The sequence below is a fragment of the Bradyrhizobium oligotrophicum genome (assembly GCF_051168495.1).
GTDB lineage: Bacteria > Pseudomonadota > Alphaproteobacteria > Rhizobiales > Xanthobacteraceae > Bradyrhizobium > Bradyrhizobium oligotrophicum_A.
Genome location: NZ_JBNPVB010000013.1, coordinates 57,672 through 115,342 on the forward strand (window position 1 = coordinate 57,672; position 57,671 = coordinate 115,342).

At 65.0% G+C, this 57,671-nt stretch carries 46 protein-coding genes (2 of these 46 cut by a window edge); 29 read left to right on the forward strand and 17 right to left on the reverse strand.

The annotated features are described in order from the left end of the window. From ACQR1B_RS23230 to ACQR1B_RS23245, 4 genes are all read left to right on the forward strand, one after another. Positions 1–1,361, forward strand: partial view of a penicillin-binding protein 1A gene (locus tag ACQR1B_RS23230; RefSeq protein ID WP_434833890.1) — the 3' portion only. It extends 1,147 nt beyond the left edge of the window; the window shows 1,361 of its 2,508 coding nt (coding positions 1,148–2,508); its start codon lies off the left edge, out of view; it ends in the stop codon at positions 1,359–1,361. A gap of 124 nt (positions 1,362–1,485) precedes the next feature. Continuing rightward, a protein-coding gene (gene prfB, locus ACQR1B_RS23235; protein WP_434833891.1) for a peptide chain release factor 2 occupies positions 1,486–2,620 on the forward strand; the annotation gives its coding sequence in 2 pieces (ribosomal slippage) (positions 1,486–1,554 and positions 1,556–2,620; 1,134 coding nt in all). Between the two features lie 2 nt (positions 2,621–2,622). Then, positions 2,623–3,504, forward strand: coding sequence for an NAD(P)-dependent oxidoreductase (locus ACQR1B_RS23240; protein WP_434833892.1), 882 nt, complete (start codon positions 2,623–2,625; stop codon positions 3,502–3,504). Between the two features lie 86 nt (positions 3,505–3,590). Continuing rightward, positions 3,591–4,511, forward strand: coding sequence for a DMT family transporter (locus tag ACQR1B_RS23245; protein WP_434833893.1), 921 nt, complete (start codon positions 3,591–3,593; stop codon positions 4,509–4,511). A gap of 9 nt (positions 4,512–4,520) precedes the next feature. Here the strand turns inward: ACQR1B_RS23245 and upp are convergent, their stop codons facing one another. Beyond that, on the reverse strand, positions 4,521–5,156 hold the full coding sequence (upp, locus tag ACQR1B_RS23250; RefSeq protein WP_434833894.1) for a uracil phosphoribosyltransferase: 636 nt from the start codon (positions 5,154–5,156) through the stop codon (positions 4,521–4,523). Positions 5,157–5,214: 58 nt separating this feature from the next. Further along, positions 5,215–6,942, reverse strand: coding sequence for a cation:proton antiporter (locus ACQR1B_RS23255; RefSeq protein WP_434834054.1), 1,728 nt, complete (start codon positions 6,940–6,942; stop codon positions 5,215–5,217). 76 nt (positions 6,943–7,018) lie between these two features. Between ACQR1B_RS23255 and ACQR1B_RS23260 the strand changes: the two genes are divergently transcribed. Further along, positions 7,019–7,522, forward strand: coding sequence for a DUF3124 domain-containing protein (locus tag ACQR1B_RS23260; RefSeq protein WP_434833895.1), 504 nt, complete (start codon positions 7,019–7,021; stop codon positions 7,520–7,522). Positions 7,523–7,533: 11 nt separating this feature from the next. Here ACQR1B_RS23260 and ACQR1B_RS23265 read toward each other — a convergent pair whose 3' ends face one another. Beyond that, positions 7,534–9,684, reverse strand: a complete 2,151-nt coding sequence (locus ACQR1B_RS23265; RefSeq protein WP_434833896.1) for a methyl-accepting chemotaxis protein — start codon at positions 9,682–9,684, stop codon at positions 7,534–7,536. Between the two features lie 1,190 nt (positions 9,685–10,874). Between ACQR1B_RS23265 and ACQR1B_RS23270 the strand changes: the two genes are divergently transcribed. Continuing rightward, on the forward strand, positions 10,875–12,113 hold the full coding sequence (locus ACQR1B_RS23270; protein WP_434833897.1) for a LysM peptidoglycan-binding domain-containing protein: 1,239 nt from the start codon (positions 10,875–10,877) through the stop codon (positions 12,111–12,113). Between the two features lie 881 nt (positions 12,114–12,994). Further along, on the forward strand, positions 12,995–13,318 hold the full coding sequence (locus tag ACQR1B_RS23275; RefSeq protein ID WP_434833898.1) for a hypothetical protein: 324 nt from the start codon (positions 12,995–12,997) through the stop codon (positions 13,316–13,318). Positions 13,319–13,327: 9 nt separating this feature from the next. Here ACQR1B_RS23275 and ACQR1B_RS23280 read toward each other — a convergent pair whose 3' ends face one another. Further along, positions 13,328–14,392 carry an IS630 family transposase gene (locus ACQR1B_RS23280; protein WP_434833899.1) on the reverse strand — a complete coding sequence of 355 codons (1,065 nt, stop codon included), beginning with the start codon at positions 14,390–14,392 and terminating at the stop codon, positions 13,328–13,330. A gap of 93 nt (positions 14,393–14,485) precedes the next feature. Between ACQR1B_RS23280 and ACQR1B_RS23285 the strand changes: the two genes are divergently transcribed. Both ACQR1B_RS23285 and ACQR1B_RS23290 read left to right on the forward strand, forming a co-directional pair. Then, positions 14,486–14,971 carry a hypothetical protein gene (locus ACQR1B_RS23285; RefSeq protein WP_434833900.1) on the forward strand — a complete coding sequence of 162 codons (486 nt, stop codon included), beginning with the start codon at positions 14,486–14,488 and terminating at the stop codon, positions 14,969–14,971. A 60-nt stretch (positions 14,972–15,031) separates the two neighbouring features. Further along, positions 15,032–16,090, forward strand: coding sequence for a hypothetical protein (locus tag ACQR1B_RS23290; RefSeq protein ID WP_434833901.1), 1,059 nt, complete (start codon positions 15,032–15,034; stop codon positions 16,088–16,090). A 124-nt stretch (positions 16,091–16,214) separates the two neighbouring features. On the opposite strand, the gene ACQR1B_RS23295 is transcribed toward ACQR1B_RS23290, so the two are convergent. Then, positions 16,215–17,651, reverse strand: coding sequence for a PLP-dependent aminotransferase family protein (locus tag ACQR1B_RS23295; RefSeq protein WP_434833902.1), 1,437 nt, complete (start codon positions 17,649–17,651; stop codon positions 16,215–16,217). Positions 17,652–17,761: 110 nt separating this feature from the next. Here ACQR1B_RS23295 and ACQR1B_RS23300 point away from each other — a divergent pair, with 110 nt between their 5' ends. Then, complete coding sequence (locus ACQR1B_RS23300; RefSeq protein ID WP_434833903.1) at positions 17,762–18,910, forward strand: pyridoxal phosphate-dependent aminotransferase; 1,149 nt, start codon at positions 17,762–17,764, stop codon at positions 18,908–18,910. 113 nt (positions 18,911–19,023) lie between these two features. After that, positions 19,024–20,190, forward strand: a complete 1,167-nt coding sequence (metC, locus tag ACQR1B_RS23305; protein WP_434833904.1) for a cystathionine beta-lyase — start codon at positions 19,024–19,026, stop codon at positions 20,188–20,190. 57 nt (positions 20,191–20,247) lie between these two features. On the opposite strand, the gene ACQR1B_RS23310 is transcribed toward metC, so the two are convergent. The 4 genes from ACQR1B_RS23310 to ACQR1B_RS23325 all read right to left on the reverse strand — a co-directional run bounded on the left by ACQR1B_RS23310 (position 20,248) and on the right by ACQR1B_RS23325 (position 25,416). Next, the gene (locus ACQR1B_RS23310; protein ID WP_434833905.1) at positions 20,248–22,542 is read right to left on the reverse strand and encodes a TonB-dependent receptor; all 2,295 of its coding nucleotides are present in this window, start codon (positions 22,540–22,542) and stop codon (positions 20,248–20,250) included. A 176-nt stretch (positions 22,543–22,718) separates the two neighbouring features. Beyond that, positions 22,719–23,081 carry a DUF2946 family protein gene (locus ACQR1B_RS23315; RefSeq protein WP_434833906.1) on the reverse strand — a complete coding sequence of 121 codons (363 nt, stop codon included), beginning with the start codon at positions 23,079–23,081 and terminating at the stop codon, positions 22,719–22,721. Positions 23,082–23,221: 140 nt separating this feature from the next. Continuing rightward, positions 23,222–24,595 (reverse strand): peptidoglycan DD-metalloendopeptidase family protein, encoded by a 1,374-nt coding sequence (locus tag ACQR1B_RS23320; protein WP_434833907.1) that lies wholly within the window; start codon positions 24,593–24,595, stop codon positions 23,222–23,224. A 107-nt stretch (positions 24,596–24,702) separates the two neighbouring features. Then, a complete protein-coding gene (locus tag ACQR1B_RS23325; protein WP_434833908.1) occupies positions 24,703–25,416 on the reverse strand; it encodes a peroxiredoxin in 714 nt (237 codons plus the stop codon). Between the two features lie 509 nt (positions 25,417–25,925). Here ACQR1B_RS23325 and ACQR1B_RS23330 point away from each other — a divergent pair. The 3 genes from ACQR1B_RS23330 to ACQR1B_RS23340 all read left to right on the forward strand — a co-directional run bounded on the left by ACQR1B_RS23330 (position 25,926) and on the right by ACQR1B_RS23340 (position 31,496). Next, a complete protein-coding gene (locus tag ACQR1B_RS23330) occupies positions 25,926–29,627 on the forward strand; it encodes a YhdP family protein (RefSeq protein WP_434833909.1) in 3,702 nt (1,233 codons plus the stop codon). 469 nt (positions 29,628–30,096) lie between these two features. Further along, positions 30,097–30,579 carry an SH3 domain-containing protein gene (locus ACQR1B_RS23335; RefSeq protein ID WP_434833910.1) on the forward strand — a complete coding sequence of 161 codons (483 nt, stop codon included), beginning with the start codon at positions 30,097–30,099 and terminating at the stop codon, positions 30,577–30,579. A gap of 374 nt (positions 30,580–30,953) precedes the next feature. After that, positions 30,954–31,496 (forward strand): hypothetical protein, encoded by a 543-nt coding sequence (locus ACQR1B_RS23340; protein ID WP_434833911.1) that lies wholly within the window; start codon positions 30,954–30,956, stop codon positions 31,494–31,496. A gap of 575 nt (positions 31,497–32,071) precedes the next feature. On the opposite strand, the gene tyrS is transcribed toward ACQR1B_RS23340, so the two are convergent. Continuing rightward, positions 32,072–33,337, reverse strand: coding sequence for a tyrosine--tRNA ligase (gene tyrS, locus ACQR1B_RS23345; RefSeq protein WP_434833912.1), 1,266 nt, complete (start codon positions 33,335–33,337; stop codon positions 32,072–32,074). A gap of 197 nt (positions 33,338–33,534) precedes the next feature. On the opposite strand from tyrS, the gene ACQR1B_RS23350 reads away from it, so the two are divergent. Together ACQR1B_RS23350 and ACQR1B_RS23355 are read left to right on the forward strand one after the other, a co-directional pair. Further along, positions 33,535–34,638 (forward strand): anhydro-N-acetylmuramic acid kinase, encoded by a 1,104-nt coding sequence (locus ACQR1B_RS23350; protein ID WP_434833913.1) that lies wholly within the window; start codon positions 33,535–33,537, stop codon positions 34,636–34,638. An 81-nt stretch (positions 34,639–34,719) separates the two neighbouring features. Then, positions 34,720–35,397: a glutathione S-transferase family protein gene (locus ACQR1B_RS23355; protein ID WP_434833914.1), complete on the forward strand. Its 678-nt coding sequence runs from the start codon at positions 34,720–34,722 to the stop codon at positions 35,395–35,397. 197 nt (positions 35,398–35,594) lie between these two features. On the opposite strand, the gene ACQR1B_RS23360 is transcribed toward ACQR1B_RS23355, so the two are convergent. Then, the gene (locus tag ACQR1B_RS23360; RefSeq protein ID WP_231323698.1) at positions 35,595–36,242 is read right to left on the reverse strand and encodes an alpha/beta hydrolase; all 648 of its coding nucleotides are present in this window, start codon (positions 36,240–36,242) and stop codon (positions 35,595–35,597) included. A gap of 277 nt (positions 36,243–36,519) precedes the next feature. Beyond that, on the reverse strand, positions 36,520–37,398 hold the full coding sequence (locus ACQR1B_RS23365) for a LytTR family DNA-binding domain-containing protein (RefSeq protein ID WP_434833915.1): 879 nt from the start codon (positions 37,396–37,398) through the stop codon (positions 36,520–36,522). A gap of 172 nt (positions 37,399–37,570) precedes the next feature. On the opposite strand from ACQR1B_RS23365, the gene ACQR1B_RS23370 reads away from it, so the two are divergent. The 8 genes from ACQR1B_RS23370 (at position 37,571) to ACQR1B_RS23405 (ending at position 45,293) form a co-directional block, all read left to right on the forward strand. Next, positions 37,571–38,734 (forward strand): cysteine desulfurase family protein, encoded by a 1,164-nt coding sequence (locus ACQR1B_RS23370; protein WP_434833916.1) that lies wholly within the window; start codon positions 37,571–37,573, stop codon positions 38,732–38,734. Positions 38,735–38,818: 84 nt separating this feature from the next. Next, complete coding sequence (sufB, locus tag ACQR1B_RS23375; RefSeq protein ID WP_434833917.1) at positions 38,819–40,315, forward strand: Fe-S cluster assembly protein SufB; 1,497 nt, start codon at positions 38,819–38,821, stop codon at positions 40,313–40,315. Positions 40,316–40,434: 119 nt separating this feature from the next. Then, positions 40,435–41,187 carry a Fe-S cluster assembly ATPase SufC gene (gene sufC / locus ACQR1B_RS23380; protein WP_434833918.1) on the forward strand — a complete coding sequence of 251 codons (753 nt, stop codon included), beginning with the start codon at positions 40,435–40,437 and terminating at the stop codon, positions 41,185–41,187. A 25-nt stretch (positions 41,188–41,212) separates the two neighbouring features. Further along, the gene (gene sufD, locus ACQR1B_RS23385) at positions 41,213–42,532 is read left to right on the forward strand and encodes a Fe-S cluster assembly protein SufD (protein ID WP_434833919.1); all 1,320 of its coding nucleotides are present in this window, start codon (positions 41,213–41,215) and stop codon (positions 42,530–42,532) included. Further along, positions 42,529–43,776 (forward strand): cysteine desulfurase, encoded by a 1,248-nt coding sequence (locus ACQR1B_RS23390; protein WP_434833920.1) that lies wholly within the window; start codon positions 42,529–42,531, stop codon positions 43,774–43,776. Before sufD ends, ACQR1B_RS23390 begins: the two co-directional genes overlap by 4 nt. Next, positions 43,773–44,144 carry an SUF system Fe-S cluster assembly protein gene (locus tag ACQR1B_RS23395; RefSeq protein WP_434833921.1) on the forward strand — a complete coding sequence of 124 codons (372 nt, stop codon included), beginning with the start codon at positions 43,773–43,775 and terminating at the stop codon, positions 44,142–44,144. The genes ACQR1B_RS23390 and ACQR1B_RS23395 overlap by 4 nt, the downstream gene beginning before the upstream one ends. A gap of 61 nt (positions 44,145–44,205) precedes the next feature. After that, positions 44,206–44,607: a HesB/IscA family protein gene (locus tag ACQR1B_RS23400; RefSeq protein ID WP_434833922.1), complete on the forward strand. Its 402-nt coding sequence runs from the start codon at positions 44,206–44,208 to the stop codon at positions 44,605–44,607. 119 nt (positions 44,608–44,726) lie between these two features. Beyond that, a complete protein-coding gene (locus ACQR1B_RS23405; RefSeq protein WP_434833923.1) occupies positions 44,727–45,293 on the forward strand; it encodes a TfoX/Sxy family protein in 567 nt (188 codons plus the stop codon). A gap of 28 nt (positions 45,294–45,321) precedes the next feature. Here the strand turns inward: ACQR1B_RS23405 and ACQR1B_RS23410 are convergent, their stop codons facing one another. Both ACQR1B_RS23410 and ACQR1B_RS23415 read right to left on the reverse strand, forming a co-directional pair. Beyond that, positions 45,322–46,389 (reverse strand): diguanylate cyclase, encoded by a 1,068-nt coding sequence (locus tag ACQR1B_RS23410; protein WP_434833924.1) that lies wholly within the window; start codon positions 46,387–46,389, stop codon positions 45,322–45,324. Positions 46,390–46,755: 366 nt separating this feature from the next. After that, on the reverse strand, positions 46,756–48,240 hold the full coding sequence (locus ACQR1B_RS23415; protein ID WP_434833925.1) for a DEAD/DEAH box helicase: 1,485 nt from the start codon (positions 48,238–48,240) through the stop codon (positions 46,756–46,758). A 470-nt stretch (positions 48,241–48,710) separates the two neighbouring features. Here ACQR1B_RS23415 and ACQR1B_RS23420 point away from each other — a divergent pair, with 470 nt between their 5' ends. Further along, positions 48,711–50,207 carry a caspase family protein gene (locus ACQR1B_RS23420; RefSeq protein ID WP_434834055.1) on the forward strand — a complete coding sequence of 499 codons (1,497 nt, stop codon included), beginning with the start codon at positions 48,711–48,713 and terminating at the stop codon, positions 50,205–50,207. A gap of 45 nt (positions 50,208–50,252) precedes the next feature. On the opposite strand, the gene ACQR1B_RS23425 is transcribed toward ACQR1B_RS23420, so the two are convergent. The 3 genes from ACQR1B_RS23425 to parE all read right to left on the reverse strand — a co-directional run bounded on the left by ACQR1B_RS23425 (position 50,253) and on the right by parE (position 53,706). Further along, entirely contained in the window at positions 50,253–50,438 is a 186-nt protein-coding gene (locus ACQR1B_RS23425) for a hypothetical protein (protein ID WP_434833926.1), read from the reverse strand. Positions 50,439–50,628: 190 nt separating this feature from the next. After that, positions 50,629–51,405 carry an outer membrane protein gene (locus ACQR1B_RS23430; RefSeq protein WP_434834056.1) on the reverse strand — a complete coding sequence of 259 codons (777 nt, stop codon included), beginning with the start codon at positions 51,403–51,405 and terminating at the stop codon, positions 50,629–50,631. Between the two features lie 237 nt (positions 51,406–51,642). Beyond that, positions 51,643–53,706 carry a DNA topoisomerase IV subunit B gene (gene parE / locus ACQR1B_RS23435; RefSeq protein ID WP_434833927.1) on the reverse strand — a complete coding sequence of 688 codons (2,064 nt, stop codon included), beginning with the start codon at positions 53,704–53,706 and terminating at the stop codon, positions 51,643–51,645. Between the two features lie 260 nt (positions 53,707–53,966). Here parE and ACQR1B_RS23440 point away from each other — a divergent pair, with 260 nt between their 5' ends. The 4 genes from ACQR1B_RS23440 to ACQR1B_RS23455 all read left to right on the forward strand — a co-directional run. Next, positions 53,967–54,497, forward strand: coding sequence for a DedA family protein (locus ACQR1B_RS23440; protein ID WP_434833928.1), 531 nt, complete (start codon positions 53,967–53,969; stop codon positions 54,495–54,497). 244 nt (positions 54,498–54,741) lie between these two features. Continuing rightward, positions 54,742–55,407, forward strand: coding sequence for an FMN-binding negative transcriptional regulator (locus tag ACQR1B_RS23445; protein WP_434833929.1), 666 nt, complete (start codon positions 54,742–54,744; stop codon positions 55,405–55,407). Then, positions 55,404–56,390, forward strand: a complete 987-nt coding sequence (gene argC, locus ACQR1B_RS23450; protein ID WP_434833930.1) for an N-acetyl-gamma-glutamyl-phosphate reductase — start codon at positions 55,404–55,406, stop codon at positions 56,388–56,390. Before ACQR1B_RS23445 ends, argC begins: the two co-directional genes overlap by 4 nt. A 123-nt stretch (positions 56,391–56,513) precedes the next feature. Beyond that, positions 56,514–57,671, forward strand: partial view of a threonine ammonia-lyase gene (locus tag ACQR1B_RS23455; RefSeq protein WP_434833931.1) — the 5' portion only. 69 nt of this gene lie beyond the right edge of the window; 1,158 of the gene's 1,227 nt are visible here — the first part of the coding sequence; it begins with the start codon at positions 56,514–56,516; its stop codon lies beyond the right edge, outside the window.

Below are 57,671 nucleotides of genomic sequence, written 5' to 3' on the forward strand. Positions count from 1 at the left end.
AGGAACGCCAGACAGGTCTGATCACGCTCGACGGCGTCAGATGGGCGCGGGCCGCGACCGGCAATGGCCGCGGCAAGGTGCCGACGTCGGTCGCCCAGGTTCTGCAGCCGGGCGATGTGATCTATGCCGATCCGCTGTTCAAGGAAGGCAATCCGGTCGAAGGCCAGTATCGCCTCGAGCAGCTGCCTGAAGTGTCGGGGGCCATGGTCGCCATGGACCCGAACACCGGGCGCGTGCTCGCCATGGTGGGCGGCTTCTCGTTCGATCAGAGCCAGTTCAACCGGGCCACGCAGGCCTACCGGCAGCCGGGATCGTCATTCAAGCCGATCGTCTATTCGTCGGCGCTCGACAACGGCTACACGCCGTCGACCCAGGTCGTCGATGCCCCGATCGAGATCGACCAGGGGCAGGGCGGTCAGGTCTGGCGCCCAGACAATTTCTCCAACGGCAAATATCTCGGGCCCACGACCTTGCGCAACGCGCTTCGGCTGTCGCTGAACACCGTGACCGTGCGGCTGGCGCAGGACGTCGGCATGCCCTTGATCTCGGAATACGCCAAGCGGTTCGGCGTCTATGACGAGCTGCCGAATTATCTCTCCTACGCGCTCGGCGCGGGCGAAACGACGGCCATGCGCATGGTCACGGCCTATTCGATGATGGCCAATGGCGGCCGCCGGGTGAAGCCGACGCTGATCGACCGGATCCAGGATCGCTACGGCCATACGATCTTCAAGCATGATGCCCGCGAATGCCGCGGCTGCGACGCGCCGGACGGCTGGAAGAACCAGAATGAACCGCAACTGGTCGACCGCCGGGAGCAGGTGCTGGATTCGATGACGGCTTACCAGATCACCTCGATGCTCGAGGGCGTGGTGCAGGCCGGCACGGCGACCGTCCTCAAGGAGGTGGGCAAGCCGATCGCAGGCAAGACCGGCACCACCAACGAGGCCAAGGACGCCTGGTTCGTCGGCTTCTCGCCGGACCTCGCGGTGGCGATCTACATGGGCTACGACAAGCCGCGTCCGCTCGGCAAGGGCAATGCCGCGACGGGCGGTCATCTGGCTGCGCCGATTGCCAAGGACTTCATGAAGCTCGCACTGGCCGACAAGCCGGCGACGCCGTTCAAGATCCCGGCCGGCATCAAGCTGGTCCGCGTCGACGCCAAGACCGGCATGCGCGCGAGCCCCGGCGACGGCGGCCGTACGATCATGGAAGCCTTCAAGCCAGGCACGGCGCCGCCGGACAACTATTCGGTCATCGGCGTCGCCGACGCCGATGGACGTATGATGCCGTCGCAGAGCGGCGGCCAGCCTGATGCCGGCAGTTTCATCATTCGTCCGGGCACGGGCAGCCTCTATTAGGCGGGATTGACCGGCGAAACTCGCGCCGGCGCGGGGCAGGGCGATTGCGCTTTGCACCGCGCGCCGTTACATCCCTGCCAGACCTGATGCTGCGGCAGTTCGGCCGCAGCCCGAAGAGAGCGACATGCGCGCCGAAATCGAAAAAATCGTAGAAGAGATCAAGCAGTCTGTCGGGCTGCTGAGGAGGCATCTTTGACGTCGATGCATCGACGGCAAGGCTGGCGGAGCTGAACAAGCTCGCCGAAGATCCCAACCTCTGGAACGATCCCCAGAAAGCCCAGCGGCTGATGCAGGAGCGGACCTCGCTGGAGGATTCGCTGACCGGCATCGGCAAGGTCGAGCGCGAGCTCAACGACAACATCGAAATGATCGAACTCGGCGAGGCCGAGAATGATGCCGGTGTCGTGACCGAGGCCGAGAACGCCCTCAAGGCCCTGAAGAAGGACGTCGCGCGCCGCGAACTCGAAGCGCTGCTGTCGGGCGAGGCCGACAAGTTCGACACCTATCTCGAGGTTCATGCTGGCGCCGGCGGCACCGAGAGCCAGGACTGGGCGCAGATGCTGCTGCGCATGTACACGCGCTGGGCGGAGAACCACGGCTTCAAGATCGAATATCTCGAAGAGACCCAGGGCGAAGAAGCGGGCATCAAGTCGGCGACCATCCAGATCTCCGGCCACAACGCCTATGGCTGGCTGAAGACGGAAGCCGGCGTTCATCGCCTGGTACGCATTTCGCCATTCGATTCGAACGCGCGGCGGCACACCTCGTTCTCGTCGGTGCAGATCTTCCCGGTCGTCGACGACAGCATCAAGATCGATATCAAGGAATCCGACGTCCGCACCGACACGATGCGGTCCGGCGGCGCCGGCGGCCAGCACGTCAACAAGACCGAATCCGCGGTGCGGCTGACGCATATCCCGACCGGCGTCGCGGTGGTCTGCCAGGCCGGCCGGTCGCAGCATAAGAACCGCGCCCAGGCGTGGGACATGCTGCGCGCGCGCCTCTACGAGATCGAACTGAAGAAGCGCGAGGAGAAGGCGGCGGCTGACCAGGCGGCCAAGACCGAGATCGGCTGGGGTCACCAGATCCGCTCTTATGTGCTGCAGCCCTATCAGATGGTGAAGGACCTGCGCACGGGCGTGCAGACCTCCGACACGTCCGGCGTGCTCGACGGCGACCTCGACGAGTTCATGGCCGCCACCCTGGCGCAGCGCGCGTTCGGGACGACGCCGGGTGCCGCAATCGATGACGTGGATTGAGCGTGGCCCGCGTTGCCTTCATCGGGCTCGGGCGCATGGGCCATGGCATGGCCGGCCGCTATCTCGACGCCAGTCATTCCGTCGCCGTCTGGAATCGCAGCCGCAGCAAGGCTGAGGACCTGATCGCGCGTGGTGCGCGCTGGTCGACCTCGCCGGCCGACGCCGCCATCGATGCCGATGCGGTCGTCACCATGGTTGCCGATGACGACGCCTCGCGCGCGGTGTGGCTCGGCCCGGATGGGGCTGCCGCGACAATGCGTGTCGGCACGATCGCGATCGAGTGCTCGACCGTCTCGCACGATCATGCGTTGCGGCTGTCGCGCGAACTGAATGCGCGCGGCGTCACCTATCTCGATTGCCCTGTGACCGGGCTGCCGGACGCTGCCAGCAGCGGCAAGCTGACCTTGCTGGTCGGCGCCGACGCCGCCGATCTCGACCGCGCGCGGCCCTATCTGACCCCGATCGGCTCCACCATCCGTCATTTCGGTCCGGTCGGTACCGGCACCGTCTACAAGCTGATCAACAACCTGCTCGGCGCGATGCAGATCGCGGGTCTCGCCGAGGGATTGGCGATCGCAGAGCAGGCCGGGCTCGACATGAACCTCGTGCTGGAGGCGATCCAGAGCGGCGTCGCGGCGAGCCCGCAGGTGCTGAGGCACGCGCCGCGCATGATCGCGCGCGACTTTGCCGATGCAAGCTTCACCGCAGCGCTCCGCCACAAGGATGCGGCCTACGCCTTGCGCCTCGCCGAAGAGTTGCTCGGCGAGCGTCCCGTGATGGCCCAGGCCGCCGTCGATGCCTATGCCCGCGCCAAGGCGGCGCTGCCGGACGAGGACGAAGGCCGCATGATCGAGCTGGTCTCACGGCCGAAAGTCGCGCCCTGACGCTCGCGCCCGGGCCAACGGAAAGCGGGTGGATGGCGCGTCGCTCCGTGGTCATGGTGCCCGCGATCTAAGGGCAATTTGCAGTGATGACGTCCCCGAAGGACCAGCTGGATGCACAGGATTGGTGGCTGCTCGGCCTGCTGTCGCTGTTGTGGAGCGGGTCGTTCATTTTCAACGGCCTGGCTCTGAAGGACCTGCCGCCGCTGACGCTCGTGCTGCTGCGCATCGTGTTGGCTGCCGCGATTCTGCTGCCCATCCTGCGCCTGCGCGGGCTCGGCTTTCCCAAGGGAATGGCCGGTTGGGCTCCGTTCTTTGCTGTCGCGCTGTTCAACAATGTCGTGCCGTTCTGTCTGATCGTGATCGGTCAGACCTTCATCACCTCCGGTCTCGCCGCCGTCCTCAATGCCACCACACCGTTGTTCACGATCGTGGTGATGGCTGCGGCGGGAGAGGAGAGGCTGTCCGCACGGCGGGTCGCCGGTCTGATCGTCGGCCTGATCGGGGTCGTGATGCTGCGGGGCGGGCCGGGGCTCGACGGCTTCGGAGGCGGCACCGGCCTCCTGTTCGGCCTCGGTGCGTCGCTGAGCTATGGCATTGCGGCGCTGCTGGTGCGCCGTCATCTCGCCCATTCGCCACCACTGGCGACCGCCACGTTCCAACTGTCGGCGTCGAGCGTGATGATGCTCGTCATCGCCTGCGCCATCGAGCAGCCCTGGCGTCTGCCGGTCCCCGGATTGCAGACGTGGCTTGCTGTCATCGGTCTTGCGGCGCTCTCGACGGCCTTCGCCTACATCGTCTTCTTTCAGGTGTTGCGCCGATCCGGCGCGACCAACGTGACGCTGGTGACGTTGCTGATCCCGTTGACGACGATCGTGCTCGGCTCGCTCGTGCTCGGCGAAAGCGTCTCGTTGCGGGAGATCGGCGGCGCGCTCGTGATCGGGAGTGCGCTGCTGGTGATCGATGGGCGCGTCTTCAATCTGCTGCGTCTGTCTCCGCGAACCTCCTGACCATCGCGATCACTTCGTGCCGAACATCCGGTCGCCGGCGTCGCCGAGGCCGGGCACGATGTAGGCGTGGTCGTTGAGCCTCTCGTCGATCGCCGCGGTCCAGATCGGAATGTCCGGATGCTCCTTCTCGAACTGCGCGATGCCTTCCGGCGCCGCCAGCAGGCAGACGAAGCGGATGTCGCGGGCGCCGCGCGCCTTCAGCAGCTCGGCCGCGGCGCAGGCCGAATTGCCGGTTGCCAGCATCGGATCCATCAGGATCACGGTGCGGTCGGTCAGGTCCTGCGGCGCCTTGAAGTAGTACTCGACGGCCTGGAGCGTGGTGGGATCGCGGTACAGGCCGATATGGGCGATGCGGGCCGACGGCATCAAGGCCAGCATGCCGTCGAGAAAGCCGACCCCGGCGCGCAGGATCGGCGCCAAGGTCAGCTTCTTGCCAGCGATCTTCGGTGCCTTCATCGGCGCGATCGGGGTTTCGATGTCGACCAATTCGATCGGCAGGTCGCGCGTGACCTCGTAGGCCAGCAGCATGCCGATCTCGTTTAACAGCTCGCGAAACCCCTTGGTCGAGCGGTCGCGCTCGCGCATCAGGGTGAGCTTGTGCTGGACCAGCGGATGATCGACGACGTGAACGCGGCTGCTTGTCATGGCCCTGGTCTAGCCGACTTGGAGGTTTCGTTCCAGATGGGTCGCGGAAGCGCGTGCGTCACGGTAGCACCTCGCGGCGGTCGGCGAGCATGGCCTCGGCCTGGTTCCGGCGCTCTGACAGCAGCCCGGCGCTGGCGTCCTGGATCAGGTTCAGCAGCACCTGCGCATCGCTGAGCCGTGGCACCGTCACATAGTCCGCGCCGGCGTCGTAGAGGTCGTTGACGTCGGCGAGCAGGTCGGCGGTGGCTACGATCTTGGCCGTGGCGTTGATGCTGCGGACGTGCCGCACCAGCTTCTCGTTGTTGGCGCCCTTGAGCAGTGAATCCGGGATGCTCAGGATGATCAGCTCGGCCTGGCCGACCCCGGCATGGACCAGCGTGTCGACGTTGCTGATGTCGCCATAGGTCACCTGGATGCCGCGATCGGACAAGGTGCGAAACACGACGGGGTTGAAATCGACCACGCCGATCTGCTCCAGCAGCGCCGGCTGGTTGCGCTCGATCTCGCTGAGCAGGGCGCTTGCCGTGCGGAAGAATCCGAGCAGCACGATCGGCCGTGCGGCGCCGTGGCCGCCTTCGTGGCCCGCCTCGCCGTCCTTGGCGTCATCGAGGTCACGCAAGCCCACGCGCTTGAGCAGCGGGATGGCCCGGCGCGCGATCGGATCGGAGCGCACGATGACGAAGGTCGAGAGCACCGCGAGCAGCACGAAGGCGAACGAGGCCGCGCTCGACGTGCCCGCCTTGAGATGACCGGCGGCGGCGCCGGTCTGGATCACCACCAGTGAGAACTCGCTGATCTGGGCGAGATTGAGCGCGGGCAGGAGGCTCGCGCGCAGGCCCTGCCGCATCATGTAGAGCGGGGTGAAGGTGGTGACGAGGCGACTCGCCACCGTGAACAGCGCGATCACCAGCGCCAGCCCGACCACCGACGTCGTCGGAATCGGGATGGTCATGCCGAGCGCGACGAAGAACAGGGTGATGAAGAAATCGCGCAAGGTCGTGACCTTGGCGGTGACGTCGAGCGCGTAGGGGAAGGTCGACAGCGAGACGCCGGCGACCAGCGAGCCCATCTCGCGCGACAGATGCAGCCTTTCTGCGATCTCGCCGATCAGGAAACACCAGGCCAGCGCGCCCAGCAGAATCAGCTCCGGCGTGCGCGCGATGCGGTGGAAGACCGGCGGCAGCACGTAGCGGCTGAGGAGGAGGGCGATCGCCACCAGCGCGCCGGCACGGGCGAACGACAGCACGATCACGCTGACATGGAGGTCGTCGAGGCTCGGCTGCACCGCCAGGAACAGGATCGCGAACACGTCCTGCAGCACGAGAACGCCGAGGGTGATCCGGCCGGGCAGGGTGTCGAGCTCGCGCTTTTCGTACAGCACCTTGACGATGATGACGGTCGATGACAGCGCGCAGGCGACGCAGAGATAGAGCGCGTCGTAGCTCTCGGCGCCCATCCGCATGCCGATCGCGACGAAAAACAGGATGCCGAGCGCAGCACCCCCGAGCAGCTGGACGCCGCCGGCGATGAGGATCACCGGGCCGGCGCGGATGATCTTCTTCAGGTCGATCTCGAGCCCGATCATGAACAGCATGAAGATCAGGCCGAGTTCCGAAATCACCGAGATCGATTCCTGGGACTTGACCCAGCCGGTGCCGAACGGGCCAATGGCGAAGCCCGCGACCAGATATGCGAGAATCGAGGGCTGGCGCCATCTGTGCGCCGCAAGTCCAAGCACCCACGCAAACAGGATGCAGAGCGTGATATCGCCGATCAGTTCATGCATGAAGCAACCCCCGGGGCGGCAACTTATGTCGCGCCGCCGCGCAAGGAAACCCGGAATCTGTCGCATCTGGGCCGCGATGCTCGCGCTGCTGCTCGCGGGCGGTGGTGCCGCGGACGGAGCGCTCGCCGCCGACGGCCTCACCACGACCTTCGCGGCGTCGCTGATGCCGGTTCCGGCTGATGCCGCCACGGTCTCGGGCGCGGTCTATGTCCCGGTCTATTCCAGCGTCGCGATGACGCCCGGCAGGATCCAGGCCGATTTCTCGGTGACGCTCAGCATTCACAACGCCTCCGAGCAGCGGCCGCTGATCATCCGGCGGATCAACTACTACGACACGGCCGGCGCGCTGGTGGAGGCCCATCTGCGCGAGCCGGTGGCGCTGAAGCCGTTCGCCACGATCGAGATCTTCGTGCCCACCAAGGACGTTCGCGGCGGCACCGGCGCCAATTTCGTCATCGACTGGGCGGCGACCGGCGAGATCGCCGAGCCCGTGGTCGAGGCGCTGATGGTCGGCGGCATCGGCGCCGGCCATTACGCCTTCATCAGCCAGGGCCGCCCGATCAGGCCGGGCGGCCGGTAGGCGGCCTCGGTTCAGGCCACCCGCACGTTGCTCAGGAACCGGTTGACCTCCTGCCGCAGCCGGTCGCTCTCGTGCGACAGCGACTGCGCCGCCGACAGCACGCCGCCGGACGCCGATCCGGTCTGCGTGGCGCCGCGCTGGACGTCGACGATGGTGCTGTTGACTTCGGACGTGCCGCGCGAGGCCTCCTGGATGTTGCGCGAGATCTCCTGCGTCGCCGCGCCCTGCTGCTCGACGGCGGCCGCAATGGTCGAGGAGATCTCCGACAGGCGTTCGATCGTCGTGCTGATGTCCTTGATCGCCGTCACCGATTCCTGGGTGGCCGCCTGGATGCCCGAGATCTGCTGGGCGATCTCGCCGGTCGCCTTCGATGTCTGCTCGGCCAGCGCCTTGACCTCGGAGGCCACCACCGCAAAGCCGCGGCCGGCGTCGCCGGCGCGCGCCGCCTCGATGGTGGCGTTGAGCGCGAGCAGATTGGTCTGGCCGGCGATGGTGTTGATCAGCTCGACCACGTCGCCGATCCGCGCCGCCGCCTTCGACAGCTCGTTGACGCGGTCATTGGTGATGCGGGCCTGATCGACGGCGCCGGTGGCGATCCGCGCCGATTCCTGCACCTGCCGGCTGATCTCGGTCACCGACGAGGTCAGCTCCTCGGTGGCCGAGGCGACCGATTGCACGTTCGTCGAGGCCTGCTCGGACGCCGCGGCGACGGTCGTGGCCAGTTCCTGGGAACGGGTCGCGGTCGACGACAGCGTGCCGGCGGACGTCTCGAGCTGCGACGAGGCCGTCGAGACCGTCTGCACGATGCCGCCGATGGCGCCTTCGAACTCGTTGGCGAGCTTGTCCATCTCGGCTTTGCGCTTGGCCTCGGCGGAGCGCTGCACCGCCTTGACCTCCTCGCTGTTGAAGCGGACGATGGACTGCACGGTCTGCAGGTTGCGCAGCGCCTCGCCGATCTCGTCGTCGCTCTCGACCGGGATGCGGTTGTCGAGCTTGTTCTGGACGATGTTGCTCATCGCCTCGTTGAGGATCTTCATCGGCCGCAGCACCGCGCGGATGCTCTGCACGCTCAACAGGGCGCCGATTCCGAGACCGGCCAGCATCAGCGCCGAGACGAGTGCGAGCATGACGTGGTACCGGCTGTCGGCTTCCTCATAGAGCGCCTTGGCTTCCTTGACCTGGATGGCGACGAGCTTGTCGAGTTCGTGCTTCGCGGCCTCGAACAGATCGTGCCCCTTGTTGGCGATATGCTGGCTGGCCTCGTCATATTTGTGCTGCTGAAGCAGGGCCAGCGCCGGCTTGATGCCCTCCTCGAGATAGGTCTTGCGCTTGATCGCGTAGGCATCGGCGACGCTCCGCTCCGCCGGGGTCAGCTCGCCCGCCATGTAGTCGGCCCAGAGCTTCGTGATCCTGGCACTGTTCTCGTCGATCAGGGGGCCGATGCCGTCGATCGATTTTCCGGCCCTGCCGTTTGCGGCCGCGGACTGTTGCGACGACATGTTCTGCAGGTTGCGGTCGTTGATCTCGAACAGTTGGGAGAGAGGAATCGTGCGTTCCTCGTACATCGACCTCATGCCGATGTTGCTGGTGCGGGTCGATAGCAGGCCCGCCGCGCCGATGATCAGGATGAACAGGCTCAGCGCCGCGGCCAGCGTGGTCAGGCGCGCCTTCACGGTGCCGTTGAAGAACGACAGCCTGTCGAACGCCGAGCGGCGGCGGATGACGCCGGCGCTGATCGCATAGCCCTGTGCCTTGCCCTGGTTGAGCAGGTCATAAACCTTCTCGGCCTCGGCGCGCTGGTCGGCCGGAAGCTTGGTGCGGATCGACGTGTAGCCGGTGATCTGGCCGTTCTCGACGATCGCGGATGCGGTTGCGAGAACCCAGTAGAAGTCGCCGTTCTTGCGGCGGTTCTTGACCGCGCCCGCCCACGGCTTGCCCTCCTTCAAAGTATCCCAGAGGTTGGCGAAGGCCGCCGGCGGCATGTCGGGATGGCGGATGATGTTGTGCGGCTGGCCCATGAGTTCGTCGGGCGTGAAGCCTGCGGCGTCGACGAACTGCTGATTGAAATAGGTCAGCTTGCCCTTGAGGTCGGTGCGGGAGACGATCAGCGTCTCGTCGGTGATCGGGTATTCGTTGTTCGTAACGGGCAGGTTCTTGCGCACGAGCGATCTCCAATTCTCTCAGGCTGCATGCGGGCGTTGAATGCGGAGCCGCGAGCCTGCGCCTAGAGGGCCGGGACTAGCTAAATGTTGCGTAAAAACTGCGCACCGTAGGACTACGTGTTGTGCATCGCGGGATCGCGAGAGATCGTCGCCGAAGGGGCATCTAAGCTTTTGGGCCGACATGCAGAAACACGTCCCGCGGTGCGCCTTCGCACCCGGGCTTTTTCGGCAGCGCACCCTCGCAGCGAGGGCGCAGGGAATGCCGGGTGAAGGCCTCACCCATGGCCCGCCTGCAACAAGAAAAGCAGGCGGCAGTCACCACAGGTTCAGCCGATCGACCCGGCATTCCCCGCGCGATGGGTTACGTCTTATACGCGATCTCCCCGGGGACCGGGCTGTCTTGCCCCCGTCATTCGTGCGACGTCATCGACACGAACTTGGCGCCAGCGTCGGGGCGCCAGGACCACGCGACTTCGACGTCCGCGTCGACGCCGGTCGTCCACCTGCGCCTCCACGTCCACCGCATCCCACCCCGACGTCCGTGACGACGCGTACGCCCCTCTGGCGAGGCAGGACGACGCGGATCATACACGAATTCCGAAAAAGCGAAAGAGAAAAGTTTGGCGGCGCGGTCTGCGATTGGCGGGCGCTCGATCACCGGAGCGTCACCACCGCCTTGGAGGCAGCAGGAGATTGACCATGCGACACATCGCGCTCGCGATCATCCCTTGTGTCGTGGGGGACGTCGGAAACGACAGCAAGGTGTTCCGCGTGAGCTATCATGCCAATCACTCTCGCGCGCTCCGACAACGGCACATCTTCGGGCGGAGCGTGGCCGATGACCCGCAGCCAAGTCTGTCACACCTTACACCACCCCTGCATGGGCCAAGAAATCCCACAAGCCGTTGCGCTGAGTTCTGGTCGGATTGCGTCGTGCCGCAGCGCCGCGAGGAGTCGAGGTGCAGACATGGGCCGAGGACGCGAGAGAGCCGCTCACGACAGCGGAATGCAGGTTCGACAGCCGTGGCGAGCGGCTGCACGGCACGTCGCGAAAACGCTTTGCGTAACCGCGGGCGGGCGGCTGCCCCGCGTGATGGCGTTTCCTCGGGCAGGGTGATATCACCAAGGCCTGCGATCGTACTGACGGAGCCGTCGCCTCCGGGCCCGCGACGACCAAGGACAGACTGCGCATGACCACCGTGAGCGGCAAGCGACTGTTTTGGGCGGGTGGTGCGTCGGCGGGGCTGGCGCTTGTCGGTCTGTCGATCGTCCTTTTCGCCGGCATCGATCTCGATGCGGTGATTTTCAAGCGCGGACAGCCGATGGCCGGCACGAGTGGCGCTGGCGGACCGGGCGCAACGCTTGGCGGTAGTCAGGCAGGGGCCGCGCCGGCGCAGGCGACGTCCGACACGGGCAATTCGAATCAGGCCGCGGGCGCGCTCGCGAGCGCGCAGCAGCAGGCCAGCAGTCTGGCTGCGCTGCTGGCGCCGGTCACGCCGCCGGCTCCGGACAGCGACGGGCCGTCGTTCGACGTCGTCAACGTCGATCCCTCGGGCGAGACCGTCGTTGCGGGCCGGGCGGCGCCGGGCGCCACGGTCGAATTGCTGCGCAATGGCGAGCCGCATGACCGTGTCGTGGCCGATGCATCGGGACAGTTCGCCATGGTCCCGCGCAAGCTGCCGGCCGGCGCCTCCGACTTGACCCTGCGGGCGCGGCAGCCGGATGGCCGCGAGGCGACCTCGAAGCAGAGCGTGGCCGTCGTGGTCGAGGCCGGCAAGCGGCCGCCGACCGTCGCCTTGCTGGCGCCGGACCAGCCGACACGCGTGCTGTCGAAGCCCGGTGCGTCGTCGCCGCAGGCCGTCGCCATTGACGCGGTCGACATCGAGCCAAACCGGACGCTGCGGATCAGCGGCCGTGCGCGGCCCGGCGCGGCGGTGCGGATCTATCTCAACGACCGCCTCGTCGGCTCGGCCATGGCCGCCGCCGATGGCCGTCTCACTGCGACGCTCAAGGATATCGCCTGGTCTGCCAAGGACCGGCTGCGGCTCGATGAGGTCGATGCGGCCGGCGCCGTTCTGGCCCGCGCCGAGGTGCCGTTGAATGGTCCCGACGATGCGGCGACGGCGTCGATTGCGACAGGCGCGGCAACGGCCGGGCAGGGGACAGGCCAAGGGACCGGTGCTGCCGCCCCGCGCACGCAGATCGCGTCGGCGTCGGGCGCCGACCTGAAGGAGATGGGCACGCCGCCGGTCCGCGCCGGCGCCAAGACCATCACCGTCTCGCGCGGCGACAGCCTGTGGCACATCAGCCGCCGCCTGCTCGGCGGCGGCACGCGCTATGCCGTGATCTACAAGGCCAACAGGGAGCAGATCCGCAGCCCGGATCTGATCTATCCGGGGCAGGTGTTCGTGCTGCCGGCGAAGAGATAGGTCGTAGCTTCGGCGGGTTGATGGAAGACGTTCGGGAGACTGTCCGGGCTTCGACGAGATGCACTTCGGACGAGGGCCGGTGTTTGTCGTGTCGGCCGTGATTTTGTACGGCTCTCGATGTCGGCACCTCAGAGCAATCGAGATCTGTATCGCCGCAAAATTTCGCGACGGGCCAACAATGCGCCGCTCGTCTGAGTCCGCGAATGTCGCCTAAGGGCGAATTGCGGACATGACCGGGCGGTCAGATTGCGTCGTGAAGGGTAGATCGGCTGTGCCATCAGTTTGCTGGCCAGCGCTGCCCCTGACCCTTGACTGACCTGGGCTTACCGGCCCGACGCCCAGAAATCCCATGACTTGGTGCGCCCCCACTCAAGCCCAAACGTTACGCAAATGTCGGCCATCGACACCTAACCCTTTGGTTGATATAGATAAGATGCGAGCATTCGCCGAAGAGTGTTCTGCGGTGCATCCAAGGGCTGTCGAAAGTCCATGACGGGCGTAAGTGGGTGCTCATGACTGAGCGGGTGTCTGGGTATTTTCGACGCATCCGAGTTGTGCGATAGTCAAGCACGAACACGGAGACTCAAATGCTTACCATCGAAGATATCCGTGCTAAGCGGCTAGCTGAATTGCGCGACCTTGAGGAAAAGTACGCGAACGCTCTGCACATACGTTCTACGGGCACGATGTATTGGCGTGGAAACGGTGTTAGTGGCCCGCCAATGGACGGCAAGCGGTCGCTCTTGGCGCACTATGAGCGGTTGATCAGAGAACAACGCGTCATACTGCAACACCTGGACCAGATGCACTAAGGCGGCCTATTGGTCGGGCTTTGGGTGCACGTTGGAGCAGCCTTGATAAAAGGAGCAATGCGCCATCTCATGACGACCGCGCTGTTGATCGGCACGTCAAACACGGCGCTCGCTGCGCAGACTGCGAACGACAAAGCCGTGACCGAATGCGCCGCTAAGGCCAAGCAAGAGTCCAACCAAGCCAATTTAGAGCGCTACAAACAGCAAGGTCTAGACCTGTCGATCGCTGGCGTTTTAGCCACACGGCGTGCGACGGAGGGCTATTGCGCGCGTTTCGTCATAGAATGCCTCAAGCTGCCCGAGATTGCACAGGGCGGGGCATTCCAAAATTGTTTAGACGACGAAGATGAAGACAGGCTCAACGATGCTAAGAGCCTTCGCCGTAAACTCTAGTACCCGGAATCATAGGGAAGTGATACGGCGCCCCTTGAAGGGGCGCTGACGTACCTTTTTCTTCGTCCATACGAAGGGTTCGGCGCTGTCGTTGTAGGCTTTGATATAGGCATCGATGTGCTGTTCAAGTTGCTTGAGACTTGTGAATGAGGCGCCGCTTAACGATTGTCCTTGCAGGATCGAGAACCAGACCTCGACCTGATTAAGCCAGGACGCGCTAGTGGGCGTGAAATGGAATTTCACGTTGGGATGCGCCTTGAGCCATTCGTCGTTGTTCGTATGGGTGCTGAGGTTGTCGAGGACGACGTGAAGCTGGCGGTTCGGGAACGATTTGGTCACGCGATCCATGAACTCGAGAAACTCAACCCGGCGACGTCGTTTCGAATGCGTCGCGAGGACCTTCCCGGTAGCGACTTCCAGCGCTGCGAACAGCGTGGTCGTGCCGTGGCGCTTGTAGTCGTGGCTTTGCCCGGTCAGGGATCTGCCGTTGGGAAGTTTCAGGTAGCCTTGCGCTCGTTCCAAGGCCTGGATCGACGGTTTTTCGTCCACGCAGAGAACGATCGCCTTTTTTGGCGGAGCCACGTAGAGGCCGACCACATCGGCGGCTTTGGCCGCAAACCGGGGATCGTCACTCTCGCACCAGGACTTGCGAGCAGCGAGATCAATCTTGCTGCTGCGCAAGAACCGCCAGACATATTGTACATCGACATCGCCAAGTTCCCGCGCCAGCAGGGGACCAGTCCAGCGCGCGTACCCGGCGGGCGGCGACTTATCGAGCAACTTCAAAATCCCCTTGTCGGTGTCCGTCGTGTAGGTCGGCTGCTTGCCCGGCAGCGGCTTGCTTTGCAGACCGGCAAGGCCATGATCCGCATAGCGATGCCGCCAAAGGCTGACGATCCGCGGCTGGACCCCAACCTCCTTGGCGATCGATCGGGTGCTGCACCCGGCCGCTGCCAGGAGAACGATCTTTGCCCGCCTCAAACCGCGCTGCAGCGTCACCGGCGAGCGGCAACGTTCCTCGAGTGCCAGGCGATCTTTCCGCGACAGGCGGACTTCTCTTGCTTCGGGTATCATCCCGATGTTGAATCATGACTCACTTCTCAAGGAAAGTGGGTACTAGGTGCGCTCATTACTGACAGCAAGCTCTAAAAGAGAGAGGTTGCGCGCATGAACAAGAACAAGATCGATAGTTTTCTAAAAGAAGTAGCAGAAGAAAACGCCATGAAGCGGTTTTCGGCCATTGGCGCCATGTTTGCGCGCCCCGGTCATAAGGCAGCTGCTTTCCTACTCTCGAATTTTGTGCGGCTTGAGACTGCAACAGATCAAATCCTCGTTTCGGCCGGCCGTGACCTTGCTCTCTCTATCATTTCGGAAGTTTTCAATAGTGAGAACAAAAATGCGCTCACTAAGGAGAGCTATACACTCAAAGACCCAGCGGTTTTTGATATTCCGACTGCCACATTCGCTGTTCTCGTGGTCCATTCCGCTCTGGGGTATGCGGGAGGATCATACTTGGTCTTCGTTACGCTTAAGGCAGTGTCAGAGACCTCTACGCACGTTCTTCTTGAAGGCTATGCTAGAGGTTTGGGAAACAAGTTGGCAGCTTACGTCGTAAAGCGCACTCGCGAACAAATTAGCGCGTGCTTTCATTGATGCAGCTGCGGCGAGTCGCTGCCGCGTTCTGCACCACCAGCCGACCGAGCACAGCCGCCCTTGACCGAAAGCCCGCGTCCGCAATGGGCTGATCGTGCCGTCGCGACCGTATGGCAGCGGGCGAGAATAGAGGTGAAGACCATGGGATACCAATATTCGATCGCGCAGTGCAATGTGCCACCAGAACGGCGGCCCAAGCTGGAAGCATTTCGAGCAAAGCGGGCCTCATGGATCGAATGGATCGATGACGACGAGCATCATGCAATTTGGACAACCATATCGGCGATGGTTTGGACGGATGTTTCATTCCGCACGATGGCTAAGCTTGCGACCGACAATGGAAACAGCTGTCTGAGTAACTCACTGATCGCAGAAGCCCTTATCAACGGACACGTCGCGACACAGGTTCTCGGCATTCGTCGGCTGATGGATAACAGTGGTTCTGGCGTCATGTCTTTGCGCCGCTTGGTAAAGGACGTTCGCAGCAATTTCGACCTATTCACCCGCGAAAACTATGTTTGCCATGACGGGCTGCCATTCGATTACGAAGCCGCGCAAACGAAGGCAATGATGGCGCAGGCGGGGCCCGGTCCTATGTGGTTGCCGACGACCGGCCCCGAAGCGTACGGCACCTCCCAGATGATGCACGAGCAATTTGACCGACTGTCAGGGACCGATCCCACCGTGCGAAGCCGCGAGGATCGTCTTCCAATAGCGCTCATCAAAACCGTAGAATGCTGGCTGGATCAAAGCGGTGCTGACGATCTCGCAAAGTGGAGCCATGCCTATCTCGCCCACGCAGGCACGCCGCAACGCCGGGAAGGCATAGCAGGCCTCATGGTTACCACGAACAAAATTACAGACGCGATCCGTGAACTGGCGCGCGCGACCGAGGCGGTATCAGCTGAAATCCTGCTTGCGAGTGGCAGGCTCAACAGCCTCATGCCAACAGCCCAGTTCGATCAGTTCGAGAATCTGGACAAACCCGCCATGTCCGCTAGCGGCTTGGGTGAGGCTCACCGGTTGTGGACATCATTGAGCCATGAACGCGATGGCTATCTTGAAGGCATCAGGGAAGACCTGCTGCGTGCGGCCAAGCCAGGGAAGGCTCCGCTATGAAATATCCCGTCAGGTGGTTCAGCAACTGACCAACGTCCGTAATGGGCTGAATGCCGACGTTGGTAGCTCGGTCGTAAGAAGCCGACGATGGAATCGATGGACCCGCGGGCGCCCTCCAGGAGGACTACCCGAGCATCTCCTCCGCCATCTCCCCCAGCCGCTCCACGCTCCGCTCGATCCGGGCGCTCCATTCGGTGCTGCAGCTCAGGCGCAGGCAGTTGCGATAGCCGCCACTGGCGGTGAACAGGCTGCCGGGGACGAAGCAGATGCGTTCGCGGATGGCTCTGACGTAGAGCGCATCGGCGTCGAAGCCGCGCGGCAGTTCGAGCCACAGCGCGAAGCCGCCCTTCGGGTCGGTCATCCGTGTCGCCTTGGGAAAACTGCGGTCGACGGTGCGGCGCATGCGGTCGACATTGTCGGCGAACGCTTGTCGGATGCGCCGCAGGTGGGCGTCGTAGCCGCCGGATGTCAGGAAATCGGCCATCGCCTTCTGCGGCAGCGCCGCGCCGCTCAGCGACAGCGCGAATTTTGCGGCGAGGATCTGATCGTGACGGCGGTTGGCGGCGAGCCAGCCGATGCGGTAGCCGGGCGCGATGGTCTTCGAGAACGAACTGCACAGGATGATGTCGGCCTTGGGACTGATCGCGGCGAATGGGCGCGGCCGGTCCGCGCCAAAACTGATGTCGCCGTAGATGTCGTCCTCGATCAGCGGCACGCCGTGGCGCGTCAGCACCCTTGTGATCTCGGCCTTGCGCGCATCGCTGGTGCGCGTGCCCAGCGGATTGTTGAAGCTCGACGCGAGCAGGCAGGCGGCCACGCGGCGGGCGCCGAGCGCCTTGTCGAGCGCCGTGACGTCGACGCCGCTGGCCGGGTCGGTCGGCAGTTCGAGTGCGCGCAGGCCGCGGGCTTCCAGCACCTGCAGCAGGCCGAAATAGGTCGGGGATTCGATCGCGACCGTGTCGCCGGGCCTTGTGGTGACGCTGAGCGCGATGTTCAGCGCCTCGGTGCAGCCATTGGTGATCAGGATGCCGTCGGGCGGCACCGCATGGCCGAGCCGCAACGCGCGCGCGGAGATCTGGCCGCGCAGCTCGGCATCGCCATGCGGATCGGCGTAGATGTTGTAGTTGCGGCCATGGACGCGGGCGCAGCGGGCGAGATGACGGTCGAGGCGTTCGGCTGCCAGCAGGCTTGTACTCGGGATCGTGCAGCCCAGCGGCGCGTAGGACGGGTCGCTGGCATAGGCGAGCACGCTGAACACCGGATTGGAAATCGAGACCTGCGTCGCGCGCTGTGGCGGCTGCGAGGGCGCCGGCAAGGCGCGGTCCTGGTGCGTCCGGGGCGTGACGTAGAAGCCGGATTTCGGCCGGGCTTCGAGCGCGCCGCGATCCTCCAGCAGCCGATAGGCCTGCAGCGCCGTCGTCAGGCTGCCCCCATGCTGGGCGGCGAAGGCGCGCACCGACGGCGCGCGCATGCCGACGCGGAGAACGCCGCTCTCGATGAGAGTCTCGATCTGCGCCGCCAGGGTTTCGTAGAGCGGCGGGTCTGGCGTGCGCTGGTCCATACAGCCCATCCAACAGCAAATCTGTTCTGGTGACAATTGAGTTCGTCTGTATCTGTCATTCGCGCCGCTGGCGGCGTTAGCGTGTGGGCGAGCTCAGTCGAGGAGTTGCCATGCCCCACGTCCCCAGCCGTTTCCCGCACAACGACATCATGAGCTTGACGTCGCAGCACGTGCGTTACGACCTTGCCGAGAGTGTCGGTCCCGATCTCAGGCTGGGCACGCTGTTCGCGGACGGCCTCGGCAACGCGCTGGACGAACTCGCGCTGGCCTACGGTCCGACCGTGGGCCATGTCGCGTTGCGCGAGCTGATCGCCGCGCGTCATGGTGTCGACGCTGACGACGTGATCACGACCGCCGGCAGCATGCAGGCGCTGTTTCTGTTGGCCTTCATCCTGAGCGAGCCGGGCGCCGAGGCGGTGATCGGACGTCCGTGCTTTCCGAATGCGCGCAACGTGCTCGACGCGGTGCGCATGAGCCTCGTCGAACTGCCGATGCGGTTCGAGGACGGCTATCGTCTCGATGTCGACCGGCTCGGCTCATTGCTGAGCCCGCGCACCCGGCTGGTCAGCCTCGCGTCTCCGCAGAACCCGTCCGGCGTCGCGCTGTCCGACAGCGAGGTGCGTGACGTGCTCGCGACGATGGATCGGATCTGTCCCGACGCGGTCCTGCTCGTCGACGAGACCTACCGCGAGGCCGTGTATGGCGACGCGCAGGTGCGTGCCAGCCTGGTCGGGCGCGATCGCCGCGTCGTCAGTTGTGCGTCGTTCTCCAAATGCCATGGCGCGCCGGGAATCCGCACCGGCTGGGTGATCACACAGGACAGTGCGCTGCGCGCGCAGCTCGAACTGGCCAAGTTCAACACGACGATCTCGAATTCGGTCGTCGACGAGGCCATTGCGCTGCGCATCCTGCGCGATCTCGATCGCATCATGGGCGAACGCCGCCGCCATCTCGCGGCGGGGCTTGAGCGCGTCGCGGCCTTCGTCGAGGCGCATGCCGGCATGATCGACTGGATCAGGCCGGATGCCGGCGCGCTGTGCTGCGTCAGGCTCCGGCGCGAGGTGTTCGACGACGCCGGGGTGGCGCGCTTCCATCATGAGCTCGCGCTGCGCGAGACCCGCCTCGGTCCGGGCCCCTGGTTCGGCGACGAGGCGCGCGTGTGCCGTCTCGGCTTCGGCGTGCTCGCGCTGCCGGACCTCGACGAGGCGCTGCAGCGGGTATCGGAGACGCTGAAGGCGATCGCGGGGGCAGGGCAGTGATCCGTCCCGGCTGAACCGCTGCTGTCGGCGCTCTGGAGGTCTTCTGTGCGTGCGGCCTTTCGCGGTCGACGGATTGCGCTACGATGAGCGTCGCGTCCCTTCACGAGGTTCCCATGCACGATCTCACCCGCTGCGTTCAGCATCCCGCAGTGTCCCATGACGGCTTCAAGTCGCTCGCTGTTCCGACCCATCGCGCCTCGACCATCGTCTACGACGATCCGCAAGATTTCGCACGCCGTGCCGCGCGCGGCCTCGACGGCTATACCTACGGCCTGCACGGCACGCCGACGACGCGCACCTTGGAGGCGCAGCTGACGGCGCTGCATGGCGGCGAGCGCACGGTGCTGGTGCCGTCCGGGCAGGCCGCGGTGGCGATCACGATGCTCGCTGTGCTCAAGCCCGGGAACAAGGTGCTGATCCCGGATCATGTCTATCCGCCGGTGCGCAGCCTGTGCACGGGCTATCTCGCCTCGCGGGGCATCGCGTTTCAGGTCTATGATCCCCTGATCGGCGCCGGCATCGCCGATCTCATCGATGCCAGCACGAAGCTGATCTGGATGGAGTCGCCGGGCTCGGGCACGATGGAGGTGCAGGACGTGCCGGCGATCGCGCGTGCTGCGCGGGCACGGGGCGTGCTGACCGGTTGCGACAACACCTGGGCCAGCCCGCTGCTGTTCAAGCCGCTGGCGCATGGCGTCGACTTCGCGGTGGAGGCGCTGACCAAATATGTCGGCGGCCATTCCGACCTGCTGCTCGGCTCGATCACGGTCAAGGATCTGGCCTTGCGCAAGGCGCTCAAGGAGGTGCTGGGCGTGCTCGGCATCGGCGTCTCGCCGGACGAGGCGGCACTGGCGCTGCGCGGCCTCGAGACCATGGGCGTGCGCATGGCGCATTCCGGCCGCGTCGCATTGGAGTTCGCGGAGCGGCTGCAGACCGCGCCGGCGGTCGCGCGCGTGCTGCATCCGGCGCTGCCGTCCTGTCCGGGCCATGAGCTGTTCGTGCGCGACTTCAAGGGCGCGAGCACCGTGTTCAGCCTCGTCATCAGGCCGGAGTTCACGGCGCGGATCACTCCGGCGCTCGGGCAGCTCAGGCTGTTCGCGATCGGCGCCTCCTGGGGCGGCACCCACAGCCTGATCGCGCCAATGGACGTCATGGCGGACCGCACGATCCGGCCGTGGAATGCGGCGGAGGGATTGGTGCGGCTCAGCATTGGCCTGGAAGAGCCCGGCGAACTCTGGGAGGATCTGTCGCGCTTTCTCGATGCGCTGGTCGCTGCGTAAGCATCGACCGAACGTGACGAGCCCGCAGCTTTGCACCGCGGGCTCGTCGATGTCGCGTCAGAAGCTGACGCTCAGCCGCGCGTTCAGCGAGCGCCCCGGGCCCTTGACGGAATAGCCGTAGGCGGCCGACGAGCCCATCATCGACACCACCTGGTAGTCGACCAGATCGGCGCCGCCGAGCGGCAGGTCGTAGGTCTGGTTGAACAGGTTGTCGACGCCGAGATCGAGCCGCACGTGCTGCCATTCATAGCCGGTGCGCAGGTTGACCAGCGCGTAGGACGCCGTGGTCAGCTCGTTGCGGACCTGGCTCACGACAGTCTTCGATCCGACGAGCTGCAGCTCGACCGAATTGGTCCAGCCGCCGAGATGATGGTCGAGCGCGAGCTTCGCGTTGATCGGCATCATGTGATAGAGGTCGACGCCGTCGGTGCGGCGGCCCCTGACATAGCCGATCAGGCCGCGGATCTGGCCGTGGCCGTAGGTCAGATCGTCCCACACCGTCAGCCGGCCCTCGACGTTGATGCCATACAGCGTCGCGTCATGGTTGGCGAACTGCAGATAGACGAAGCCGGTGTTCGCGGTCAGGTTGGCGGGATTGCTGGCGAGGCAGCTCGCCGTGCCGCAGCGGTCGACGTCGATGTAGTCCTTCACGTAGCTCGCATAGGGCGTCACCTTGACGTCCCAGAGTTTTTGCGCGGCGTCGTGCCAGCCGGCCGTGAAGCTCACCGTATGCGCCTTCTCCGGCTTGAGGTCGAGATTGCCGACATAGCCGTTGCCGTCGCCGAACCAGCCGATCATCTGCATCGCCATCGCGTTGGTAGACCAGGCGTAGCGCTCATAGAGGTTGGGCGAGCGGGTCTTGCGGGCAAAGCCGAGCTCGTACTGGCTGATCGCGTCGGGCTCGTAGCGGACCAGCGCTGAGCCGTCGAAATGTGCGTCGGTGCGCGCGCGGTCGGCGGCATTGAACGCGGCGGCGTCGGCGCCGTACATCATCGCATTGTAGCCCGCGACGTTGCCGGTGTTCATCCACACCATGTCGTTGCGCAGGCCGAGGATCGACGTCCACTGCCGGTCCCAGCGCCGCTCCCATTCGACGAAACTGCCGAGGCGGTCGCGCCGGCCGCCATTGATGTTGATGAAGGTGTTCGGGCTCATCATCATCGTTCCGGCAACGGGATTCCACCAATCGTCGAGCCGGTTCATCGCGAGCTCGTTGCCGACACGCAGCAGATCCTGGCCGGACACCGGAAGCGTCGCCTTGACCGCGTAGCCGCCGTCGAGCCCCTTGGTGTCCATCGGCATGGACGCGACCTTGTCGGGGGCGATGAAGCCCATCGTGTGCCGGATCTGATGCACGAAGGCGGAGGCTTCGAGCATGCCCCAGTCGAACGTGCCTTCGTAGCGGCCGTTGGCGTACAGGCCGCGGTTGTAGACCATGTCCATGTACTGGTTGACATAGCCCTGATAGGGGATGAACTGGCCGCCGACCTGGAACGTGAACAGGTTGCCGAAGCTGCGCTTGGAGATGCTGATGGCGTGGTTCTGCGTCTCGTACAGCGTCGATTTCACGGTCGAGCCGTCGCCGGCCTTGATGTTGCCGGAACGGACCCAGCCGCCGGTATAGGTCACGCTGGTGTCGCGGTTGGCGGCGGTGGCGGTGGCATCGACGCCATAGGCGTTGCCGTTGCTGCGGAAGAAGCTGGAGAGCCGTGTGCTGGCGATCCAGCCGTCCGTGGCTGCGAACACCGGCGGGGCCGTGGTGACGTCGATGCGGCTGCCGATGTAGTCGCCACCCACCGACACCGGACCGATGCCGAGATAGGCGCGCATCCTGGCGACCATGGCCGGATTGACGAAGGACAGCGGCGGATTCATCTCGTTCGGGCAGGCCGGCGAGATCAGCATCGAATTGATCGCGACCTGCAGGCGGTCGGCGCCCATGCCGTTGATCGCGGGCAGGCTAGAGACGCCGCCGGCGCCCCACGCCGCGCCGCCCGGCAGATCGGTGACGAGGCTCGCCGAATCGCTCGACGACAGCGCGCGGTCGAAGCCGGCCTGCGCCGGCAGCGTGCGCACCGCGGCGTTCGGGGCGGCGTCTTTTTGCTCGGCGGCGGTTTCAGGCGCGCGTTGCGCCGGCGCGCGGGTCTCCTGCGGTCCGGCAGGCTGAGGCCGCGGCTTGGCCGCGCGCGAACGCGGTGGAACGACGGTCACCGTCGGCAGCAGCGGATTTGATTGCGCGATGGCCTGGTCCGTGACGGGACCAAGCAGGGCCGCCGCGAGCAAAGCGGGCGGCGCGAGCCCGGAGATGACGGGCGAGATGCGCCGTCTTTGGCGTGGTGTGCGGTTCGACATGAATGAACTCTGCAAAGGATGCTTGCGCAGCATGTGCGCATGAGACGGGAGCAGGGCGCGCGCGTACGGCGCCCGGCAGTGATGCGAGGGACGGTGTGCGTGCCGGACGGATCACGGCGCGATCAGGCGCGGATCGTCAGGCAGCGAATCCGATGTGTCGGAGGGAGCAGTGCCGCTCAGGCGCGCGCGGGCGGCCCGCGGGCGCGGTGCGCGGAATGGATGTCGGCGACATCGATGCGCGGCGCGGCAATCGGTTCGAACCTGATCCCGAGCACGCGCCGGAGCGTGACCACCGGCGCATCCGGCGGCGCGAGCAGCGCGAAGCCCGGCGTCACGCATAGCGGACAATGTGCGGCAGAGGCCGCTTCCGGGGCGCCCGGCGCAGCGTCCTGGCGATCGGCGGAGCCCGCTCCCGCCTCCGCGTGGCAGATCTCGCCGAAGCCGAACGCGAGCCCGGGCGGCAACAGCGCATTCAGGCTGACGGCCAGCGTGAGCTGCAGCGCGAGGACATAGGCCATCGCACAGGCGATCGTGCCCATGACATGCTTGCGATGTAAGCGATTGCGACGCACGACCCGTGAACCCCCGCCGGCATGATTAACATGCCTTCGGGCGGCGGCAAGTTGCGATCGCTCAAGCCAGGGTGTCGTTGCCAGCAGAGCGCGATCGTATGTCGCAGCTATCCGGCGCTCAGCCGGACGCCGGCGCGCAAGAATTTCTGCGGGTCGACGGCTTCGCCGTCGATGCGCGTCTCGTAATGCAGATGCGGGCCGGTTGAGCGGCCGGTGGAGCCGACTTCGCCGATGACCTCGCCGATCTTCACCTGCTGGCCGATCTTGACGTTGATCTCGGAGAGATGGCCGTAGCGGGTGGAGAGGCCGTTGCCGTGGTCGACCTCGACCATGCGGCCATAGCCGCCGGCCCAGCCGGCGTTCACGACCTTACCATTGGCGGTGACGCGGACGGGATCGCCGGTGGCGGCGCGGAAGTCGAGTCCGGTGTGCATCGCCGGGCGGCCGAGGAACGGATCGGAGCGCACGCCGAAGCCCGAGGTGAACTCGACCTCGCCGATCACAGGCTTGCGGTAGGGCACCAGCGACAGCGTCCGGTTCATCTTGTCGACCTGGGCGCGGGTGATGCTGATGCGGTAGAGCTGGCGCTCGAACGGACCGGACTCGGCACCGAGCTTGACCGGCACGAACGGGCCGCCCATGCCGCCCTTTGGCGCGGCCGCTTCGAGTTGGCCCATGTCGAGGCCGAGATCGGTGATCACGCCGCGCATCCGGCGCAGCTTCGATTCCAGCGTCTCCTCGGCCGAGGACAGCATCGCGATCTGCCGCGCCTCGACCTGGTCAAGCGAGCGCGTCAGCCGCGTCAGCACATTGTCGACGCCGGCGAGCTTCATGGATTGATTCGGCTGCGCATTGGCCATCACCGGGCTGCGCGATTCGAGCCGCGCCTCGCGATCGGGCGGCGCGGTGAAGATCACGGTATCGCTGATCGGCGACGGCTTGGGCGTGGCCGGCGCCGATGGCGGTTCGATCGCGGCCGGTCCGCGCGCCGGCTGACGGATCGAGCCGGTCACGTCGGGCATGCTGCCGAGCGCGGTGGCGCGGCCTTCGAGCGCGGTCTGGCGTTTGAGGATCTGGTCGAGCTTCTGATCGAACTGCTCCTGGTCGAGCAGCTGCCGGCTGGTGGCGCGGTCGACCTTGGCGCGCAGCTCGGCGATGCGGTCCTCATAGGCGTATTGCATCTCGGCCTGGCGCGCGATCAGGCGCGTCAGCACGTCGTCGCGGAAGGCGAAATAGGTGGCGGTCGCCGCCGACCAGATGCCGAGCAGGCTGACGGTGCCGATCACGATCCAGAACACGACCGGGCCGATGCGCACCTGCTTGCCGGCATGGACCAGCGTGTAGTCGCTCTCCGACGCCGCAGCGGCGGCGGCCGGGGCAGGCGCCGGATGGTTCGCAGGCGCACGCCGATGATGGGCGTGCCCACGGTCGTGAGAATGGTGCTGGGGATATTCGGCGTGATGGCCGGAACGATACGACATCGGCACTCCCGCGCCGGCCGGAGCTCATCATTTCCCAGCGGCGTCATTTACGGGAGGGATTTGACCCCTGCATGGTTAATTTTCCCCCAACGTCATGCCTCGCAATCCTACAGGGCCTTCGCCGCCGCCAGCACCGCGTCGGCATGGCCGTCGACCTTGACGTTGCGCCAGATCCTGGCGACGCGGCCGTCGGCGCCGATCAGCACCGTGCTTCGGATGATGCCGAGAAACTTGCGGCCATAGAGCGACTTCTCGCCCCAGGCGCCATAGGCCTCGAGCATTCCATGCGTCTCGTCGGAGACGAGAGGCACGGCGAGATCGTGCTTGTCGCGGAAACTGTCCTGCGCCTTGACCGAATCGGCCGATACGCCGAGCACCGTGGTGCCGGCGGCGGCGAATTCCTTGGACAGCCGGGTGAAGTCGATCGCCTCCTTGGTGCAGCCGGGTGTGTTGGCCTTGGGATAGAAGAACAGCACGAGCTTCTGTCCCGCGTGATCCGCCAGGGAAACGGTTCCGCCGCCGTCGCGGGGGAGCTTGAAGGCGGGCGCCTTTGCCCCCTCGGCGAGTCCGGTTCCGCCGGCAACCGGGGCGGCCGGCTTGGTCGCCTTGGCCCTGGCAGGCACCGCCTTGGCGGCCGCGGTCTGCGTGCTGGCGCTGGTGGTCGCCTTCGCGGCTTTGGCGGCGATTTTTTTCACGGGCTTCTTCGTGGCCGGCTTGGCGGTCTTTTGGGCGACCTTCTTGGCCGCGGTGGCCAAGCGATTCCCGGGCGCCGCCCCGTACGACGCCGGGTTAGAGGATTTCTTCCGTGATTCCTTTGACATGCGCCTTCCTTTCGTCGCTTTCCGCGGCTCAAAAATGAAAGTATCCCGGTTCTTGTCCGGTGTCCCGGGATCGATCTGGTATCCGCGCCTCGCAACTCCCCCGGGGGAAATGACTCCTCTTGCGATGATGCGAAAATCCTGGCTACCAGCAAGCGTGAGCAGCAGTGCAATGACGACTCTCGTACCGTCTCCGGATCAGCCCTCCCCACGACGCATGTCGATCGGCCGTGGGGACGCAGCAGTCCACCGCGACGAGCGGGTGGGCAAACCAGACGGCGGCGGGGTATAGTGGCGATGATTTCCTGCGTCGTCTGCTCCGCGTCGCGGGCGTGCCGGAGTCGGACGATTTGACGGCGCCTGTCCGGGGGGACGGGATCGACGGGCCAACGGGCGATGCCCGTCAGCGAACGGCGCGCCCCGTGAATGGTCGGGGCACCATCGGCGACCAATCTGGCCGACGCCAGATTGTCACCAACTTATCGGACACCATCGGCCAGCACCGAGAGGCAATGGCAAGACAGACATCACCCCACCGGCCCCATCTGCAAGCGGACACCCAGGGCCAACAGTGGGATGACGCCGACTGGGACGTCGCCGACATGTCCGAAGAGGCGGCCGCGCATGACGAGGCGGGCGGGCAACGGCCGCATCGCCTGTTGTCGCGTTCCGATACGGACGTGGCCGGCCTGTCGCGCAACGGCGCGCTGCGTCCGCGCCGGCGGGGCCGACGGCTGTTGCTGCGCGGCGTGATCGCGTTCGCAGTCCTGGTGCTCTGTCTGACCGTCGGCTTCGGCGCCTTGTGGCTGCGGCTCGGCGCGGGACCGATCAGCCTCGATCTGGCGACGCCATGGCTGGCTGCCGCGATCGAGGACAATATCGGTCACGGCAACACGGTCGAGGTCGGCGGCACCCAGATCGAGCGCGCCGGCCGACTTCACATTGCCGTGCGGGTCCGCGATGTCGTCGTCCGCGATCAGGATCATGCGGTCGTCGCGAGCGCGCCGAAGGCCGAGGTGAGGCTGTCCGGCGTTGCGCTGATGATGGGCCAACTGCGGGCCGAGAGCCTCAAGCTGGTCGATGCCGAGCTCGCGGTCCGGATCACGCCGGACGGCACCGTCACCGTCTCGACCGGTTCAAGCAGCAAGCCGTTGGCCACCGGGGTCGCGTCCAAGCGCGACGCCGGCCTGCCGCCGACCTTTCCGCGTCCGGGGACGGCTGCCGTGCCGCCGCCGGCAGGGGCGCAAGGCAGCTCGTCGCAGACCACACCGGCCGTAACGGTCCCCGCCGTGCCGGTCAGCACTCCGAACGGCCTGCTCGCCGGCCTCGATTGGCTGGACAGCCTGAGCCTGACCGGGCTCGACGGCCAGAACCTGAACGAGATCGGCCTGAAGAACGGCGTGCTGGTCGTCGACGATGAGCAGCGCGGCAACAAGTGGACGTTCGAGAACATCAGCCTCAGCCTGCGCCGGCCGTCCGGCGGCGGTGTTGCGCTGAGCCTGGGCGAGGAGGGCGCCAAGCCGTGGCAGTTGCGGGTCCTGGTGGGGCCGCCGGCCAATGGCGTGCGCACGATCGACGTCAAGGCCGACAAGGTTTCGACCAGCAACATTCTACTGGCGCTGCGGCTGAAAGATCTGACCTATATGGCGGACCTGCCGCTCACCGGCGAGATCAAGGGCGAACTCGCCCGTGACGGACTGCCGACCTATCTGCGCGGCAAGGTCAACATCGGCGCCGGCAACATCATCGATACCGATACGCCGGATTATCCGATGGCGATCGACTCCGCCGAGCTGAACATGGAGTGGGATGCCGGCCGCCGCGTGCTGGTCGCGCCGTTCAAGGTGATCTCGGGGGCCAACCGCGTCACGCTGAATGCGAATCTCGAGCCGCCGAATGACGGCGTCAATGATTGGAGGCTCGGCCTCAGCGGCGGCACGATCCTCCTCGGTGCGATCGCCAACGAGCCGCCGCTGATCTTCAACCGCATCTCGATCAACTTCCGCTTCGATACCGAAGGCAAGCGCGTGGTGCTGACGCAGGCCGAGGTCTCCAACGGAGAGATCGGCGTCGCCGGCACCGGCAGCATCGACTATGCTGGCGAGCCACGGCTCAAGCTCGGCTTCGCCGCGACGCCGATGCCCGCGCTGGCGATGAAGCGGCTCTGGCCGGCGCTGATCGTGCCGGAGGTGCGGGCCTGGATGATCGACCGCATCGAGCGCGGCAACGTCCAGCGTATCGACATCGCGGTCAATTCGCCGACCCGCAACCTGCCGCGCAAGGGGCCGCCGATTCCCGACGACGGCCTCGACGTCAACGTCGTTGCGACCAATGTGACGGTGCGACCGGTCGACGGCCTGCCGGCGGTGCGCGATGCCGACATGAAGGCGCACGTGACCGGGCGCACTGCGACCGTGACCGTCGGGCAGGGCGTCGCCGACACGCCGGCCGGCCGCAAGCTCAACTTCTCCGATGTCGTGTTCGAAGTTCCGGACATGGCGCCGAAGCCGTCGCCCTCGCGCGTGCGCATGCGCGTCGATGGACAGGTGGCGGCCGCCGCCGAAATCCTCGCCTCCGACCGCCTCAACGACCTGTCGTCGATGCCGCTCGATCCCAACCAGACCAAGGGAACGTTCCAGGCCAACGTCAATCTGGCAATGCCGGTCAAGGGCGAGCTGACCAAGGCCGATACCAACTACACGGTCACGGCCGACCTCAACGGCTTTTCCGCCGACAAGCTGGTGATGAACCAGAAGCTCGAGGCCAATGCGCTCAAGATCGTTGCCAATACGGCCGGCTATCAGGTCAAGGGCGACGTCAAGATCAACGGTCAGCCGGCGACGCTCGACTATCGCAAGCCGACCGAAGGCGACGCCGATCTCAGGATGCAGGCGATCCTCGACGATGCCAGCCGGGCGCGGCTCGGCATGGATCTGGGTACTGTGATCACCGGCAACGTTCCGCTCAAGCTCAACGGCAAGATCGCCGGCTCCAGCGATCGCGACAGCCGGATCGCCGTCGAGGCCGATCTGACCCAGCTCCGTCTCGACAATCTGCTGCCGGGCTGGGTGAAGAATCCGGGCAAGGCGGGCAAGGCGAGCTTCCTGGTGGTGGCCAAGCCGCAATCGACGCGCTTCGAGGACATCAACGTCGAAGGTGGCGGCGTCGCCATCAAGGGCTCGCTCGAGGTCGACCAGAACGGCGACCTCATGAACGCCAACTTCCCGACCTATTCGCCGTCTGAAGGTGACAAGACGCAGATCAAGGCCGAGCGCGGCCAGGACGGCATCTTGAAGCTGTCGATGCGTGGCGACGTGTTCGACGGCCGCGGCTTCCTGAAGTCGGCGATCTCAGGCACCAACAAGGATGCCGACAAGAACAAGGCGCGCTCCAATCTCGACTTCGACGCCGAGGTCAAGCTCGGCGCGGTCGCCGGCTTCAACGGCGAGGCGCTACGCGGTGTCGACCTCAAGCTCTCCAAGCGCGGCGGCGCCTTCAAGAGCTTCAACCTCAACGGCAAGGTGGGGCGCGACACGCCGGTGACCGCCGATCTGCGCGTCGGGCGCGACGCCGCGGATCAGCGCGGACGACGTCAAGGCCGCGAGGTCATTTATCTCTCGACGAACGATGCCGGTGCGCTGCTGCGCTTCGCCGACACTTATTCGAAGGTCCAAGGCGGACAACTGGAATTGGCCATGGAGCCGCCGACCGCAGATCCCGCTCCCAAGGAAGGGCTGATCAACATCCGGGACTTCAGCGTGAGAGGCGAGCAGCAGCTCGACCGCGCCGTGGCGGGTGGCGTGCAAGGCGCAGGCCAAGGCGGTATCGGTTTTACGGCGCTGCGCGCCGAATTCACCCGGCAGCCGGGCCTGATGTCGTTCAGGGACGGCATCGTCCAGGGACCGACGATCGGGCTCACGATCGAGGGCAACATCGATTACAACGCCAACCAGGTGCGGATGAACGGCACGATCGTGCCCGCCTATGGGCTGAACAACATCTTCGGCCAGATTCCGTTCTTCGGTCTGATCCTCGGCAACGGCAACAAGGAAGGCCTGATCGGTGTGACCTACGAAGTGGTCGGGACGCCGAGCGCGCCGGTGATGCGCGTCAATCCGATCTCGGCGATGGCCCCCGGCGTTTTCCGCAATATCTTCCAGTTCAACACCGGCAAGCAGCCCTATCCGCCAGCGGATATGCCGCCGAACAACTGAGGTTTGCGGATCGTCCATGATCCCAGTGCGAGCCGAACCCGCTGCCGATCGTGATCGTGCCACAGATGCCGCCAAGCCGTTTGGCAGGGTGATCGCCGGGCCACAACGCGCTTCGTGAGCCGGTCAGTTCGCGCACGCGGACACGGTTGCCGCCGAACATGCGTATGATCACGGCGCGACACACAGCTCCAGCCATGCCGTGGTGCTCATCGAGCCGCGCGCCGGTCGATGGCGCTCTGGCGGGCGCATCGCTCGACGAAAGGCAGGGCGCCGAGCCCGTCAGTCTGCCGTAACCCTCCGGCGGTTAGTGGCTCCGTTCTCACCGGGCACCATCCGGCGAGACATCCAAAGGTCGCGCGCAGACCCGATCGTGTGCCACGCGACCGAACCCGTGGGGCATCCGGGATGCAACCGGCGTCACCGGCTCGGGGCGTGCGAAGCCATGAAAGAATGATCCATGAGGAGTCATATGAAAAACACACCGCTCTTTTCCCTGGCCGCACTCCTGATCATGGTCGGCCTGAGCGACGGGGCTGCGGCAGCCAGCTTCGAGGGCTATGCGGGGGTCAATCTCAACGTTCGCTCCGGACCGAATGTGCGATTTCCAGCGGTGGGCGTGCTCGGAGCGGGCTCGACGCTGACGATCCACGGCTGCTTGACCGGCTATCGGTGGTGCGACGTGAGCGCGTCCGGAATTCGCGGCTGGGCTTCAGGCGCCCACCTTCAGTTCAACTACGAGACGCGACGCGTCTATGTCCCGGCCTATGCACCGCGCATCGAGATGCCGATCGTGACCTTCCACATCGATACGTACTGGCACGATTACTACCGCGAGCTGCCGCTCTACAGCGACCTGCCGCGATGGGTCGACTATCATTGGGAAGACGACACCCTGCCGCCCGGTTGGCGGGACAATTGGGATGACGATTATTTCGGCCACGAATATGAGTAGCGATCGTCATGCCCGTCAGGGAGCGCCGTTCGGCGTTCCCTGACAAGCGGGCAGAAGCGAATGCCCCTATGCAGGCTTGACCAGGACGTGGCGCTTCTTGCCGAGCGACAGCTTGATCACGCCCTCGCTGGTCAGCTCGGCAGGGGTCAGTAACAGCTCGATAAGCCTGGGGTAGGTAGTTTTTGCCGCGGGAGCAAATTCGACTCACTCCTACCGCATTGCGAGACCAGGTTAACCCATTAACATCGCTAGCTTTGAGGTACGGCACAGAGCTTGCAGCCAAGTATTGCCGTCGGAGGGGATGAGAAATGGACTGTTGCCGATCAACGCGCGTTGGTGAACTCTGAGAGAAAAGGATTTAGGGAGGTAGCGTCATGAGCAACACCACCACACCAAACAGGGTGTTTCGCGTCGTTTCCCGCGGAGACGCCGCACGAGGCGCTGTACTTCTTCCGCTTGGAAACGCTTCAGAGGCGAACCAAGCGCGCCGACTACTTGTGTCGGAAGCGCTAGCGCTGGAGGCACAGCACGGAAAGAATGCATACTCGGACTATCTTTTCCGTCACCACAAGCGCCCGTCGGCAAAAGAGGCCGCTGCGATCGGACGGTTGTTGGGGGGCAGAGTTGAGGCCGAAGACGGCTCACTGCAGCCTACACTCAATCAGGCCGATCGAATGGCGCTCGCAGGAATCAAAGAGCGTCGCGATTCCGCTTCGCGTCGTTACGACCATATCCTTCGATTGCAAACAGCTCTTGAGGCGCTAGCGGCGAATAACGACGATCCAGCAGATGTGATCGCCGGTGGAAGCGTTATGTTAGATGAACAAAAAATTGGCTTGCATCTGGAACATGCGCTATGCTGGCTGACCCGATTCGCACAGGAGTGGCATAGTCGTGAGAAAGAGACACGCGCCTGAAGTGCAGAATTTGTTGGCTGCACTGAAGGCTAAAATGGCCGCAAAGGGCGCAAGTTCAGAATCGATCGTTGGTGCGTTTATTAAACATCATCCTGATGCTATTGCGAGGGAAAACCTCGATCTTATTCGTATAGCGCTGATGAAGCTCGTGGGACACGTTAGTGCTGTACGCCCTGGGGGCTCAACAGCGGCACAACTTGAGTTGTTTCATGAGTTCTCTGTCCCGAAGACAGTTCTATTTCGTCTTTCAGATGGATCTAAGAAGCATCGACAGATTCAGACGCTTACGCTTCGCGAGGGGCGAGATCACATCCGCGATCGTTTGACGAGGCCTCGCTCTAGCGTACCGCAGCCAATTTCGGAGCTGGCGCGCCTCCTAGATAGTGTCGAGCCGTACAAACTTACAGAAAACTCCACAATTGGAGAGTGTTGGACGAATTATCAAAAGTCCCAGGGCGGCGAGTAACTCGCCCACCTAGTGCTATCGAACGGCACAAGTCGTCAGAGGCTATTCTAGCATTTGCTGCGGACTGCCCAAGGGAGACGAGGGCAGTCCGAGCTTTCTATTGAAATCCCTACGAGGGCTTAATTAGGACGTGGCGCTTGCGTCCTTGGGATAACTTGATCACACCATCTCGAAGATCGGCAGGAGTTAAGGTTCGTAGCAGCTCGGTCACAATGATGTCGTTGATTCTCAAGCCTCTTCCTTCGACTAGGCGGCGCGCTTCGCCATTTGACTTAGCTAGCTTAGCGAGTTGGGCGGCGATGATCACCGAGAGACCATCAGGCCCGTAGAAGAACTTGCTTTCGTGTTCGGGTATGAGCACCGTCGGCAGGTTCTCCGCAATCGCGCCTTCCTCGAAGGTGCGGCGCGCGGTCTCGGCCGCGGTGCGCGCAGCCTCTTCGCCATGCAGCAGAGTGGTGGCTGCATCCGCGAGCGCCTTCTTGGCCTCGTTGATCTCGGCGCCCTGCAGAGCTCCGAGCTTCTCGATCTCGGACAGCGGCAGGGTCGTGAACAGCTTGAGGAACTTGACGACGTCGGCGTCCTCGGTGTTGCGCCAGTACTGCCAGAACTCATACGGGCTGCACTGGTCGGCATTGAGCCAGATCGCGCCCTGCGCGGTCTTGCCCATCTTGGCGCCGGAGGCGGTGGTCAGCAGCGGGGTGGTCAGCGCGAACAGCTGCTCGGTGCCCATGCGGCGGCCGAGCTCGACGCCGTTGACGATGTTGCCCCACTGGTCGGAGCCGCCCATCTGCAGCCGGCAGCCGGCGCGCCGCGACAGCTCGACGAAGTCATAGGCCTGGCAGACCATGTAGTTGAACTCGATGAAGCTCATCTCCTGCTCGCGCTCGAGCCGCAGCTTCACCGAGTCCATGGTCAGCATGCGGTTGACCGAGAAATGCCGGCCGATGTCGCGCAGCATCTCGATCCAGTTCAGCTTCGTCAGCCAGTCGGCGTTGTCGAGCATGATGGCGTCGGTCGCGCCGTCGCCGTAACGCAGCACCTTGGCGAACACGCCGCGGATCGAGGCCTTGTTGGCTTCGATCTCCTCGACCGTGCGCATCGCGCGGGTCTCGTCCTTGCCGGAGGGATCGCCGACCATGGTGGTGCCGCCGCCCATCAGGGTGATCGGTTTGTTGCCGGTCTGCTGCAGCCAGTACAGCATCATCATGGTCAGGAAGTTGCCGATGTGCAGCGAGCGTGCGGTGCAGTCATAGCCGACATAGGCGGTCGCCTGGCCCTTGGCGGCGAGCGCATCCAGCCCGTCGAAATCCGAGCACTGATGAATGAATCCGCGGCTCTGCAGCACGTTCAGGAAATCAGACTTGAAGCCAGTCATTGTCGGGCGACTCTGAGCATTTGTTTACGGTATTGGCCGCTTGCCGCGGCGCGGGACGGACGGGCGGCTGCCGCAGATCCGAGCGTTGTGGCATTATAAGATGCGCCCGGCTTGTACAAGGTCATGTGCAAGACGCCGGCGGGACCTCAAATCAGCCGCACTTCCAGGCGAGGCCAGGATTTTCAGGTTCGACTGCTATGATTCTGACTGCAATTGGCCTCATGAGTGGCACCTCGCTCGACGGGGTGGACGTGGCCCTGATCGAGACCGACGGGCGTCAGATCAAGAGCCTCGGTCCTTCCGGCTATCGGCCCTACAGCGCCGCCGAGCGCAGCCTGCTGCGCGAGGCGCTGGCGGATGCGGTCCAGATCGGGCGGCGGGAGGCCCGTCCCGGGCGGGTGCGCGAGGCCGAACTCGCGGTGACGGCGGCCCATGCCGAGGCGATCGCGGCGTTCCTGGCGCAGCACCGGCTCGCCGCGGAGGACATCGACATTATCGGCTTCCACGGCCAGACCGTGCTGCACCGCCCCGAACGTCGGCTAACCGTGCAGATCGGCGATGCCATGGCGCTGGCCAAGGCCGTCCGCATTCCGGTGATGCATGATTTCCGCGCCGCGGATGTCGATTTCGGCGGGCAGGGCGCCCCGTTCGTGCCGGTCTATCACCGCGCGCTGGCGCAGTCGCTGTCACGCGAAGGGCCGATCGCCGTAGTCAATATCGGCGGCGTCTCCAACATCACCTATATCGATGGCGAGGACGTGCTGATCGCCTGCGACACCGGCCCGGGCAACGCGCTGCTCGACGACTTCATGCACCGCACGACCGGGCAGGCATTCGACCAGGACGGCCGCGTCGCGGAGCAGGGCACGCCGGACGAGGCGTGGATCGCTGAGGCGCTGGCGCTGCCGTTCTTTGCGCTGCCGCCGCCGAAATCGCTCGATCGCAACGATTTTGCCGCGCTGAAGCTCGGCGAGGTGAAACCGGCCGACGGCGCTGCGACCTTGACCGCATTCACGGCGGCCGCGATCGCCTGTGTCGCGCCGCTGTTGCCGAAGCCGCCGGCGAGCTGGATCGTCTGCGGCGGCGGCGCCCGCAACCATACCATGATGCGGATGCTGCGCGAGCGCGTCGCGCCCGCCACGGTCGAATCCGCTGATGCGCTGGGCTGGTCGGCCGACGCGATCGAGGCGCAGGCGTTCGGCTTCCTGGCCGTCCGCGGCATGAAGGGCCTGCCGCTGAGCTATCCGACAACGACCGGTGTGCCGTTCCCGATGACCGGCGGGGTGATCGCGCGTCCCTGATCGATGCAGTTGCATCGACCTTGACAGTTGCATGCATGCGCATCTAGTTTGATGCATCTGCATTAAACTGCCGAGGATGTCATGTCGCCCTCCCTGAAGCTGATCAGCCACACGCTCTGCCCCTATGTGCAACGCGCCGTCATCGCGCTGACCGAGAAGGGTGTTGCGTTCGAACGGATCGACATCGATCTCGCCGACAAGCCCGAGTGGTTCTTGAAACTCTCGCCGCTCGGCAAGGTGCCGGTGCTGGTGGTGCCATCAGCGCAAGGCGAGGTGGCGTTGTTCGAGAGCAACGTGATCTGCGAGTACATCGAGGAGACGCAAGCCGGCGCGAAGCTGCATCCGGAGGATGCGCTCGCGCGCGCCCAGGATCGGGCCTGGATGGAGTTCGGCTCGGCGATCCTCGCCGACCTCTGGGGCCTGGAGACGACGCAGGACAGCGCGGTGTTCGCCGCCAAGCGCGAGGCGCTCACGGCGAAGTTCGTCCGCGTCGAGGACGCGCTGGGCGTGGGGCCGTATTTCGATGGTGCGCGCTTCAGCCTGGTCGACGCCGTGTTCGCACCGGTCTTCCGCTACTTCGACGTGTTCGACGCGTATGGTGATCTCGGCATCTTCGCCGGAACGCCGAAGGTCCGCGCGTGGCGCAATCAGCTCGCGCAGCGCCCGAGCGTGAGGACGGCCGTCAGCGCCGACTATCCGCAGCAGCTGCGCGCGTTTCTCGCACGGCACGATGCGTATTTGTTGAAGCAGGCGGCGTGAGGAAGCCCCTTAAAGCGTAGGGTGGGCAAAGCGATGAGATCGGCGCGAAGCGGTGATCTCATCGTGTGCCCACCGTTGGCTCGGCGCTAAAGGTTAGAATGGTGGGCACGGCGCGACGACCAGTGCGTACGCGGCGACAGCACGGCAGCGCCTTTGCCCACCCTACAGATCGAGGCCTTGGCGCCGACGTGCTGACCTCACCTCACGTTGGCGAGGCGCATGTCGAGATAGGCCGTGATGGTTTCCATCAGCGGCTCGAGCTTGCTGTCGAAGAAGTGGTTGGCGCCGGGGATGATCTGCTGATCAATCACGATGCCCTTCTGGGTCTTCAGCTTCTCGACCAGCGTGTTGACGTCCTTGGGCGGCACCACCGCGTCCTTCTCGCCATGGACGATCAGGCCCGAGGACGGGCAGGGCGCCAGGAACGAGAAGTCGTAGAGGTTGGCGGGCGGGGCGATCGAGATGAAGCCCTCGACCTCGGGACGGCGCATCAGGAGCTGCATGCCGATCCAGGCGCCGAACGAGAAGCCGGCGACCCAGCAGGCGCGCGCTTCCGGATTGATGGTCTGCGCCCAGTCGAGCGCGGAGGCCGCGTCTGACAATTCACCGGTGCCGTGGTCGAACGAGCCCTGGCTGCGGCCGACGCCGCGGAAATTGAAGCGCAGCACCGAGAAGCCGCGATGCGCGAAGGCGTAGTAGCACTGGTACACGATCTGGTGGTTCATCGTGCCATGGAACTGCGGATGTGGATGCAGGATCATCGCGATCGGCGCGTTCTTCTGCTTGGCCGGATGGTAACGGCCCTCGAGGCGGCCCGCCGGACCGTTGAAGATGACTTCAGGCATCAGAGAATCCTTGGCAGAACATCGACCGACTTCGTCCGTGCTTCATCTGGCGCCTCGCCGACGAGTTCAGCAGGAAAAGTGGTGATCGAGCACCATCCGTTCGCTTGGACGGAGCAGCGCTGGCGTGACTTGAAGTTGGCCTTCTAGCATGGAGCGCAGGGCAAAAAGCAAGGATTTTCAACGGCCGGCGATCGGGATGTCGCAGGCTCCTCGCCTTTCCTCTCGGTCCGCGCGCGGCGAGCGGAGATCGTCTCGGACGGCCGGAAGGCCATTGTAGTCATTTGAAAACGCTGGCGTTTTGTTTGTCGTTTCCGTCCGGACTCTGGGCCTGCTGCAACCGGGCGACCGCGCCCCGATAGCGGCGGCTGCCCTGGACCGATTGTCCGGTGTCGAAGGTCAGGCCGAAATCTCCCGACGGCAGCACCGACAGCGCCGTCACTCTGGCGATGTTGACCAGCCGGGTGCGATGGATTCGGATCATCCCGAAGCTGTCGAGCTCGGTCTCTGCCGCCGCCAAGGTGCCGCGGACAAGATGCTGCCGGCCATCGGCCAGGGCGTATTCGACATAGTTGCCGGCGGAGGCGACCCACAGGATGTCGGCCGGCGCGATACGGATGCGGCTCGCGCCGTCGCGCAGCCAGAGCGCGGCTGGGGCAGGGCTCTCGGGCCGCGGCGCAGGCCGGTCCGTCGCGCGTGTCCGGTCGCGGTCGAACAGCCAGATCGCGCCGCCGATCAGGGTCGCCGTCAGGATGTCCTTGCGGAGCTCGTAGACCAGCGTCGCGAGCGAGAGACGGAAGTCGTAACTGCTGCCTGCCGTCCACATCACGAGCTTGCGCAGGCTCACCATGCCGGTGATGTGGAGCGCGGAGAAAGCCAGGATCGCGCCGAGCGCGACCGCGATGCGGACCGACCATGCGGACGACCCGAGCAGGGTTCGAACGGCGGCGAGCAGAAGCGGCGCGAGCAGCACGATGACGAGGATGCTCGTCATCTCCCACAGCAGCGGCAGCCGGATATCGTAGACCGCGCCATGCCTCGCAGCGTCCTGGGCCGCCGACAGCGCGTTGACCAGGCCGGTGGCGAGCGAGATGGCGGCGACCGCGGCATAGAAGGTGCGGTCGTTTGGGCGCGAGACGGACCCCAGGGTGGAACTCAAGACGGAACTCAAACCGGCGCCAATGATCTTGTTCATGCCGTCGCAGCCGCTATCTCGATCGGGTGCGCAACGATACCACGGCGGCGCCTGCACGGCAGCATCGCTGAGCGTCTTCATTCTGGGGCTGACGGCCGCGATGGCTGGCCCTGTCGCAACTTGCTAGAACGGTCCGATGGCTGACAGGGTCTATCTCGACTGGAACGCGACCACGCCGCTACGCCCCGAGGCGCGGCAGGCGATGCTCGCGGCCATCGATCTCGTCGGCAATCCGTCGTCGGTGCATGCCGAGGGCCGCAAGGCGCGGCGGCTGATGGAGGACGCCCGCGCGGTGATCGCCCGCGGTCTGGGTGCCGTCGCCCGCCGCGTCGTGTTCACCTCCGGCGGGACCGAGGCCAATGGGCTGGCCCTGTGCCCAGGGCTGAAGGCGCCCGCCGGTCCGGTGCAGCGCCTGCTGGTCTCGGCGGTCGAGCACGCTTCGGTGCTGGCCGGCGGCCGGTTCGCGCCGACCGTGGTGCAGACGATTGCGGTGGATGCGTGCGGCGTGGTCGATATCGGCCGCCTGGCGGCGCTGCTGGCCGGCGGGCCGCCCGCATTGGTCTCCGTCATGGCCGCCAACAACGAGACCGGGGTGCTTCAACCGATTTCGCAACTGGCTGAGACCGTGCACCGGGCCGGCGGGCTGCTGCACGTCGACGCCATCCAGGCGTTCGGGAAAATACCGCTGGATATCAATGCGATGGGTGCGGACCTTATGACCATTTCTGCGCACAAGATCGGGGGACCCAAGGGCGTCGGCGCGCTGGTGCTCGGCGCCGGCGCCGAGGAGGTGATTCCGATGCTGCGCGGCGGCGGCCAGGAACGCGGGCGCCGGGCGGGAACCGAGAATTTGGCCGGGATTGCCGGCTTTGGTGCCGCCGCCGCTGCGGCGCTGGCGGCGCTGCAGGCGGATCGGGCCCAGATCACCGCCCTGCGCGACCGTCTCGAAGCCGGCCTTCGCCGGACGCCCGGCGTGACGGTCTTTTCGTCGGAGGCGGCGCGGCTGCCCAATACCACGCTGTTCACCGCACCCGGGATGAAGGCCGAGACGGCCGTGATCGGCTTCGATCTCGAAGGTGTGGCGGTATCGTCGGGGTCGGCCTGCTCCTCCGGCAAGGTTCAGCCGTCCCACGTGCTGGAAGCCATGGGCGCAAGTTCCGCCGCGGCCCAGGGCGCGGTGCGCCTCAGTCTGGGCTGGTCCACCTCGGAGGCGGACATCGATCGCTGCCTTGAGGCTTGGCGAAAGCTGTCAATGACCCTACTTAAGGGAGGCGACGAAACCGTGCTTGAGCGATTCTAAGGGCGTGATTTCGTCGCCGAAACGTCGTAAGACGGTTCCAGAACGTGTCCACCGCGGTCCTTGAAACCGCGAGCGGAGGATTGAATGCCAGCCGTACAAGAGACGGTCGACCGCGTCAGGCGGATCGACGTCGACCAATATCGTTATGGGTTCGAGACCGTCATCGAATCCGAGAAGGCTCCGAAGGGGCTTTCCGAAGACACGATCCGTTACATCTCGGGCAAGAAGAACGAGCCCGCCTGGATGCTCGAATGGCGCCTGGAGGCCTATCGCCGCTGGCTGACCATGACCGAGCCGACCTGGGCGCGCGTCGACTATCCGAAGATCGATTTCCAGGATCTCTATTATTACTCGGCGCCGAAGCCGAAGAAGCAGCTCTCCTCGATCGACGAGATCGATCCGGAGATCCTGAAGACTTATGAGAAGCTCGGTATCCCCCTGCGCGAGGTCGCGATCCTCGAAGGCGTCGAGCCGGTGCCCGGCGCCGGCAGCCCGGAGACCCGCAAGATCGCGGTCGATGCCGTGTTCGATTCGGTGTCGGTGGCGACGACGTTCAAGGAGGAGCTGAAGAAGGCCGGCGTGATCTTCATGCCGATCTCGGAGGCCATCCGTGAGCATCCCGAGCTGGTGCAGAAATATCTCGGCAGCGTGGTGCCGACCTCGGACAATTTCTATGCGACCTTGAACTCGGCGGTGTTCTCTGACGGCTCGTTCGTCTACGTGCCGCCGGGCGTGCGCTGTCCGATGGAGCTGTCGACCTATTTCCGCATCAACGAGCGCAACACCGGACAGTTCGAGCGCACGCTGATCATCGCCGACAAGGGCGCCTATGTCAGCTACCTCGAAGGCTGCACGGCACCGCAGCGCGACGAGAACCAGCTGCATGCGGCCGTGGTCGAGCTCGTTGCGCATGACGATGCCGAGATCAAATATTCGACGGTGCAGAACTGGTATCCGGGCAATTCGGAGGGTGTCGGCGGCATCTACAATTTCGTCACCAAGCGTGGCGACTGCCGTGGCAACAATTCCAAGATCTCCTGGACCCAGGTCGAGACCGGATCGGCGATCACCTGGAAATATCCGAGCTGCATCCTGCGCGGTGACAATTCGCGCGGCGAGTTTTACTCGATCGCGATTTCGAACGGCTATCAGCAGGTCGATAGCGGCACCAAGATGATCCATCTCGGCAAGAACACGTCGAGCCGGATTATCTCCAAGGGCATCGCGGCCGGCCGCTCGCAGAACACCTACCGCGGCCTGGTGACGGCGCATCGCAAGGCGACGAACGCGCGCAACTTCACCGCCTGCGATTCGCTGCTGATCGGCGACCGCTGCGGCGCGCACACCGTGCCTTACATCGAGGCCAAGAACTCCTCGGCCACCTTCGAGCACGAGGCGACGACGTCCAAGATCTCCGAGGACGTGCTGTTCTACTGCATTCAGCGTGGCCTGAGCCAAGAGGAAGCGGTCGGTCTCGTCGTCAACGGCTTCGTCAAGGACGTGCTGCAGCAGCTGCCGATGGAGTTCGCGGTCGAGGCGCAGAAGCTGATCTCGATCAGCCTCGAAGGTTCGGTGGGATAAGGCCACATCCTGAGAAGGCCGCTGAGCGGCCTTCTCAAGCATCAGCTTTGTGGGCCTCGGTCCTTCGAGACGCGCCTGCGGCGCTCCGAGAGGACGAGGAACAGACAGAAGAGAAAACAATGGCACTACTCGAAATCAAGAACCTGCAGGTCCGCGTCGAGGAGCGCGAGATTCTCCACGGCCTGACGCTGACGATCGACGCCGGCAAGGTGCATGCGATCATGGGGCCGAACGGCTCCGGCAAGTCGACGCTGTCCCACGTCATCGCCGGCAAGCCGGGCTATGAGGTCACCGGCGGTGAGGTGCTGTTCAAGGGCGAGGATCTCTTGGCGATGGCGCCGGACGAGCGCGCCGCCAAGGGCGTGTTCCTGGCGTTCCAGTATCCGGTCGAGATTCCCGGCGTCGCCACCATGACCTTCCTGCGCACGGCGCTCAACGCACAGCGCAAGGCGCGCGGCGAGGAGGAATATTCGACGCCGGACTTCCTGAAGAAGGTGCGTGAGATATCCAAGCAGCTCAGCATCCCGCAGGACATGTTGAAGCGCGGCGTCAATGTCGGCTTCTCCGGCGGCGAGAAGAAGCGCAACGAGGTGTTGCAGATGGCGCTGTTCCAGCCGTCGCTGTGCATCCTCGACGAGATGGATTCCGGCCTCGACATCGACGCGCTGCGGATCGCCGCCGACGGCGTCAACGCGCTGCGTTCGCCGGAGCGCTCGATGGTCGTGATCACCCACTATCAGCGCCTCTTGAACTACATCGTGCCCGACGTCGTTCACGTGATGTCAAAGGGCCGCGTCGTGAAGAGCGGTGGCAAAGAGCTCGCGCACGAACTCGAGGCGTCAGGTTACGCCCAGTTCGAAGACGCGGCCTGATGCTGCTGTCGTGAATGGATCTGTGATGAATGTAGCTTTGGTCAAGAACGACAGCGCTCCGGTGAGCAGCATCCTTGCTGCCGCTCAGGGCCGGCTGCCCGGCGCTGGCAAGGTCGCGGAGATCAGGCGCGAGGCTTTCGCAGCCTTCGAGCGCACGGGCCTGCCGCACCGGCGCATCGAGGAATGGAAGTACACCGATCTGCGCGCGCTGATGCGCGAAGTTCTGCCGCTCGCTGGCGCACCCGAGACAGCCGCGATCGCACGCGCCAAGGCAGCGATCGCGGTGACGGCCATCGAAGGTGCGACGAAGCTCGTGCTGGTCGATGGCGCTGTCTCGACCGATCTGTCCGACCTCTCGGCGCTGCCATCCGGTGTCACCGTGCAGACCTTGCGCGCGGTGTTGGGCGAACAGGCCAATGATGCGCGTGGCGATCTGCTGCTGACCAAAGTCAGCGATCCGATGCTGTCGCTCAATGCGGCGCTCGTGACGGATGGCGTCGTTGTCACGGTGGCCGACGGTGTGCAGCTGTCGGCGCCACTGCAGCTCATTCACGTCGCCACCGCATCCAAGGCCGCCCGCTACAGCCGTTCGCATGTCCGGATCGGACACGGCGCCCGCGCGACGCTGGTCGAGAACGCCATCGCCGCCGACGGCACTGCGTCCTATCAGGCCAATGATGTCGCCGTGATCTGGGTCGGCGACGAGGCCGTGCTGTCGCATGTCCGGCTGATGCGCGATGCGACCGATGCCGTGAACGTTTCGTCCGAACTGTTCACAGTCGGCGCCAAGTCGAAGCTCAGCCTGTTCAACATGACCAGCGGTGGCGCGGTCAGCCGGCTGCAGGCGTTCTTCACGTTGGCCGGCGAGGGCAGTGAGCTCATGGTCAACGGCGTCAACCTGCTGCGCGACAAGCAGCACGGTGACATGACCCTGGTCGTCGATCACGCCGTACCCGGCTGTACCAGCCGCGAGCATTTTCGCGCCGTGCTCGACGATCGCGCCCACTCGGTGTTCCAGGGCCGCATCATCGTGCGCCAGGACGCGCAGCAGACCGACGGCAAGATGATGACCCGGGCGCTGCTGCTGTCCGACGAGGCCGAGGCCGACTCGAAGCCGGAGCTCGAGATCTTCGCTGACGACGTCTCTTGCGGCCATGGCGCGACGTCGGGCGCGCTCGACGACGGCCTGCTGTTCTATCTGCAGGCGCGCGGCCTGCCGGAGAAGCAGGCGCAAGCGCTTCTGATCCAAGCCTTCGTCGGCGAGGCGATCGAGCCGATCGAGGACGACGGATTGCGCGAGCGCGTGATGGCGGTAGCGCAGGACTGGCTGGAGGGGCGCGCATGAGCAGTCATCCGGCCGTCACTAACGGCACCTACGACGTCGCTCGCATCCGTGAGGATTTTCCGGCGCTGGCGCTGCAGGTCTATGGCAAGAAGCTCGTCTATCTCGACAACGCGGCGTCGGCGCAGAAGCCGCGTGCGGTGCTCGACCGGATGACGCAGGCCTACACCAGCGAATACGCCAACGTGCATCGCGGCCTGCACTACCTCGCCAATGCCGCGACCGAGGCCTATGAGGGCGGCCGCGAGCGCGTCACGCGCTTCCTCAACGCGCGGCGCAGCGAGGAGATCATCTTCACCCGCAACGCCACCGAGGCGATCAACCTGGTCGCGTCATCGTGGGGCGGGCCCAACATCGGCGAGGGCGACGAGATCGTGCTCTCGATCATGGAGCACCATTCCAACATCGTGCCGTGGCACTTCTTGCGCGAGCGCCAGGGCGCCGTGATCAAATGGGCTCCGGTCGACGACGACGGCAACTTCCTGATCGACGAATTCGAGAAGCTGCTGACGGACAAGACCAAGCTGGTCGCCATCACGCAGATGTCGAACATGCTCGGCACGCTTGTGCCGGTGAAGGAGGTCGTGCGGCTGGCGCATGCGCGCGGCATTCCGGTTCTGGTCGACGGCAGCCAGGCCGCCGTGCATCTCGCCATCGACGTCCAGGACATCGATTGCGACTTCTACGTCTTCACCGGCCACAAGCTGTACGGGCCGACCGGCATTGGCGTGCTCTACGGCAAGTATGATCGGCTCGCCGCGATGCGTCCCTTCAACGGCGGCGGCGAGATGATTCGGGAGGTCGCGCGCGACTGGGTCACCTATGGCGACCCGCCGCACCGGTTCGAGGCGGGCACGCCGATGATCGTCGAGGCGGTCGGGCTTGGCGCCGCCATCGACTACGTCAATTCGGTCGGCAAAGAGCGGATCGCGGCCCACGAGCACGATCTGGTCACCTACGCCCAGGATCGGCTGCGGGAGATCAATTCGCTGCGGATCATCGGCACGGCCAAGGGCAAGGGGCCGGTCATCTCGTTCGAGATGAAAGGCGCACATGCCCATGACATCGCCACCGTCATCGACCGTCAGGGCGTCGCAGTGCGGGCGGGCACGCATTGCGTGATGCCGCTTTTGGAGAGATTCAACGTCACGGCGACCTGCCGTGCCTCGTTTGGCATGTACAATACGAGGGAAGAGGTCGATCAGCTGGCCCAGGCATTGATCAAGGCGCAGGATTTGTTTGCATGACCGACACCGCCGACGTCAAAACTCAGTCCGTCGAAACCCATTCGGCGCTGCCCCAGGAGGAGACCGAACGGCTCTCCACCGAAATCATCGCGGCGTTGAAGACGGTGTTCGATCCGGAGATTCCGGCTGATATCTACGAGCTCGGCCTGATCTACAAGGTCGACATCAAGGACGATCGCAGCGTCGACGTGCTGATGACCTTGACGACGCCGAATTGTCCGGCGGCCGGCGAGTTGCCGACCATGGTGGAGAACGCGATCGCCAGCGTTCCCGGAGTCGGCGTGGTCAATGTGAGCATCGTCTGGGAGCCGCAGTGGACGCCGGATCGGATGAGCGACGAAGCCCGCCTCGTCCTGAACATGTGGTGAGACGAGCAGGCACGAAGTTTGAATAGTAAGGGCGGATCACATACGCCGCCGGGATGACGCCATGACCAGCACGACGAATACGACAGCTCCTGTCGCCAAGCCCAAGCCGCGCCCCCGCCCGCAGGTGATGCGGCTCACTGATGCGGCGGCCAATCGCATCCGCGAGCTGACCGATCGCGCCGAGTCCGAGATCATCGGATTGCGTGTCGGCGTCAAGAATGGTGGCTGCGCCGGACAATCCTATACGGTCGAATACGCCCATGACGTCCGGCCGACCGATGAGGTCGTCGAGGACAAGGGCGTCAAGATCCTGGTCGACCCCAAGGCGGTCCTGTTCCTGCTCGGCACCGAGATGGACTATCAGGCCGACAAGATGCAGGCCCAGTTCGTCTTCAATAATCCGAACCAGATCAGCGCCTGCGGCTGCGGCGAGTCGGTGCAGCTCAAACCGGCCGAGGTGTAATCGTCCACCTTGCGTCAGGGCGGATTCCGGACCTGTCGCATTCCGGACATTGACACGCGCCACGCTCCCGACCGACAAACACCGCCGAACAACTGTGGTGTTGGCGGGAGGGTCTCGCGATGGATCGCGAATTCCTGGTCGATCTGTTCGCGGGCTTCGGTCCGGTCACGATTCGGCCGATGTTCTCCGGCTTCGGCATCTCTGCCGACGGCATCAATTTCGCGCTGGCTTTGCGCAGTGGGCTTTATCTGCGCGCCGATGAAACGAGCTTCGACAAGTTCGAGGCCGCCGGATCCAAGCCGTTCTCCTACGAGACGCGGGCGCGCACCATGACCGTGCGGTCGTACTGGCAGGTGCCGGCGCATCTGTTCGATGACACCGACGAATTCGCGATGTGGGCGCGGGACGCGTTCGCGGCCGCGCAGCGGGCGGCCCTGAGCAAGCGGACGCGGAAACGGGTGGCGTCACCTGGCGCGGGCACGCCGGGGTCCGTTCGTCGCGGGTCGCGGCCCGCAACGGGCAAAACGGCAGCCAAAAAGACAAAGCCGGCCACGACGAAAAAGGCGGCCAAGCGGAAGGCGGCCAACACCGCCGGCAAAGCGCCCGCGGCCGGACGCGCAAAACGCCGCACGACGCCCGTGTCAGGGCGCCAGAAATCCGGGACACCATCGCGGCGATCGCGTTGAATGGAGCCCATTCGACGACGGAGCCGCGTCAGGCGACCTGGCCGCGCGTCGTGGCTGTGTATTCGGGATCGCTCTCGCACACCACCTTGTTGCGGCCGTTGCGCTTTGCCGCATAGAGGCAGCCGTCGGCGCGTTCGATCAGCGCGTCGGTGTCGTCGCCGGCGCGAAGCATGGAGACGCCGACCGAGATGGTGACGCGCCCCAGGATCTCGCCGGTCGACTTCTTCTTCAGCTCTTTTGCGGTGACGGCGCGGCGGATCTGGTCGGCGACGGTCAGGGCCTGCCGCAGCGAGGTGTTCGGCAGCACCACGGCGAACTCCTCGCCGCCATAGCGTGCGGCAATGTCCTGTCCCTTGATCGCATGCTTCAACGTCATTCCGACCAGGCGGAGCACCTGGTCGCCGGTGAGGTGGCCGTAGGAATCGTTGAACGACTTGAAGTGGTCGATGTCGAACATCAGCAGCGACAACGGCTGGCCGGTCGTGAGGCCCGTCCGCACCGTCGTCTCGATCATGCGGTCGAAATATTTGCGATTGCCCAGGCCGGTGAGCGGGTCGGTCAGACTCTCGGCACGGATGACTTCGAGGCTGTGCTGCAGTCCGCTGATCTCATCCTTGGACAGCGACAGTCGTTCCTCGAGAACGCGGTTGGTCTCCCGCATCTGCCTGGTCGAATGGGCGAGGGCCTCGATGATGTCGACCATCTGTTCGCGGCTCGTGGCCGCTGCGAGTTTCTGATCCGCGCCGGCGAGACTTGCATCATAGCTGGCGGTGCTGCCGAGCGCGTCGGTGATCATGTTCATCAGGTCGTCGATCTCGCCGACGACGCGCGCGCCGACCTTGTCGATGCGATCCGAGGTCTTGAGATGAGCGAGATAGGATTCGTAGAGTTGCTCGAGCTCGGACTGCGACAGTTTGCCGTTGCGCGACAGCGTCTCGTTGATGATCTCGTTCAGCGGCGCGTTGTAGCCCGTCGCATAGACGTACCATATCTCGTAGTTGCGCGGATTGGCCGAATGGCGGAGCGTTCTGATCTGGCTGAGAGCAACCTCGGCGAAGGCCAGGGTGCGTTCGTGTTCGTCGAGCACGTTGACCACAACAGGTTCTCCCCAATCGCCCGCGTTGCCGTCACAGCAAAGACATAAACAATGCCGGCCAAGCTAAAGGACGTTTGTGAACCTGGGGTAAATACGGCCGTAGAGTCACGGATGCGTGTCGAGTGCTACTCACGGAACGGCCGTCATTTCATATGTTCAATGAGCTACATAAGCAGATCATCGGCCGTGATCCGATGCGACGCGCCTCGCGGTGTTGTCGCGCACTGAACAACGTCGTGAGGCACGTCATCCGAGCGACGCTCGGCGTTCGATCTAATAACTTATGTTGGATGGCCCAGCGGCTGACCGTGGGGAGAGCGGAGGTCCGGGCGACCGCGTGTCGGAGCAGCCCGGCAACTCCATTCCTCAGGGAAGCGGCGCCCGCACAGGACGGAGCAGGAAGGCCGGAAGATGCGAGTGATCGGCCGGCTCGTTGTCGTGCTCACGCCGCGGCCGTCGGAACTCGTTGCGTGGCTGTTCGTTACGAGGCGATTCTGTGCGGGCGCTCGGCGCCGCCGGCCTCGGCGCAAGTGTCTGTGCAGCGCGCGGCGCTGCCGCGGCCGGCCGCGGCTCGCGCGGTGTCGTATCACGTTCACGTGGTGCCGTCGCGCGTTCGCGCGGCGCCGCGTCCCGCTCGCGAGGCGCCTTGCTGCGGCTGCCGCGGCGCGCGGCATCACGCGGACGGCGCTCGCGCGTGTCTTCATCGCGCGGACTGTCGTGCACTTCGTAGTCGCCTTCGATCGTCGGGATGCCCTGTCCGATCAGTTTCTCGATCGCGACCATCGATTTCTGATCGGCGGGGCATACGATCGAGATGGCGGTGCCGGTCCGTCCGGCGCGGCCGGTACGTCCGATACGGTGAACATAATCATCCGAATGGTGAGGCACGTCGAAATTGAAGACGTGGCTGACTTCGGGAATGTCGAGGCCGCGGGCAGCGACATCGGAGGCAACCAGCAGCGGCAGCTCACCCTTGCGGAACTGGTCGAGCGCGGCGGTACGGGCGGACTGGTCCATGTCGCCGTGCAGGGCGCCGACGCTGAAGCCGTGCTTCTGCAGCGATTTGTGCACGATGGCGACGTCGCGTTTGCGGTTGCAGAAGATGATTGCGTTCTTCAGGTCCTTGGCATCCCGCAGCAGCCTGCGCAGCACGTCGCGCTTCTGATGCGCCTCGCGTCCCGACGGCACCTGCATCTGGGTCACGGTGACGGCCGTCGTGGCGGGCTTGGAGACCTCGACCTTCTGCGGATTGTGCAGGAAGGCTTCGGTGATGCGCCGGATTTCCGGCGGCATGGTTGCGGTGAAGAACAGCGTCTGGCGGGTGAAGGGGACGAGCTTGCAGATGCGCTCGATGTCGGGGATGAAGCCCATGTCGAGCATGCGGTCGGCTTCGTCGATGACCAGAAGCTCGACGCCGGTGAGCAGCAATCCGCCGCGCTCGGTATGGTCGAGCAGCCGGCCCGGCGTGGCGATGAGGACATCGACCCCGCGGGTCAGCTTGGTGTCCTGGTCGCCGAAGGAGACGCCGCCGATCAGCAGGGCGACGTTGAGCTTCTGCCCGGCGCCATAGCGATCGAAGTTCTCCTTGACCTGGGCGGCGAGTTCACGCGTCGGCTCCAGGATCAGGGTGCGCGGCATGCGGGCGCGGGCGCGGCCCTTTTCGAGGATGGTGAGCATCGGCAGAACGAACGCAGCGGTCTTGCCGGTGCCGGTCTGGGCGATGCCGAGCACGTCGCGGCGCGACAGCACATGAGGAATCGCCTGTTCCTGGATGGGCGTCGGGGTGGTGTAACCGGTGGCCGCAACTGCAGCCAACACCTTGTCGGACAAGCCGAGATTGGAAAAAGACATCGAGCCTCTATGTCACGCGCCAACAGGCGACGGGGCCTCTGTTCGACGCCGCCGTTAGGAATCGAGGGGTAAAAGGCTGTGGTCGCGTTTAACCCCGAAACGGCATGCTCTAAGGAAGCTGGGGGTTTTCTGACTTAAGCTGACCGGCGGCTAATCTCTCAGGAATCGGATCATATCCCGGCCGCGCTGCTGCGGAAGATAGGGGCGAATCCGGCAAAGTCAATGGAAGAGGGGGACGAAGTACCGAAAAAGCTTAATGTTTTTGCATTATTTGCGGGCAGGTTGTCGTCCCATCGTCGCATTTCTCCGTATCCGAAGGTGCCTCGGAGGGCGGTCTCGTCGAATTGTCGACGGAATTGCGGCGCGTGTTCGGCATCGAAGGGGAGCGCCGACCGGTTGCATGAACCGGCGCGACCGTGTGGCCGACTATCGATGGCGGCGCCCTCACGCGACGAGGACGGGGACGAATGATGAGATCGATGCGAACGTGGTTGGCGTCTGGGCTGGTGGTGCTGGGCATGGTGCTGGCGCCGGCTGCGCAGGCCGAGAAGCGCGTCGCGCTCGTCGTCGGCAACAACGACTATCGCTTCGTCCCGAAGCTGCAGAAGGCCGTCAACGATGCCCGCACGATGGGCGATACGCTGAAGCAGCTCGGCTTCAACGTGATGGTGGCCGAGAACCTCAACCGCCAGCAGTTCAGCCAGACGCTGCTGGCGTTCGACAATGCCGTCGAGCCGGGCGACACCGCCTTCTTCTTCTATGCCGGCCACGGCTTCGAGATCGCGGGCCAGAACTTCCTGTTGCCGACCGACGTGCCGGCTGCCACCGAAGGTCAGGAAGAACTGGTGCGCGATGCCTCGATTCTCGCGGACCGCATCATCGAGCGGCTGCAGAACAAGAAGGCGCGAACGTCGATCCTGGTGTTCGACGCCTGCCGCAACAATCCGTTCGAGCGCTCGGGCACGCGCGCAGTCGCGGGTGGGGGTGGACTGGCGCCGATGACCCAGCTGCCCGAAGGCGTGTTCTCGGTGTTCTCGGCAGGCCCACGGCAGACCGCGCTCGACCGGCTGTCGAACGACGACGCCAACCCGAACTCGGTGTTCACGCGCACCTTCGCCAAGGAGCTAACGCAGCCCGGTGTGAACCTCGTGCAGGTCGCGCAGCGCACGCGCCGCGTCGTCAGCGAGCTCGCCGAGACCGTGCGCCACAAGCAGATCCCGGTCTATTTCGACCAAATGGTCGACGACGTCTTTCTGAACGGGATGGTCAAGGGATCGGCCGCGGCCGACAAGCCGGCCGAGCCGCAGCAGAAGCTGGCCGCATTGCCTCCGGTCTCCGCTCCGCGCATCCCGCCGCCGAACGAAACGTTGAACGCGCCGATCGCGATGTTCTCGCGCCACAATGGCGGCTGGACGGTCACGTTCTCGATCGCCGATCCGACGCTCGGCATCTCCTGGCGCATGGGCGACAAGGGTGACTTCCGCGAGACCGGCTTCATGGACGTGCTCGATCCGCGCACCCGCAAGCGCATGCCCAATCCCTCGATCCAGCTGCCGGCGGATGCGCAGGCCGGTACCATCAACGTCCGCTATGTCGATGCATCGGGCGAGATGCAGGGGCCGTTTCCGATCCGGTTCGAGCCGGAGGCCGCGCTGGTGCGCGACCAGCGCAAGATCCTCGACATGACCGCAACGAGCTGGCTGTCGTTTCGCGAGTTCAACGGCCTCTTGGTCTACTACACGCATCTGATGTCGTATCGCTGCGCGATCCGCGAGGTGCGCATCGGAATCGACTCCGCGGTCCCGGACAAGGTTCTGAACATGCCGGGCTGCGACATGAAGGATCCGATCGCGATTCCTTCGAACGCCACGCCGTATCTGAAGCTGCCGCCATCGACCCAGTTCGTCTCGGTCGAGTTGACCTACCGCGACGGCAGCGTCTCGGAGATCAAGAGTTTCCGGCGCTGACGCCGGTCGCCTCGTGAGCGAGCAGGCCGTTGCAAGCTGGCGCGGTCAGCACGTGCCCTGCCAGATCATCACCAGGCCCAGCGCGCCCATGCCGACGCCGTAGCCGGCCCATTGCAGCTGGTTGACCATGAAGCTCGTCCGCGGCCAGGCTACCACGCCGGTGCCCTGACCGACCCAGAGCAGGCCGATGGCGAGCAGGAGCAGGCCGCCGATCATCAGGAATCTCCGCATGGCCAATTTCCTCCCTCATCGACCGGCGTCACCGCATCGGAGACGCTGCAGGCGTCTTTTTTGTGAATTTTTGTGATGAGGAAGCTAGCGACGGATAGGACGGATGACCAGCAGATCGAGGGCCAAAACAAAAAGCCCCGGATCGACCGGGGCTTTTCGCGACAGATTCGAGATGCCGAGTGGGGACGGCTCAGTACTTGACGACCGGGCCGGTCCAGTTGAAGCGGTAGACCAGCGAGGTGCTGATGGTCTGGACCCACGGCTTGAAGCTGACGGAGTCCGTCGTCACGAGGTTGCCGACGTCGGTGCGGACGGCAATGTCCTTCCGATCGTAGTAGGCGGCGCGATATTCGGTCTTCATGAACCAGCCCGGCGCCGAGATGCCGAAGATGTTCAGGTTGTTCTCGACGCCACCGCCGACGAACCAGCCGTTGCGGTTGAACGAGTCGGTATGGAAACCGGAGGCCGCGCCGGTGAGGGTGGTCAGACCCGTGCCCGACCAATGCGATCCGGAGTAACCGGCATTGACGTAGGACAGGACGTTCGGAGCGACCAGATAACCGACGCGAGCACCAGCGGCCCAGGCATCCTGCATCTTGATACGGCCGGTGAGGGCGGCAAACTGATCCTGGACGGTACCGCGCAGGCTGCCGAACTGGCCATCAGCGAAGATACCGAAGACCCAGGTCGGGTTGAACTGCCAGTCGTAGCCGATACCAACGGTGCCGAACCAGCCGTCGCCGCCGACGCGCTGATCGATCGTCACCGGCGCGCCGTTGAAGTTGGTGTGCGAGTCAGCATCCCAGATGCCGCCGCCGGCGCCACCGAAGATGTAAAAACCGGTCCAGCTCGGGGCGACCGGCGCCATCATCGGAGCCTTCGCGTAAGGACGGGCAGCCAGGTCGGCAGCCGAGGCGGTGCCCGTGATCGCAACCAGCGCGGTCGCAGCAAGCAAAAGCTTTTTCATAGTCAATTCCCCAAGATCGTCGTGGCGCAAGTGCCGGATTGCTGCGGCGATTCCCTCGCCAGATGTGCCCGAACTATAGCCGATTGGTGCCTAAAAGCTGTTGCCGGTTGACCACACCGGAGCGGAAAGTGCCGTGGGGCAACGGAGCGTTTTTGATAATACTTTGATCTTACATAAGAAAACAGGCTCCACGCGAGAGCGTGGAACCTGCAATCGAGGCGCGAAATCAGCTTGGGGCTAGACGTCGAGCAACTCGTCGCTGGCGAATTCCGCCTTTTCCGAGATGAAGGCGAACCGGGCCTCCGCCTTGGTCCCCATCAGCCGCTCGACCGAGTCGGCGGTGCCGTCGCGATCGTCGGCCAGCAGCACCACGCGCAGCAGGGTGCGCTTGGCCGGATCCATGGTGGTTTCCTTCAGCTGCGCCGGCATCATCTCGCCGAGGCCTTTGAAGCGGCCGATGTCCACCTTGGCGTTGGCGTTGAACTCGCGCTTGAGGATTTCGTCCCGGTGGGCGTCGTCGCGCGCATAGAACGTCTTGCTGTTGTGGGTCAGCCGGTAGAGCGGCGGCACGGCGAGATAGAGGTGCCCCTCGTCGATCAGCCGCGGCATCTGCCGGTAGAAGAAGGTGATCAGCAGCGAGGCGATATGGGCGCCGTCGACGTCGGCGTCGGTCATGATGATGATGCGCTGATAGCGCAGATCTTCCTCGCGATACGACGCGGCGGTGCCGGCGCCGATCGCCATCACGAGATCGGCGAGCTGGGCATTGGCCGTCAGCTTGTCCTTGCCGGCCGAGGCGACGTTGAGGATCTTGCCGCGCAGCGGCAGCACCGCCTGCTTCTTGCGGTCGCGCGCCTGCTTGGCGCTGCCGCCGGCCGAATCGCCCTCGACGATGAAGAGCTCCGAGCCCTCGGTGCCGGCATCGGTGCAGTCGGCGAGCTTGCCGGGCAGGCGCAGCTTCTTGGTCGCGGTCTTGCGCGCCGTCTCCTTCTCCTGGCGGCGGCGGATGCGGTCTTCGGCACGCTCGATGACGAAGTCGAGCAGGCGATTCGCCTGCACTGGGTTACCTGACAGCCAATGATCGAACGGGTCCTTGACGGCCTGTTCGACGATGCGCTGCGCTTCCGCAGTGGCGAGGCGGTCCTTGGTCTGGCCCTGGAATTCCGGCTCGCGCACGAACACCGAGAGCATGATGGCGGCGCCCGCCATGATGTCCTCGGAGGTGATGTTGGCCGACCGCTTGCCCTGGCCGACGCGCTCGGCGTGATCCTTCAGGCCGCGGAGCAGGGCGCTGCGGATGCCCGATTCGTGCGTGCCGCCGTCGGGCGTCGGGATCGTGTTGCAGTAGGACGACAGGAAGCCGTCGGCGTCCGCGGTCCAGGCGACCGCCCATTCGCAGCCGCCATGGCCGCCGGTGCGGCCGGACTTGCCGGCGAAGATGTCGGGATGGACCAGCGTGTCGGCGTGGATCGCTGCCGCCAGATAGTCCTTGAGGCCGCCGGGGAAGTGGAAGGTCGCCTCGGGCTGGACGTCCTCGATGCCCTTGAGCAGCGCGGGGTCGCATTTCCAGCGAATCTCGACGCCGCCGAACAGATAGGCCTTCGAGCGCGCCATCTTGAACAGGCGCTGCGGCTTGAAGGTGGCCTTGGCGCCGAAGATGGTCGGGTCGGGCTGGAAGCGCACCCGTGTACCGCGGCGGTTGGCGACCTTGCCGATTTCCTCGAGCTTGCCCTTGGGATGGCCGCGCTCGAAGATCATGCGGTAGAGCTTCTGGTTGCGCGCGACCTCGACCTCGAGCCGGGTCGACAGCGCGTTCACAACCGAGATGCCGACGCCGTGCAGGCCGCCCGAGGTCTCGTAGACCTTGGAGTCGAACTTGCCGCCCGCGTGCAGCGTGCACATGATGATTTCGAGCGCAGACTTCTTCGGGAATTTGGGGTGGGGATCAATAGGAATGCCGCGGCCGTTGTCGGTCACCGTCAGGAAGCCCTCGGCGTCGAGCTCGACCTCGATGAAGGTGGCGTGGCCGGCCAGCGCCTCGTCCATCGAGTTGTCGATGACCTCGGCAAACAGATGGTGCAGCGCCTTCTCGTCGGTGCCGCCGATATACATGCCGGGGCGGCGCCGGACCGGCTCCAGACCCTCGAGGACCTCGATGTCACGGGCGGTGTAATCGCCTTCCGCACCCGCCGAACGGGCGGCTGGCTTGGCGGCGGCCTTGCCCTTGGCAGCGAATGCCGCCATGGGGTCTGGAACGCCCTTGGCTTTGGCTTTTGCAGCTGATTTCAATGGCTTACCCATGGAATCTGATGTTGCGCTTGCGCAAGATGGAACGAATCGTTGCGCCTGACTATGCCATGCCCCGGCATAAAACAATGATCCATCCGGGACGGGCGTCCTCCGGTGTGTTCCCCTCGGCCGTTGCCGCGGGCCGTTCACGGGCAACACCCGATTGTTGTGACTTGATGTGTCCGGTTTCCCTGGCGTACCAGTCGGACCCACGGGAACCGCGAAAGCCATCAAGTACTTAGGGCTACGGGAGTGGGAAAGGTTGGGAGATAATGGAAGACTTTGGGCGCGCAGTCGCTGACTTCGTGCGCGACCATCAGGCCTGGGCTGCTCCGATCGTCCTGTTGCTGGCTTTCGGCGAGTCTCTGGCCTTCATTTCGCTGTTGATTCCGGCTTGGGGCGCCCTGGTCGCCATCGGTGCCCTGATCGGCGCGACCGGGATCAGCTTCTGGCCGGTGTGGCTGGCTGGCGGTCTCGGCGCAGCACTGGGTGACTGGGTTTCCTACTGGTTCGGCTACCGCTACAAGGACCGTGTCGCCCAGATGTGGCCGCTGTCGCGCTATCCGGGGCTGCTGCCGCGTGGCGAGGCCTTCGTGCGCGACTGGGGTGTGCCGAGCATCTTCATCGGCCGGTTCTTCGGACCGTTGCGCGCGTCGGTGCCGCTGGCGGCCGGCATTTTCGAGATGCCGTACATGATGTTCCAGGTCGCCAATTTCGTCTCGGCGCTGGTGTGGTCGGCGGTGCTGCTGCTGTTCGGCGACGTGATCGGGCGAATCATCGAATGGCTGTGGCGGACGGTGTGACGCGTGGCTTCTGCGCGCCGGCAACCTGCGACCTTGACGCAGGAACCTGCGGGGCTTATAGGCCTGCGCCCATGATCAAGGTCGCGACCATCATGTTCGCCGTGGAACGCCGCCGTACCCTCGCGGTGCGGGCGATGATCTGCGTCTGAGATCACAGCCCTTGCCGCCGGATCCGATCCCGCGGCAATCTTTCCCCTTGCAGCGCGATTGATCAGGCGGCTCCTTCGACCAGCAGGAGTTTCCGATGTACACGCCGCCGCCCTTCAAGCCTGACCGTGCCGCAAGCCTCGGCTTCGCGGACACGCGCGGCTTCGGTACGGTCTGCGCGTGGGATGGCCAAAAGCCGATCGCGTCGCCGGTGCCGTTTCATCTGGGCGCGCTGAACGACGGCACGCCGCAGGCGTTCTTCCATGTTGCTCGTGGCAATCCGCTGGCAAAGCTTGCCGACGGCGCGACGCCGTGGCTGCTCGCGGTCAACGGCGCCGACGCCTATGTGTCCGCCGACTTTTACGTCTCACCCGACCAGGTGCCGACTTGGCTGTATCAAGCGGTGCACCTGACCGGCACGGCGCGTGTCCTGTCGGAGGCCGAACTCGCGGCGCAGGTCGAAGCGGTCAGTGCCAAGTTCGAGCAGTGGTTGCTGCCGAAGACGCCGTGGACCTCGGACAAGATGGCCGCCGGCCGGCTGGAGGCGATGCGCAAGGCGATCGTCGGAATCGTCATGACGATCGACGAGGTCGAGGGCAGCTTCAAGCTCAACCAGCACAAATCCGAGGCCGACTACGCGGCGGTCGCGACCCGGCTCGGCGAGCAGCCCGACATCGGCTCGCAACAGATTTCCTCTCTCATGCGCCAGGCGCGGCCCGAGGCCTTTGCCGGCGAAACCCAGATTTCAAGGAGCGCGTCATGACCGTGATCGATAGCAACCCGAAGGCTCATACCGCAGCCGGTCCGGCGACGCGCTCCGTGTTCGTCGACGGCGGCTCCGGCACGACCGGATTGGGCATCGCCGAGCGATTGGCTCGCCAGAGCGATATTGTCGTGAAGACGATCGCCGATGACAAGCGCAAGGATCCCGCGGCCAAGCGGGAGCTGATGGCGGAGGTCGATCTCGTCATTCTCTGTCTGCCCGATGACGCGGCGAAGGAAACCGTCGCGCTGATCGATGGCATGGGCCAATCCGCGCCGAAGGTGCTGGATGCATCGACCGCGTATCGGGTCGCGCCAGACTGGGCCTATGGCTTTCCTGAGATCGCCGCCGGCCAGGCCGACAAGATCCGCAACGCGCGCAAGGTCTCCAATCCCGGCTGTTATCCGACCGGCGGCATTGCTCTGCTGCGGCCGCTGGTCGATGCCGGCCTGCTGCCGCAGGACTATCCGGTGACCGTGAACGCGGTGAGCGGCTATTCCGGCGGCGGCAAGACGATGATCGCGGCTTTCGAGAACGGCACGGCGCCCCACTTCGAGCTGTACGGTCTCGGCCTCGAGCACAAGCATCTGCCGGAACTGCAGCTCTATTCCAAACTGACGCGGCGGCCGATCTTCATTCCCTCGGTTGGCAACTACCGGCAGGGCATGCTGGTGTCGGTGCCGCTGCAGCTCGACACGCTGCCGGGCAAGCCTGATGGAGCAGACCTGCAGGCCGCGCTGGCCAAGCATTATGCCGGCAGCAGATACGTGTCGGTGATGCCACTGGACGGCGCCGCCGCCAAGAGCGGCCGGCTCGAACCCGAGGCGCTCAACGAGACCAACCAGCTCGAGCTCTACGTGTTCGCCAGCGACACGCATCATCAGGCGGTGCTGGTGGCCCGGCTCGACAACCTCGGCAAGGGCGCGTCCGGCGCGGCCGTGCAGAACATGCGGCTGATGCTCGGGCTTCCCGACCTCGGCTGAGGTCGATCATCGTCGCCCGGCAGCGCGAGGCGCGGCCGGCGCGATCGCCAATATCATGCGATGGCCGGCACTCCGCCGGCGTCGTCTTGCAATGATGCATGACAGACATCGATGGGCAGACCCATGACCGCTTATGACCTGAATGCGCTGCCCGTCACCGTGAACGATGTGCGGGCCGCCGCCGAAACCATCGGCGGCGCGGTGCTGGCGACCGCCTGCAACCAGAGCCGAACGCTCGGCGAGATCTGCGGTTGTAACGTCTGGCTCAAATTCGAGAACCTGCAGTTCACGTCCTCGTTCAAGGAGCGTGGCGCGCTGAACCGCCTGAATGCGCTGTCATCGGCGCAACGCGCGCGCGGTGTGATCGCGATGTCCGCCGGCAACCACGCGCAGGGCGTGGCCTACAATGCGCGGCGCCTCGGCATTCCCGCCACCATCGTGATGCCCGTGGGCACGCCCATGGTGAAGGTGCAGAACACCCGCCGGCACGGCGCCGAGGTCGTCATCTCCGGCGCCACCCTGGAAGAGGCGGGCGCGTTCGCGCGCGCGCACGGCGCGGCCGAAGGCATGACCATGATTCATCCCTATGACGATCCGCTGATCATCGCAGGGCAGGGCACGGTCGCGCTGGAGATGCTGGCGGTGGTCCCCGAACTCGATACGCTGGTCGTGCCGATCGGCGGCGGCGGGCTGATCTCCGGCATGGCGGTGGCGGCGCGCGCGCTCAAGCCGGGCCTGCGGATCGTCGGCGTTCAGGCCGGGCTCTACCCGTCGATGTACAACGCGGTTGGCGGCAAGGGCCTGCCGATGCGCGGCGATACGTTGGCCGAGGGCATCGCGGTGAAATCGCCGGGCCGGATCACCACCGAGATCATCCGCCATCTGGTCGACGACATCCTGCTGGTCACCGAGCCGCAGATCGAGCGTGCGCTCGCCACCTTGATCTCGATCGAGAAGACGGTGGTGGAAGGCGCCGGCGCCGTTGGCCTCGCCGCGGTGCTCGCCCATAACGATCAGTTTGCCGGTCGCAATGTCGGGCTGGTGCTGAGCGGCGGCAACATCGACACCCGCCTCATTGCCTCGGTGCTGACCCGCGAGCTCGCGCGCGAAGGGCGGCTGACGCAGTTGTCGATCGACATCGTCGACCGTCCGGGACAACTCGCAGCCGTCTCGACTCTTCTCGGCGAGGCCGGCGCCAACATCATCGAGGTCTCGCATCAGCGCACCTTCTCGGACCTGCCGGCGAAGGCGACCTTGCTGGAGCTGGTGATCGAGACGCGC

Bases quoted from the DNA above. Each gene is read 5' to 3' on its own strand.
- sufB (WP_434833917.1), top strand. From the start codon at position 38,819: ATGCCAGCCGTACAAGAGACGGTCGACCGCGTCAGGCGGATCGACGTC.
- sufD (WP_434833919.1), top strand. From the start codon at position 41,213: ATGAATGTAGCTTTGGTCAAGAACGACAGCGCTCCGGTGAGCAGCATC.
- ACQR1B_RS23440 (WP_434833928.1), top strand. From the start codon at position 53,967: ATGGAAGACTTTGGGCGCGCAGTCGCTGACTTCGTGCGCGACCATCAG.
- ACQR1B_RS23370 (WP_434833916.1), top strand. From the start codon at position 37,571: ATGGCTGACAGGGTCTATCTCGACTGGAACGCGACCACGCCGCTACGC.
- ACQR1B_RS23355 (WP_434833914.1), top strand. From the start codon at position 34,720: ATGTCGCCCTCCCTGAAGCTGATCAGCCACACGCTCTGCCCCTATGTG.
- ACQR1B_RS23270 (WP_434833897.1), top strand. From the start codon at position 10,875: ATGACCACCGTGAGCGGCAAGCGACTGTTTTGGGCGGGTGGTGCGTCG.
- ACQR1B_RS23400 (WP_434833922.1), top strand. From the start codon at position 44,206: ATGACCAGCACGACGAATACGACAGCTCCTGTCGCCAAGCCCAAGCCG.
- ACQR1B_RS23335 (WP_434833910.1), top strand. From the start codon at position 30,097: ATGAAAAACACACCGCTCTTTTCCCTGGCCGCACTCCTGATCATGGTC.
- ACQR1B_RS23415 (WP_434833925.1), bottom strand. From the start codon at position 48,240: ATGTCTTTTTCCAATCTCGGCTTGTCCGACAAGGTGTTGGCTGCAGTT.
- ACQR1B_RS23325 (WP_434833908.1), bottom strand. From the start codon at position 25,416: ATGTCAAAGGAATCACGGAAGAAATCCTCTAACCCGGCGTCGTACGGG.
- ACQR1B_RS23280 (WP_434833899.1), bottom strand. From the start codon at position 14,392: ATGATACCCGAAGCAAGAGAAGTCCGCCTGTCGCGGAAAGATCGCCTG.
- ACQR1B_RS23430 (WP_434834056.1), bottom strand. From the start codon at position 51,405: ATGAAAAAGCTTTTGCTTGCTGCGACCGCGCTGGTTGCGATCACGGGC.
- ACQR1B_RS23285 (WP_434833900.1), top strand. From the start codon at position 14,486: ATGAACAAGAACAAGATCGATAGTTTTCTAAAAGAAGTAGCAGAAGAA.
- ACQR1B_RS23340 (WP_434833911.1), top strand. From the start codon at position 30,954: ATGAGCAACACCACCACACCAAACAGGGTGTTTCGCGTCGTTTCCCGC.
- ACQR1B_RS23405 (WP_434833923.1), top strand. From the start codon at position 44,727: ATGGATCGCGAATTCCTGGTCGATCTGTTCGCGGGCTTCGGTCCGGTC.
- ACQR1B_RS23445 (WP_434833929.1), top strand. From the start codon at position 54,742: ATGTACACGCCGCCGCCCTTCAAGCCTGACCGTGCCGCAAGCCTCGGC.
- ACQR1B_RS23260 (WP_434833895.1), top strand. From the start codon at position 7,019: ATGCTCGCGCTGCTGCTCGCGGGCGGTGGTGCCGCGGACGGAGCGCTC.
- ACQR1B_RS23420 (WP_434834055.1), top strand. From the start codon at position 48,711: ATGAGATCGATGCGAACGTGGTTGGCGTCTGGGCTGGTGGTGCTGGGC.
- metC (WP_434833904.1), top strand. From the start codon at position 19,024: ATGCACGATCTCACCCGCTGCGTTCAGCATCCCGCAGTGTCCCATGAC.
- ACQR1B_RS23390 (WP_434833920.1), top strand. From the start codon at position 42,529: ATGAGCAGTCATCCGGCCGTCACTAACGGCACCTACGACGTCGCTCGC.
- ACQR1B_RS23295 (WP_434833902.1), bottom strand. From the start codon at position 17,651: ATGGACCAGCGCACGCCAGACCCGCCGCTCTACGAAACCCTGGCGGCG.
- ACQR1B_RS23300 (WP_434833903.1), top strand. From the start codon at position 17,762: ATGCCCCACGTCCCCAGCCGTTTCCCGCACAACGACATCATGAGCTTG.
- upp (WP_434833894.1), bottom strand. From the start codon at position 5,156: ATGACAAGCAGCCGCGTTCACGTCGTCGATCATCCGCTGGTCCAGCAC.
- ACQR1B_RS23245 (WP_434833893.1), top strand. From the start codon at position 3,591: ATGACGTCCCCGAAGGACCAGCTGGATGCACAGGATTGGTGGCTGCTC.
- parE (WP_434833927.1), bottom strand. From the start codon at position 53,706: ATGGGTAAGCCATTGAAATCAGCTGCAAAAGCCAAAGCCAAGGGCGTT.
- ACQR1B_RS23275 (WP_434833898.1), top strand. From the start codon at position 12,995: ATGACGACCGCGCTGTTGATCGGCACGTCAAACACGGCGCTCGCTGCG.
- sufC (WP_434833918.1), top strand. From the start codon at position 40,435: ATGGCACTACTCGAAATCAAGAACCTGCAGGTCCGCGTCGAGGAGCGC.
- ACQR1B_RS23255 (WP_434834054.1), bottom strand. From the start codon at position 6,942: ATGCATGAACTGATCGGCGATATCACGCTCTGCATCCTGTTTGCGTGG.
- argC (WP_434833930.1), top strand. From the start codon at position 55,404: ATGACCGTGATCGATAGCAACCCGAAGGCTCATACCGCAGCCGGTCCG.
- ACQR1B_RS23315 (WP_434833906.1), bottom strand. From the start codon at position 23,081: ATGGGCACGATCGCCTGTGCGATGGCCTATGTCCTCGCGCTGCAGCTC.
- tyrS (WP_434833912.1), bottom strand. From the start codon at position 33,337: ATGACTGGCTTCAAGTCTGATTTCCTGAACGTGCTGCAGAGCCGCGGA.
- ACQR1B_RS23330 (WP_434833909.1), top strand. From the start codon at position 25,926: ATGGCAAGACAGACATCACCCCACCGGCCCCATCTGCAAGCGGACACC.
- ACQR1B_RS23350 (WP_434833913.1), top strand. From the start codon at position 33,535: ATGATTCTGACTGCAATTGGCCTCATGAGTGGCACCTCGCTCGACGGG.
- ACQR1B_RS23360 (WP_231323698.1), bottom strand. From the start codon at position 36,242: ATGCCTGAAGTCATCTTCAACGGTCCGGCGGGCCGCCTCGAGGGCCGT.
- ACQR1B_RS23320 (WP_434833907.1), bottom strand. From the start codon at position 24,595: ATGTCGTATCGTTCCGGCCATCACGCCGAATATCCCCAGCACCATTCT.
- ACQR1B_RS23425 (WP_434833926.1), bottom strand. From the start codon at position 50,438: ATGCGGAGATTCCTGATGATCGGCGGCCTGCTCCTGCTCGCCATCGGC.
- ACQR1B_RS23395 (WP_434833921.1), top strand. From the start codon at position 43,773: ATGACCGACACCGCCGACGTCAAAACTCAGTCCGTCGAAACCCATTCG.
- ACQR1B_RS23310 (WP_434833905.1), bottom strand. From the start codon at position 22,542: ATGTCGAACCGCACACCACGCCAAAGACGGCGCATCTCGCCCGTCATC.